The 46501-nt window shown below is 73.1% G+C and carries 44 protein-coding genes; 14 read left to right on the top strand and 30 right to left on the bottom strand.

The genetic code is table 11. The features are described 5' to 3' along the window. Positions 1 to 110: 110 nt before the first annotated feature. Genes gatB through gatC form a run of 3 tightly spaced genes read right to left on the bottom strand, consistent with a single transcriptional unit; the run spans position 111 to position 3435 of the window. Complete coding sequence (gene gatB / locus ACWGPF_RS12615) at positions 111 to 1625, bottom strand: Asp-tRNA(Asn)/Glu-tRNA(Gln) amidotransferase subunit GatB (protein WP_452333146.1); 1515 nt, start codon at positions 1623 to 1625, stop codon at positions 111 to 113. Next, the gene (gene gatA / locus ACWGPF_RS12610; protein ID WP_452333145.1) at positions 1625 to 3139 is read right to left on the bottom strand and encodes an Asp-tRNA(Asn)/Glu-tRNA(Gln) amidotransferase subunit GatA; all 1515 of its coding nucleotides are present in this window, start codon (positions 3137 to 3139) and stop codon (positions 1625 to 1627) included. Before gatA ends, gatB begins: the two co-directional genes overlap by 1 nt. Further along, positions 3136 to 3435, bottom strand: coding sequence for an Asp-tRNA(Asn)/Glu-tRNA(Gln) amidotransferase subunit GatC (gatC, locus tag ACWGPF_RS12605; protein ID WP_452333144.1), 300 nt, complete (start codon positions 3433 to 3435; stop codon positions 3136 to 3138). Before gatC ends, gatA begins: the two co-directional genes overlap by 4 nt. 48 nt (positions 3436 to 3483) lie before the next feature. Here gatC and ACWGPF_RS12600 point away from each other — a divergent pair, with 48 nt between their 5' ends. Further along, positions 3484 to 5190 carry a long-chain-fatty-acid--CoA ligase gene (locus ACWGPF_RS12600; RefSeq protein ID WP_452333143.1) on the top strand — a complete coding sequence of 569 codons (1707 nt, stop codon included), beginning with the start codon at positions 3484 to 3486 and terminating at the stop codon, positions 5188 to 5190. Positions 5191 to 5228: 38 nt separating this feature from the next. Here ACWGPF_RS12600 and ligA read toward each other — a convergent pair whose 3' ends face one another. The 5 genes from ligA to ACWGPF_RS12575 form a co-directional block, all read right to left on the bottom strand. Continuing rightward, positions 5229 to 7562: an NAD-dependent DNA ligase LigA gene (gene ligA, locus ACWGPF_RS12595; RefSeq protein WP_452333142.1), complete on the bottom strand. Its 2334-nt coding sequence runs from the start codon at positions 7560 to 7562 to the stop codon at positions 5229 to 5231. Positions 7563 to 7638: 76 nt separating this feature from the next. Beyond that, positions 7639 to 8742, bottom strand: a complete 1104-nt coding sequence (gene mnmA, locus ACWGPF_RS12590) for a tRNA 2-thiouridine(34) synthase MnmA (RefSeq protein WP_452333141.1) — start codon at positions 8740 to 8742, stop codon at positions 7639 to 7641. 41 nt (positions 8743 to 8783) lie between these two features. After that, positions 8784 to 9950: a cysteine desulfurase family protein gene (locus tag ACWGPF_RS12585; protein ID WP_452333140.1), complete on the bottom strand. Its 1167-nt coding sequence runs from the start codon at positions 9948 to 9950 to the stop codon at positions 8784 to 8786. Positions 9951 to 9955: 5 nt separating this feature from the next. Then, positions 9956 to 10900 carry a tetratricopeptide repeat protein gene (locus tag ACWGPF_RS12580; protein ID WP_452333139.1) on the bottom strand — a complete coding sequence of 315 codons (945 nt, stop codon included), beginning with the start codon at positions 10898 to 10900 and terminating at the stop codon, positions 9956 to 9958. Positions 10901 to 10939: 39 nt separating this feature from the next. Then, positions 10940 to 12715, bottom strand: coding sequence for a glycosyl transferase (locus tag ACWGPF_RS12575; protein WP_452333138.1), 1776 nt, complete (start codon positions 12713 to 12715; stop codon positions 10940 to 10942). Positions 12716 to 12895: 180 nt separating this feature from the next. Between ACWGPF_RS12575 and ACWGPF_RS12570 the strand changes: the two genes are divergently transcribed. Further along, positions 12896 to 13945: an AI-2E family transporter gene (locus tag ACWGPF_RS12570; protein WP_345435399.1), complete on the top strand. Its 1050-nt coding sequence runs from the start codon at positions 12896 to 12898 to the stop codon at positions 13943 to 13945. On the opposite strand, the gene ACWGPF_RS12565 is transcribed toward ACWGPF_RS12570, so the two are convergent. The 9 genes from ACWGPF_RS12565 to rpsB form a co-directional block, all read right to left on the bottom strand. Then, the gene (locus ACWGPF_RS12565; protein ID WP_452333137.1) at positions 13946 to 14659 is read right to left on the bottom strand and encodes an alpha/beta hydrolase; all 714 of its coding nucleotides are present in this window, start codon (positions 14657 to 14659) and stop codon (positions 13946 to 13948) included. Between the two features lie 16 nt (positions 14660 to 14675). After that, positions 14676 to 14960, bottom strand: a complete 285-nt coding sequence (locus ACWGPF_RS12560) for a hypothetical protein (protein ID WP_345435395.1) — start codon at positions 14958 to 14960, stop codon at positions 14676 to 14678. Positions 14961 to 14963: 3 nt separating this feature from the next. Beyond that, entirely contained in the window at positions 14964 to 15701 is a 738-nt protein-coding gene (locus ACWGPF_RS12555; RefSeq protein ID WP_452333136.1) for an aggregation-promoting factor C-terminal-like domain-containing protein, read from the bottom strand. Between the two features lie 59 nt (positions 15702 to 15760). Then, positions 15761 to 16318 (bottom strand): DivIVA domain-containing protein, encoded by a 558-nt coding sequence (locus ACWGPF_RS12550; protein ID WP_452333135.1) that lies wholly within the window; start codon positions 16316 to 16318, stop codon positions 15761 to 15763. Beyond that, positions 16315 to 17310, bottom strand: coding sequence for a phosphatidate cytidylyltransferase (locus tag ACWGPF_RS12545; protein ID WP_452333134.1), 996 nt, complete (start codon positions 17308 to 17310; stop codon positions 16315 to 16317). The genes ACWGPF_RS12550 and ACWGPF_RS12545 overlap by 4 nt, the downstream gene beginning before the upstream one ends. A 7-nt stretch (positions 17311 to 17317) precedes the next feature. After that, positions 17318 to 17872 (bottom strand): ribosome recycling factor, encoded by a 555-nt coding sequence (gene frr, locus ACWGPF_RS12540; RefSeq protein WP_452333133.1) that lies wholly within the window; start codon positions 17870 to 17872, stop codon positions 17318 to 17320. 64 nt (positions 17873 to 17936) lie between these two features. Continuing rightward, positions 17937 to 18650, bottom strand: coding sequence for a UMP kinase (gene pyrH, locus ACWGPF_RS12535; RefSeq protein WP_345435385.1), 714 nt, complete (start codon positions 18648 to 18650; stop codon positions 17937 to 17939). Between the two features lie 129 nt (positions 18651 to 18779). Next, entirely contained in the window at positions 18780 to 19607 is an 828-nt protein-coding gene (tsf, locus tag ACWGPF_RS12530; protein ID WP_452333132.1) for a translation elongation factor Ts, read from the bottom strand. Between the two features lie 83 nt (positions 19608 to 19690). Next, on the bottom strand, positions 19691 to 20530 hold the full coding sequence (rpsB, locus tag ACWGPF_RS12525) for a 30S ribosomal protein S2 (protein WP_345435381.1): 840 nt from the start codon (positions 20528 to 20530) through the stop codon (positions 19691 to 19693). A 301-nt stretch (positions 20531 to 20831) separates the two neighbouring features. On the opposite strand from rpsB, the gene ACWGPF_RS12520 reads away from it, so the two are divergent. Next, positions 20832 to 21356, top strand: a complete 525-nt coding sequence (locus ACWGPF_RS12520) for a murein hydrolase activator EnvC family protein (protein ID WP_452333131.1) — start codon at positions 20832 to 20834, stop codon at positions 21354 to 21356. A gap of 156 nt (positions 21357 to 21512) precedes the next feature. Here ACWGPF_RS12520 and ACWGPF_RS12515 read toward each other — a convergent pair whose 3' ends face one another. The 8 genes from ACWGPF_RS12515 to rplS form a co-directional block, all read right to left on the bottom strand. Beyond that, positions 21513 to 22511, bottom strand: coding sequence for a tyrosine recombinase XerC (locus tag ACWGPF_RS12515; RefSeq protein ID WP_452333130.1), 999 nt, complete (start codon positions 22509 to 22511; stop codon positions 21513 to 21515). Between the two features lie 161 nt (positions 22512 to 22672). Next, entirely contained in the window at positions 22673 to 23845 is a 1173-nt protein-coding gene (gene dprA / locus ACWGPF_RS12510; RefSeq protein ID WP_452333129.1) for a DNA-processing protein DprA, read from the bottom strand. Further along, complete coding sequence (locus ACWGPF_RS12505) at positions 23842 to 25362, bottom strand: YifB family Mg chelatase-like AAA ATPase (protein WP_452333128.1); 1521 nt, start codon at positions 25360 to 25362, stop codon at positions 23842 to 23844. The genes dprA and ACWGPF_RS12505 overlap by 4 nt, the downstream gene beginning before the upstream one ends. Then, positions 25359 to 25721: a YraN family protein gene (locus ACWGPF_RS12500; RefSeq protein ID WP_452333127.1), complete on the bottom strand. Its 363-nt coding sequence runs from the start codon at positions 25719 to 25721 to the stop codon at positions 25359 to 25361. The genes ACWGPF_RS12505 and ACWGPF_RS12500 overlap by 4 nt, the downstream gene beginning before the upstream one ends. Before the next feature lie 97 nt (positions 25722 to 25818). Next, complete coding sequence (locus ACWGPF_RS12495; RefSeq protein ID WP_452333126.1) at positions 25819 to 26145, bottom strand: DUF2469 family protein; 327 nt, start codon at positions 26143 to 26145, stop codon at positions 25819 to 25821. 43 nt (positions 26146 to 26188) lie between these two features. Next, positions 26189 to 26845, bottom strand: a complete 657-nt coding sequence (locus ACWGPF_RS12490; RefSeq protein ID WP_452333125.1) for a ribonuclease HII — start codon at positions 26843 to 26845, stop codon at positions 26189 to 26191. Beyond that, on the bottom strand, positions 26842 to 27615 hold the full coding sequence (gene lepB / locus ACWGPF_RS12485) for a signal peptidase I (RefSeq protein ID WP_452333124.1): 774 nt from the start codon (positions 27613 to 27615) through the stop codon (positions 26842 to 26844). Before lepB ends, ACWGPF_RS12490 begins: the two co-directional genes overlap by 4 nt. A 111-nt stretch (positions 27616 to 27726) precedes the next feature. Next, entirely contained in the window at positions 27727 to 28077 is a 351-nt protein-coding gene (gene rplS / locus ACWGPF_RS12480; protein WP_345435362.1) for a 50S ribosomal protein L19, read from the bottom strand. Between the two features lie 234 nt (positions 28078 to 28311). On the opposite strand from rplS, the gene map reads away from it, so the two are divergent. From map to ACWGPF_RS12440, 8 genes are all read left to right on the top strand, one after another. After that, positions 28312 to 29088, top strand: coding sequence for a type I methionyl aminopeptidase (gene map / locus ACWGPF_RS12475; protein WP_452333123.1), 777 nt, complete (start codon positions 28312 to 28314; stop codon positions 29086 to 29088). A 139-nt stretch (positions 29089 to 29227) separates the two neighbouring features. Next, a complete protein-coding gene (gene nirB / locus ACWGPF_RS12470; RefSeq protein WP_452333122.1) occupies positions 29228 to 31807 on the top strand; it encodes a nitrite reductase large subunit NirB in 2580 nt (859 codons plus the stop codon). Further along, a complete protein-coding gene (nirD, locus tag ACWGPF_RS12465; protein ID WP_452333121.1) occupies positions 31804 to 32217 on the top strand; it encodes a nitrite reductase small subunit NirD in 414 nt (137 codons plus the stop codon). Before nirB ends, nirD begins: the two co-directional genes overlap by 4 nt. Positions 32218 to 32222: 5 nt before the next feature. Continuing rightward, positions 32223 to 33449 carry a uroporphyrinogen-III C-methyltransferase gene (gene cobA, locus ACWGPF_RS12460; RefSeq protein ID WP_452333147.1) on the top strand — a complete coding sequence of 409 codons (1227 nt, stop codon included), beginning with the start codon at positions 32223 to 32225 and terminating at the stop codon, positions 33447 to 33449. Further along, entirely contained in the window at positions 33446 to 34576 is a 1131-nt protein-coding gene (locus ACWGPF_RS12455) for a uroporphyrinogen-III synthase (RefSeq protein ID WP_452333120.1), read from the top strand. Before cobA ends, ACWGPF_RS12455 begins: the two co-directional genes overlap by 4 nt. Further along, positions 34573 to 35277, top strand: a complete 705-nt coding sequence (locus tag ACWGPF_RS12450; protein ID WP_452333119.1) for a sirohydrochlorin chelatase — start codon at positions 34573 to 34575, stop codon at positions 35275 to 35277. The genes ACWGPF_RS12455 and ACWGPF_RS12450 overlap by 4 nt, the downstream gene beginning before the upstream one ends. After that, on the top strand, positions 35274 to 35879 hold the full coding sequence (gene mobA / locus ACWGPF_RS12445; protein WP_452333118.1) for a molybdenum cofactor guanylyltransferase: 606 nt from the start codon (positions 35274 to 35276) through the stop codon (positions 35877 to 35879). Before ACWGPF_RS12450 ends, mobA begins: the two co-directional genes overlap by 4 nt. Beyond that, the gene (locus ACWGPF_RS12440; RefSeq protein ID WP_452333117.1) at positions 35869 to 36225 is read left to right on the top strand and encodes a DUF6457 domain-containing protein; all 357 of its coding nucleotides are present in this window, start codon (positions 35869 to 35871) and stop codon (positions 36223 to 36225) included. Before mobA ends, ACWGPF_RS12440 begins: the two co-directional genes overlap by 11 nt. Here the strand turns inward: ACWGPF_RS12440 and trmD are convergent. Further along, on the bottom strand, positions 36222 to 36908 hold the full coding sequence (gene trmD / locus ACWGPF_RS12435) for a tRNA (guanosine(37)-N1)-methyltransferase TrmD (protein WP_452333116.1): 687 nt from the start codon (positions 36906 to 36908) through the stop codon (positions 36222 to 36224). The two genes, ACWGPF_RS12440 and trmD, sit on opposite strands and share 4 nt — an antisense overlap. A gap of 174 nt (positions 36909 to 37082) precedes the next feature. Between trmD and ACWGPF_RS12430 the strand changes: the two genes are divergently transcribed. Beyond that, on the top strand, positions 37083 to 38522 hold the full coding sequence (locus ACWGPF_RS12430; protein WP_452333115.1) for an MFS transporter: 1440 nt from the start codon (positions 37083 to 37085) through the stop codon (positions 38520 to 38522). Between the two features lie 88 nt (positions 38523 to 38610). Here the strand turns inward: ACWGPF_RS12430 and ACWGPF_RS12425 are convergent, their stop codons facing one another. From ACWGPF_RS12425 to rpsP, 4 genes are all read right to left on the bottom strand, one after another. Further along, positions 38611 to 42669 carry a molybdopterin-dependent oxidoreductase gene (locus tag ACWGPF_RS12425; protein ID WP_452333114.1) on the bottom strand — a complete coding sequence of 1353 codons (4059 nt, stop codon included), beginning with the start codon at positions 42667 to 42669 and terminating at the stop codon, positions 38611 to 38613. Between the two features lie 99 nt (positions 42670 to 42768). Then, on the bottom strand, positions 42769 to 43356 hold the full coding sequence (gene rimM, locus ACWGPF_RS12420) for a ribosome maturation factor RimM (RefSeq protein WP_452333113.1): 588 nt from the start codon (positions 43354 to 43356) through the stop codon (positions 42769 to 42771). Further along, the gene (locus ACWGPF_RS12415) at positions 43356 to 43586 is read right to left on the bottom strand and encodes an RNA-binding protein (RefSeq protein ID WP_345435338.1); all 231 of its coding nucleotides are present in this window, start codon (positions 43584 to 43586) and stop codon (positions 43356 to 43358) included. The genes rimM and ACWGPF_RS12415 overlap by 1 nt, the downstream gene beginning before the upstream one ends. 5 nt (positions 43587 to 43591) lie before the next feature. Then, positions 43592 to 44014, bottom strand: a complete 423-nt coding sequence (rpsP, locus tag ACWGPF_RS12410) for a 30S ribosomal protein S16 (RefSeq protein WP_345435336.1) — start codon at positions 44012 to 44014, stop codon at positions 43592 to 43594. A gap of 191 nt (positions 44015 to 44205) precedes the next feature. On the opposite strand from rpsP, the gene ACWGPF_RS12405 reads away from it, so the two are divergent. After that, positions 44206 to 45345, top strand: coding sequence for a glutamate--cysteine ligase (locus ACWGPF_RS12405; protein ID WP_452333112.1), 1140 nt, complete (start codon positions 44206 to 44208; stop codon positions 45343 to 45345). A 91-nt stretch (positions 45346 to 45436) separates the two neighbouring features. After that, the gene (locus ACWGPF_RS12400; RefSeq protein WP_452333111.1) at positions 45437 to 46465 is read left to right on the top strand and encodes an iron-siderophore ABC transporter substrate-binding protein; all 1029 of its coding nucleotides are present in this window, start codon (positions 45437 to 45439) and stop codon (positions 46463 to 46465) included. Positions 46466 to 46501: the final 36 nt, after the last annotated feature.

The following is a 46501-nucleotide window of genomic DNA, read 5'->3' as shown; positions in this document are numbered from 1 at the left end:
CACCGGGGGCCCCGGGCCCGCGCCCCCCCCCGCCCCCCGCGCACCCCCCGCGGTGGGCCCCGGCGCGCGTCGCGCGCCGCGCTCCGGGGCCCTCGGCGTGCTGCCCGCTGCTACTGCTGCGCGCGTTCGAGGACGAGCTCGCGCACGCGCGCGGCGTCGGCCTGCCCCTTCATCGCCTTCATGACGGCGCCGATGATGGCGCCCGCCGCCTGCACCTTGCCGTCCTGGATCTTCGCGAGGACATCGGGCTGCGCCGCGAGCGCCTCGTCGATGGCCGCGATGAGCGCGCCGTCGTCGGAGACGACCGCGAGACCGCGGGCGTCGACGACCTGCTGCGGGTCGCCCTCCCCCGCGATGACGCCTTCGAGCACCTGGCGCGCGAGCTTGTCGGTGAGCGTGCCCGCATCGACGAGCGCCTGCAGCTGCGCGACCTGCGCGGCGGTGACGAGGTCGGCGGGCTCACGGCCCTCCGCGTTCGCGACGCGCGTGATCTCGCCCGTCCACCACTTCCGGGCCGCCGCGGGCGATGCTCCTGCCGCGACCGTCGACTCGACCTCGGCGAGCAGTCCGCCGTTGGCGACGTCCTGGAACTCGAGGTCGGTGAAGCCCCAGTCGGCCTTGAGCCGCCGGCGGCGCGCCGCCGGCGGCTCGGGCAGCGCGGCGCGCAGCTCCTCGATCAGCTCGGCAGAGGGCTCGACGGGGAGCAGGTCGGGCTCCGGGAAGTACCGGTAGTCGTCCGCGTCCGATTTCGGCCGCCCCGGCGACGTCGTGCCGGTGTCCTCGTGCCAGTGGCGCGTCTCCTGCGTGATCGTGCCGCCCGCCTCGAGGATGGCCGCCTGCCGCTGGATCTCGTAGCGCACGGCGCGCTCCACGGACCGCATCGAGTTGACGTTCTTCGTCTCGGTGCGCGTTCCGAGCTTCTCGGCGCCGCGCGGACGCAGCGACACGTTCGCGTCGCAGCGGATGTTGCCGCGCTCCATGCGCGCCTCGGAGATGCCGAGCCCCCGCGCGATCTCGCGGATGGTCGCGAGGTACGCCTTGGCGAGCTCCGGTGCGCGGTGCTCTGCTCCGAAGATCGGCTTGGTGACGATCTCGACGAGCGGCACGCCGGCGCGGTTGTAGTCGACGAGGGAGTACTCGGCGCCCTGGATGCGGCCCGTCGATCCGCCCACGTGCGTGAGCTTCCCGGCGTCCTCCTCCATGTGGGCGCGCTCGATCGGGATGCGGAAGACATCCCCGCCCTCGAGCTCGACCTCGATCTCGCCCTCGTACGCGATGGGCTCGTCGTACTGGCTGATCTGATAGTTCTTGCCGAGATCGGGGTAGAAGTAGTTCTTCCGCGCGAAGCGGCTCGATACGGCGATCGAGCAGCCGAGCGCGAGCCCGAGGCTGATCGACGAGCGGATGGCCTCGGCGTTGACCGTCGGCATGGAGCCAGGGAGGCCCATGTCGACGGGGGCGACGAGCGTGTTCGGCTCGGCCGCGTGGAACTCCTCGTTGGCGGGGTTGCCCGCGCCGGAGAACATCTTGGTCCGGGTGTTGAGCTCGACGTGCACCTCGAGCCCGATGACGGGCTCGAAGAGCTCGAGAGCGCGGTCGAAGTCCATGAGCTTCGCGGCGGCCATCAGCGTGCCCCTCCCTCGAGAGCCGGTGCGCGGTCGAGCAGCGGCCCGCCCCACTCGTCGACGAGCAGCGCCTCGAGCGCGGCGCCGACGCGATAGAGGCGGGCGTCCTCGCGCGCGGGTGCGAGGAACTGGATGCCCACGGGCAGCCCGTCATCGGCGGCGAGCCCCGACGGGAGCGAGATGCCCGGCACGCCCGCGAGGTTCGCGGGGATGGTCGTCAGGTCGTTGAGGTACATCGACAGCGGATCGTCGATCTTCTCGCCCAGGCGGAACGCCGTCGTCGGCGCCGTCGGCGTCGCGATGACGTCGACGCGGCCGAACGCCGCCGCGAAGTCCTGCTGGATGAGGGTGCGGACCTTCTGCGCGCTCCCGTAGTACGCGTCGTAGTAGCCCGCGGAGAGGGCGTAGGTGCCGAGGATGATGCGGCGCTTCACCTCGGGGCCGAACCCTGCGTCGCGCGTGGCGGACATGACGTCCTCGACGGTGCCGCCCGGCACGTCGACGCGCAGGCCGAATCGGACGGAGTCGAACTTCGCGAGGTTGCTCGACGCCTCCGCGGGGAGGATGAGGTAGTACGCCGCGACGGCGTACTCGAAGTGCGGGGCGCTGATCTCGACGATCTCCGCGCCGTGCGCCTCGAGCATCGCGAGCGACGCGCGGAACGAGGCGGCCACGCCGGGCTGGAAGCCGCTGTCTGGCAGCTCGGTCACGACGCCGACCCGCAGGCCGTCGAGGACGTCGCCGCGCGCACCCTCGCGGGCCGCGTCCGCGAACGACGGCCAGGCCTCGGCGAGCGAGGTGGCATCGAGCGGGTCGTGCCCCGCGATGACGTCGTGCAGGAGCGCCGAGTCGAGCACCGTGCGCGAGACGGGGCCGACCTGGTCGAGCGAGGATGCCAGTGCGATCGCGCCATAGCGGCTCACGCCGCCGTACGTGGGCTTCAGCCCGACGGTTCCGGTCACGTGCGCGGGCTGCCGGATGGAGCCGCCGGTGTCGGACCCGAGCGCGAGGGGCGCCTCGAAGGCCGCGACGGCCGCGGCCGAGCCGCCGCCCGATCCGCCGGGGATCCGCTCGAGGTCCCACGGGTTGCGCGTCGGGCCGTATGCGGAGTGCTCCGTCGACGATCCCATGGCGAACTCGTCCATGTTCGTCTTGCCGAGCGGCACGAGGCCCGCCACGCGCGACCGGGCGACGACGGTCGCGTCGTAGGGCGACATGTAGCCGTCGAGGATCTTCGATCCCGACGTCGAGGGCATGTCGGTCGTGACGAGCACGTCCTTGACGGCGAGCGGCACGCCGGCGAGCTCGCCGAGCGCCTCGCCGGCGGCCCGGCGGCGGTCGATGTCCGCCGCGACCTCGAGTGCGTGGTCGCTCACATGCAGATAGGCGTGGACATCGCCGTCGACGACGGCGATGCGGTCGAGGTGCGCCTGCGTCGCCTCGACGCTCGAGACCTCGCCAGACGCGAGGCGGGCCGCGAGCTCGGCCGCGGTCATCCGGATGATGTCGCTCACTGCTCCTCCCCCAGGATCGCCGTGACGCGGAACCGGCTGCCGTCGGCGTCCGGCGCGTTCTGCAGGACCTGGTCGAGGGACAGCATGCCGCCGACCTCGTCGGGTCGGAAGACGTTCTGCAGCGGGATCGGATGGCTCGTGGCCGCGACGTCGGAGGTCGCGACCTCGCCGACCTTCGCGATGTTGTCGACGATGGCGTCGAGCTCTCCCGTGAGGCGGGTCACCTCCTCCTCGTCCAGCTGGATCCGGGCGAGCACACCGAGATGGCGCACGAGATCGGGGGTGATTTCAGACACCCCCCAAGTCTAGGCGGTGCGCCCGTCGCCGCCGCCTACGCTGGACGCGTGAGCTTCGACCCGCCCCGGCCCTGGACCGCCTCGTACGCCCCCGGCGTCCCCGACGACCTCGCTCCCGTGTCGGGATCGCTGCTCGACCTCGTCGACGCGTCGGCGCGCGATTTCCCCGACGCGCCAGCGCTGCAGTTCTTCGGACGCGTCACCGACTACCGCACGCTGCGCGCGCAGATCGACCGCGCGGCCGCCGGCCTCCTCGCGCTCGGCGTGCGCCGTGGGGACCCCGTCGCGATCATCCTGCCGAACTGCCCGCAGCACATCGTCGCGTTCTACGCCGTGCTGCGCATCGGAGCGGTCGTGGTGGAGCACAACCCGCTCTACACGCCGCGTGAGCTGCGCAAGCAGTTCGAGGATCACGGAGCGAAGCACGCCATCGTGTGGAGCAAGGTCGCCCGGACGGTGCAGGAGTTCCCCGCCGACCTCGCCCTCTCCTCGCTCGTCTCCGTCGACGTCGTCGCGGGCATGCCCGGGTGGATGCGCGCGGCGCTGCACCTGCCCGTCCCGCGTCTGCGCGCGCAGCGCGCGCAGCTCACCGAGCGCGTGCGGGGAGCCGTCCGCTGGGAGTCCGTCGTGTCGCACCCGCCGCTCCCCGCCGCGCACCCGCGGCCGGACACCGACGACCTCGCGATCATCCAGTACACGAGCGGGACGACGGGCGATCCGAAGGGCGCCGCCCTCACGCACGCGAACCTGCTGGCCAACGCGGCGCAGGCGAACGCGTGGACACCCGACGTGCAGCGCGGGGAGGGTGCCGTCGTCTACGCGGTGCTGCCGATGTTCCACGCCTACGGCCTCACCCTGTGCCTCACGTTCGCGATGTCGCTCGGCGCGCGGCTCGTGCTGTTCCCGAAGTTCGATCCCGACCTCGTGCTGGCCGTGACGCGGAAGCACCCCGCGTCGGTGCTGCCGCTCGTCCCGCCGATCGCGGCGCGGCTGCTCGCCCGAGCGAAGGAGAAGGGCGTGTCGCTCGCCGGGACGCGCATCGGCGTCTCGGGTGCCATGGCGCTCGACGAGACCCTCGTCGTGCCGTGGGAGGAGGAGACGGGCGGCTACCTCGTCGAGGGGTACGGTCTGTCGGAGTGCTCGCCGGTGCTCATCGTGAACCCCGTCTCCGACGACCGGAAGGCGGGCGCCATCGGCCTGCCGCTGCCGGGCACGGAGGTGCGCGTCGCCGATCCGGACGATCCGTCGCGCGACGTCGGCGTCGGCGAGCCCGGCGAGCTGCTCGTGCGCGGCCCTCAGGTGTTCGGCGGCTACTACGGCCGCCCCGAGGCGACGGCGGCGGTCTTCCACGAGGACTGGTTCCGCACCGGCGACATCGTGACGATGGATGCGGACGGCTTCCTCTCCGTCGTCGACCGGATCAAGGAGCTCATCATCACGGGGGGCTTCAACGTCTCCCCGACCGAGGTCGAGATCGCGCTGCGGCAGCACCCGGCGGTCGCCGACGCCGCCGTGGTCGGCATCGCCGACTCCCGCAGCGGCGAGGAGGTCGTCGCGGCCGTCGTCGTCGACGACGGAGCCGGCCTCGACGTCGAGGAGCTGCGCGCCTTCGCGCGCGGAATCCTCACCCCCTACAAGGTGCCGCGACGTGTGTTCGTCGTGGACGAGCTGCCGAAGTCGATGATCGGCAAGGTGCTCCGCCGCCAGGTGCGCGAACGCGTCCAGGCGCTCGTCGCGGGCGGCGACGCGGGCTGACTCCCTGCCGCAGAGGCCCGCCGCCCGCCGCCGCGCCGCTAGTTCGCGTCGGCGGCGGGCGGGAGGGCGTCTGGTCCTTCCGTCACGAGCAGGTGGAACTGCGCCGCGTCGATGACGCGCACCCCGAGGGCATCCGCCTTCGCGAGCTTCGAGCCCGCGCCGGGGCCGGCGGCGACGAAGTCGGTCTTCTTGCTCACGCTCGACGCCGCTTTGCCGCCCGCCTGCATGATGGCCTCCTGCGCTCCCTCGCGTGTGTAGCCGTCGAGGCTCCCCGTCGCGACGATCGTGAGCCCGGAGAGCACGCCGCCCGCCGCCTGCGCGGCACCGGGGCCGGGGTGCCCCGGGGTCGACCACTCCACGCCCGCTGCCGCCCAGCGCTCCACGATCTCGCGGTGCCAGTCGACCTCGAACCAGTCGAGCAGCGAGTCCGCGATGATGCCCCCGACGCCGTCCACGGCCGCGAGCTCCTCCCTCGTGGCAGAGCGGATGGCATCGAGCGACCCGAACCAGGCCGCCAGCGCGCGTGCCGCGACGGGGCCGACATGACGGATGTTGAGCGCGACGAGCAGGCGCCACAGGTCCTTCGTCTTCGCCTTCTCGAGCTCGTCCACGAGCTTCTCCGCCTGCGCGGACGGACGCGGCGCGTTGTCGCCGTCCTTCCGCTCGGCGGCCGTCGCGTTGCGGCGGAACGGCGCACGTCGGATGAACTCTCCCGTCGCCTCGTCGACGCGGCGCTCGCCCGTCTCGCCGTCGCGCACGATGACCTCGATGGGCACGAGCTGGTCGATCGTGAGGTCGAACAGTCCGGCCTCCGTCCGCAGCGGCGGGTCGGCTGGCACCTCGGGCTGCGTGAGCGCGGCCGCGGTGACCTCCCCGAGCGCCTCGATGTCGAGCGCGCCGCGCGAGCCGATGTGCTCGACGCGCCCGCGCACCTGCGCGGGGCAGTCCTTCGCATTGGGGCAGCGGAGGTCGATGTCGCCCTCCTTCATGGGGCGCAGCGTCGTCCCGCATTCGGGGCACGCGTCCGGCATCACGAAGGCCCGCTCCGAGCCGTCGCGGAGCTCCGCGACGGGGCCGAGCACCTCGGGGATGACGTCTCCCGCCTTCCGCAGGACGACGGTGTCCCCGATGAGGACGCCCTTCGCCTGCACGACGTCCTTGTTGTGCAGCGTCGCCTGGCGCACGACGCTGCCCGCCACGAGCACGGGCGCCATCTGCGCATACGGGGTCGCCCGCCCCGTGCGGCCGACCGAGACAACGATGTCGAGGAGCTTCGTGTGCACCTCCTCGGGCGGGTACTTGTACGCGATCGCCCACCGGGGTGCGCGGCTCGTCGCTCCCAGCTCATCGTGCAGCGCGAGCTCGTCCACCTTGACGACGATCCCGTCCAGCTCGTGCTCGACCGAGTGCCGATGCTCGCCGTAGTGCTCGACGAACGCGACGACCCCGTCGACGTCGGCGGAGGTGCGCAGATAGGGGCTGACGGGGAGCCCCCACTCGGCGAGCAGACCGTACACCTCGCTCTGCGCCGCGACGGGCGGGTCTGGCCAGGCCCCGATGCCGTGCACGTACAGCCGCAGGGCGTCGATGCGCGCGATGCCCGCCTCCAGCTCCCGGCCGTCCTTCTTGTCGAGCTGCTGACGCAGGCCCCCGGCCGCGGCGTTGCGCGGGTTGGCGAACGAGGGGAACCGGCGCTCGGCCGAGCGGAGCGCCTTCTCCGCGTCGTAGCCCGGCCGCGCCTGGGCGTCGGCGACGACGCTCTCGCGCAGGCGGGCCTGCAGGGCGTTCAGCTCCTCGAATGCGGCGACGGGGATGAACACCTCGCCGCGGACCTCGACGAGCGCCGGATGGCCCGTGCCCGCCAGTCGCTCGGGGATGCCCGCGACCCGCAGGGCGTTGACCGTGACGTCCTCGCCCACGCGCCCGTCGCCGCGCGTCGCCGCCGAGACCAGCCGGCCCCGCTCGTAGCGCAGGGCGATCGCCAGGCCGTCGATCTTGAGCTCCGTGAGCCACCGGACGGGCCGGCCGGCCGCCGCCTCCGTCTTGGCGCACCATTCGCGCAGCTCGTCGATCGAGAAGACGTTGTCGAGGCTGAGCATGCGCTCGGCGTGCGCGATGGGCGCGAGGGCCGTCGAGCCGGCGCCGCCGACGGTGAGGGTGGGCGAATCCTGGCCCTGCAGCTCCGGATAGCGCCGCTCAAGGGCCTCCAGCCGCCGCGCCCATGCGTCGTAGGTCGCATCGTCGACGACGACGGCGCCGCCGTCTCCGTAGTAGGCGTCTCGCGCTTCGAGGATGCGCTCGGTGAGCGCCCGCGTCTCGGTGCGCGCCTCGTCGAGGGTCAGGTCGGGGAGGGAGTCTTCACCGTCGGTCACGTCGGCAAGTCTAGGAAGCCCCGCCGACTTCCGCGGGCGCGTCGCGCCACGGCGTGCCAGCCGGTAGGGTTCGCCGTCAGGCGGAGACGGGGGCCGCGCTCACGGTGCGGTCGATCGTGCACTGCCCGACGACGCGCGACCCCGTGTACACGACGGCGGTCTGTCCGGGCGCGACTCCGTCGAGCGGGGCATCCGGGGTGACGACGAGCTCGCCTCCGCGGACGACGGCGACGGCGGGCACGGGGTCGGCGTGCGCGCGGATCTGCACCTCGCACGGGAACGGGCGCTCCGGATGCGCAGGCGCCGCTCCGGCCCAGGTGAAGCGGGAGCCCGCGATCTCGGCGGTCGCAAGCGCCTCCTTCGGGCCGACGACGACGGTGTTCGTGACGGGGCGCACCTCGAGCACGAACCGCGGCTTCCCATCGGCCGCCGGCACGCCCAGGCGAAGCCCCTTGCGCTGGCCGACCGTGAAGGCGTGCGCGCCCTCGTGGCGTCCGACGACGGCGCCCGCCCGGTCGACGATGTCGCCGGGCTCCGCACCGACGCGCTCGGCCAGGTACCCCCTGGTGTCGCCGTCGGGGATGAAGCAGATGTCGTAGCTGTCGGGCTTCGCGGCGACCGCGAGGCCGCGAGCCTCCGCCTCCGCGCGCACGAGGGCCTTCGACGGCGTCTCGCCGAGCGGGAAGTAGGTGCGTGCGAGCTGCTCGGCCGTGAGCACGCCGAGCACGTAGGACTGGTCCTTCGCCTCCTCGCTCGACCGGTGGAGCTCGATGCCGTGCTCGCCCTCCCGCACGATCGCGTAGTGGCCCGTGCAGACCGCGTCGAAGCCGAGTTCGACGGCGCGTTCGAGGAGGGCGGCGAACTTGATGCGCTCGTTGCACCGCATGCACGGGTTGGGGGTCCGTCCGGCGCGGTACTCCGACAGGAAGTCGTCGATGACGTCGTCGCGGAACCGCTCGGAGAAGTCCCACACGTAGAACGGGATGCCGAGCCGGTCGGCGACGCGGCGCGCGTCCATGGCGTCCTCGATGGTGCAGCATCCCCGGCTGCCGGTGCGGAGCGTCCCGCCGGCGCGCGACAGCGCGAGGTGCACTCCGACGACGTCGTGACCGGCTTCGACCGCCCTCGCAGCCGCGACGGCCGAGTCGACGCCGCCGCTCATCGCCGCCAGGATCCTCATCCCGCCAGTCTACGAGCCGCAGGATGGGCGCGGGCCGGGTGTCAGCGCCGCGTGAGGCGGCGGTACGCCTCGGGGACGGCGGCGAGCATCGCCTCGACGTCGTCGGGCGTCGTCGTGCGCCCGAGCGTGATCCGCAGCACCTGGCGCGCCTCCCGTTCGGACCGCCCGGTCGCGAGCACGACGTGGGACGGCTCGCTGACGCCCGCCTGGCACGCCGACCCCGTGGAGACCGAGATCCCCGCCTGATCGAGGAGGAACAGCAGCGATTCGCCGTCGGCTCCCGGCAGGAGGAGCTGGATGGTCCCCGGCAGAACGCGCTCGGGGTCGCCGAGCACGACGGCCTCCGGCACGGCCGCCGAGATGGCCCGGACGGCGTGCGCGCGCAGCGCCGACAGCCGCGCCGACTCCGCGTCGCGCTCGGCGATCGCCGCCGTCGCGGCGGCGGCCAGCGCGGCGGCGCCCGCGACGTCCTGCGTGCCGGCGCGCAGCCCGCGCTGCTGCCCTCCGCCATGCAGGAGCGCATCCGGAGCGGCGGCGCGCGATACCACGAGCGCGCCCGTTCCGACCGGCGCGCCGATCTTGTGGCCCGACACGCTCAGCGCGACGAGACCTGCCGCGCCCCGCGCGTCGCCGCGCGTCGCCGCGAAGTCCACCGGGATCCTCCCCCACGCGGCGACGGCGTCGACGTGCAGCGGCACGCCCGCCGCGGCGGCGGCGGCCGACAGGGCGGCGACGTCCTGGATGGTCCCGCTCTCGTTGCCCGCCGCGATCGCCGTCGCGAGCGCCGCGCGCCGATCGGCGGCCGCGGCCGCGAACGCCGCCTCGTCGATGCGGGCACGGGAGTCGAGCGGGACCGAGGACACGCGCGCGCCCTCCCTGCGGACGAGCCACGCCGTCGCATCGAGGACGGCGTGGTGCTCGCCGTCGGGAAGCACGATCGCGTCGCGGCCCGCGCCTCTGGCCCACCACAGGCCCTTGAGGGCGAGGTTCGCCGACTCCGTGCCGCCCGACGTGAGCACCACCTCGATGGGCTCGCAGCCGAGCGAGGCGGCGATGCGCTCGCGCGCGTCCTCGAGCAGACGCCGTGCGCGCTGCCCGGCGCCGTGGATCGACGACGCGTTGCCGGTCTCCGCATGCGCGGCGAGCCACGCCTCCGCGGCCTCCGGCCGCAGGGGCGTCGTCGCGGCGTGGTCGAGGTAGACCGGCACGACGCTCAGAAGAGCAGCGACGTGAGCCGTGCCCGTGCGGCGGAGACGCGCGGGTCGGTCTGCCCGACGACGCCGAAGAGCTCGACGAGGCGCTCCTGGACGGGCCCGCGCTCATCCGACGGGAGCTCGGCGAAGAGCACGAGCAGACGGTCGAAGGCGTCATCGACGTGCCCTCCGACGACGTCGAGGTCGGCCACCGCGAGCTGCGCCGCGACGTCGGCCGGTGAGGCGGCCGCCGCCGCCCGCGCCTGCTGCAGATCGAGCGGCTGCACGCGCTGCAGCAGCCGCACCTGGCCGAGCCCGCCCCGCGCCTCGTCGTCGCGGGGGTTCTCCTTGAGCGCCTGCTCGTAGGCCGTCACGGCCCGCGCGTAGTCGCCCGCCTCGATCGCGTCGAACGCCTCCTGGTGGAGCGGCGGGAGCGCGGGCTCCGCCGGCTCGTCGGGAACCTCGGCGCCCTCGGCGACGGGAACGGTGCCCGTGACGCCGTTCTGCGCCGCGAGCTGGAGCAGCTGGGCGAACACCTGACGGACCTGCTCCTCGGGGACGGCGCCCGTGAACAGGGGCACAGGCTGACCCGCGACGAGCGCGACGACCATGGGGATCGACTGCGCGCGGAACGCCTGCGACAGCTGCGGATTGGCATCGACGTCGACCTTCGCGAGCACGAGACGGCCGGCCATCTCGACGACGACCTTCTCGAGGACGGGGCTGAGCTGCGTGCAGGGACCGCACCATTCCGCCCACAGGTCGATGACGACCGGGACGCGCTGCGACAGCTCGAGCACCTCGCCGAACGTCGCGTCGGTGACGTCGAACACGAGAGGCACGGCCGACGTGCCCTGCTCGCCGCCCGACGGAGCGGCGGGAGCCGCGGGCGCGGCGGGACGATTGCGCAGGCTGGAGAGGTCGACGGCGCCGCGCAGAACGGCACCGGGGGCGACGTCACTCATGGTTCACCTTTCGGAGGAGCGGGATCGTGCCAGACGAGCCTATTCGCCCTCGGAGTCCTCGGGCTCCGGCAGCAGCTCCGCCGACAGGATCGAGGTCGTGTAGCCGAGCAGGCGGATCCGCTCGTCCGACCCCTGAGCGGGCACGAAGAAGAAGAGCTGATCGGTGTAGGTCGTGGTGACGCCCGTCGCCGACTCCGTCTCCCCCGTGAGGAGCGAGATGGCGGGATCGTCCTCGAACCTGATGACGGCGTCCTCGTTCGTCGGCGTCACGGTCTCGGTCTCGTCGACGCCGACGGCGACGATCGCGCCGCTGTCGAGGGTCGCGAGCGCGACGGGAGCGGCATCGTTCGGGCCCTGCGCGAACTCGATCGTCGCCGTCTCGGCGCCCGTCTCGTTGAGGCCGTCGATCGTCGCCTGGCGCTTCTCCGCGACCGCGGAGAGGAACCCGTCCGACTCGAGATCGAACAGCGCAGCGTGCTCGCTCGCGTCGCCGTTGCCGATGATGTCGGCGTAGGCGGCCGCGAGCTCATCCGGAGCGAGCGCCAGGAAGGGCGAGTCGGGCGCGACGAGCGCGGCGCCGAGCCACGCCGGGGCGAGCTGGGGAGTCTGCGCGGAGGCCTCGAGGTTCGCGACGTACCCGGCTCGGTAGGGCGACCACGGGTCGTCCTGCGTCATCGACAGCACGGTCGGAGCGATCGTCGCATCCTCCGCGTCGGAGACGATGAGGAGCGCCGTGCGGGGCCATCCCTCGACGGCCTGCGGCAGGACGATGTCGGCGGGTCCCGACGGGATGGCCGTGGGCGCGGGGTACTCCGCGATCCCGGCGCGCAGCGTGTAGTTGACCTCTCGGTTGCTCAGGGCGAGCCCCGTCAGGCGCTCTGCCGCCGCGCCGGCGTCGAGCGCCTCGTCGGCGGCCGCCACGGACGCCGCGATCTCCGCGACGATGCGATCGGCCTGGGCCTCGGTGAGGGAGGAGGGCGCCTGGTCCGGCGCCGCGGTCGCCGTCGCGGTGGGTGTCGGCGTGGGGGTCTCCGGGGCCCCGATCTCGGGCCAGGAGTCGGCCGTGCATCCCGCGAGGAGCGCCGTGGACAGCCCCATCGCCGGCACCGCGAGGAGCGCGCGACGGCCCGCGCGCCGTCCGCCGCGGCGTCGACGTCCGCCGCCCTCGCCGGGCGGGAGCGCCGGCCCCTTCCGGAGCGGGCCGCGGCGCCGGCGCGTGTGGCGCACGGCGAGCACGTAGAGCACGATGCCCGCGGCCAGCAGCACGCCGCCGAGCACCATGAGAGGTCCGAACCAGGGCGTCTTCTGGTCGAGCGGCCACACGATCGACACGGTCGACGGCGCAGGGGCCGACCCGTCCGACGCGACGAGCATGCTCATCCCCTCGGGGAGCTGCTCCTGGCGCACGAGCTGGGCGTCGGCCGTCTGCTCCTCGATCCAGAGGTCGCTGCCCGCGGGGTTCCGGCCGGCCGTGCCGTCGTTCGCCTCCGCCGTCGGCGCGACCTCCGTCGTGACGAGGGTGTCGCCCTCGCCTGCGCTCACGCGGTTGTAGGACTGGTCCGACAACCAGGCCTCGATGTCGGCCGTGCGCCCGATCGCCGTGTAGATCTGCCCCTCCCCCGACACGGTGAGCGTCTGCGTCCCGGGCATGAGGGCGAACGCGTCGGCGTCGATCACGAGATAGCTGCGCTCCTCCGCGACCGAGACCGAGGCCTCCGCGCTCTCGGGTCCCAGGAACACGGTGCGCTGCGCGAGGCCGGCGCCGAACGCCGCCGCCGCGAGCACGAAAGCCAGCACAGCCCAGACGAAACGCACGAAATGACTCCTCGCCGACCCGCGCCAGGGCGCGACGGGTCTCGACAACACGACGGCCCCACGTTAGCGAATCGACCTGGAAACCGCCCGCCAGCACGTCGTGGCGGGCACGTCACGGCGTTCGCCCTATCCTGTCGGGAGGTCGCGCGACGCAGATCCGCGCGGATGAGAAGGGGCTGCATGAAGATCCACAACCCGTTCCGGCTCGCTCTCGTGGCGACGCTGGGCGTCGGCCTGGGCATCATGCTCATCCAGGGCCTGCAGTCGCTGTCGACCATCCTGCTGTACGTCGGCACCGCGCTGTTCATCTCGCTCGGCCTGGATCCCGTCGTGTCGTGGCTGGAGCGCCGCGGCCTGGCTCGCTGGCTCGCCGTGACGATCGCCATCCTCGCCGTGCTCGGCCTCGTCACGGGCATCGTGCTCATCATCGTTCCCGTGCTCGTCGAGCAGATCGGCCAGCTCGTCCGGCAGATCACCTACATCGTCAACCGCGGGACGTTCATCGACGACATCCGCGAGTGGTCGCTCGCGACCTTCCCCACGCTGCAGATCGACGACGTGCTGGACTTCGTCAACGGATGGCTGACGGACAACATCGACACCATCAGCGAGGGCGTCGTCGGCCTGACGCTGAGCGTGGCGCAGGGCCTGTTCGGGGCCTTCATCGTGCTCGTGCTCACGATCTACCTCACCGCGTCCACCCCGTCGCTCAAGTCTGCGCTGTACCGCGTCGTGCCCGCGTCCAAGCGCACCGGCTTCACGAACATCGCCGAGCAGATCACGGACTCCGTCGGCTACTACGTCATGGGGCAGATCACCCTCGCCGCGATCAACGGCGTGCTGAGCGCCGTGTTCCTGACGATCATCGACGCGCCCTACCCCGCCGTCCTCGCCGTCGTCGCCTTCCTGGGGTCCATGATCCCGCTCGTCGGCACCATCTCGGGCTCGACCGTGATCGCGCTGACGTGCCTCATCCCCGGGCTCGGGTCGCCCACGACGGCGATCATCGCGGCCGTGTACTACCTCGTCTACATGCAGATCGAGGCGTACGTGCTGTCGCCGCGCATCATGAGCCGTGCGGTCTCGGTGCCGGGCGGCGTCGTCGTCGTCGCCGCGCTCGCGGGCGGAGCGCTCCTCGGCCTGCTCGGCGCGCTCATCGCCATCCCGGTCGCCGCGAGCATCCTCATCATCTACCGGCAGGTGCTCATCCCGCGGATGAACGCCCGCTGATCAGGCGGGCGGCCACTCGGTCGGGAGCGGGAGCGCCGAGGGGTTCACGGCGGCGACGATCTCGGAGAGGACGCGCGCGGTCTGCTTCTCCCCCACCCAGAGGTGCTTTCCGCCCTCGACGTCGACGAGGCGGATGTGCGGGACGGACGCGAACCGCTCGGCGGCCTCGGCCGGCCGCAGATAGTCGTCGAACTCGGGGATGAGCGCCACGAGGGGCCGCTCGTCGCCCTGCCAGGCCCGCAGGTCGTCGTCGCCGGCACGGTGCAGGGGCGGCGAGAGCAGGATGAACCCCTCCGCGCCGTGCGCCCGACCGTGCTTCAGGATGAGCTCGGTCCCGAAGGACCATCCCACGAGCCAGGGATGAGGCAGCCCGCGCTGCGCGACGACGTCCATCGCGGCCGCGACATCCGCCGCCTCCTCGATGCCGTCGCCGAACGCCCCCTCGCTCGTGCCCCGCGGCGAGCTCGTTCCGCGCGTGTTGAAGCGGAGGACCGCGAGATCGGCGAGCGCGGGCAGCCGCGCCGCGGCCTTCCGGATGATGTGGGAGTCCATGAACCCGCCCGCCGTCGGCAGCGGGTGCAGCGTCACGAGCGTCGCGACGGGAGGGCGCGCCTCCGGGAGGGCGAGCTCGCCGACGAGCGTCAGCCCGTCTGACGTCGTGAGCTCGACGTCCTCGCGTCGGGCGGGGAGCAGGGCGGCTCCGCGGATCTCCATGGGTCTCCTCGTCGGGTCAGGACAGCTGCCAGCAGCGCGTGTGCCAGTGCCGGCGGTCGGCGAGATCGGAGCGCGCCCCGAGTACGCCGTCCTCCCGCCAGACGACGACGTGCGCGACGCCCGTCGCGATGACGCCGCCGCAGCCGGGGCACGTGTAGGTCTTCTCCGAGCGTCCGGACGGCATGGGCTGCACGGACCATTCGCGGCCCCGCCGCGTCTCGGTGCGGCGCCAGCCGGCGATGAGGCGCTCGATCGACGCGTCGGGCCCGTCGTCGCGGCGCCGGCGGTTCGACCGCGGCACGGGTCAGTACCAGCCGACCGATTCGGAGTGCCCCCATGCGCCGCACGGCGTGCCGTAGCGCCCGCCGATGTAGTCGAGCCCCCACGCGATCTGCGTGGCCGGGTTCGTCTGCCAGTCCGCGCCGTTGGCGGCCATCTTGTCGCCGGGAAGGGCCTGCGGAATCCCGTACGCGCCGCTGGACGGGTTGTACGCGCTGGCGTTCCAGCCCGACTCCCGGTTCCAGAGCGCGACCAGGCACGCGAACTCGTTGTCGTCCCATCCGCGCGCGACGACGGCGTCGTAGGCGATCGCCTGCGCCGTGCCGGGGTCGGGGGCGACGAACGGCGCCGTCCAGCCCGTGTCGCCCGAGTCGGACCCGCCGGAGTCGCCCGAGCCCGCCTCCGCCACCTGCGGCGTGGGGGTGGGAGTCGGCGTCGGCTTCACGTAGACCGCGTAGCTCCCGAAGTCGAGGCTGCCGGCGTGGGCGAGATCGGCGGCCGCGATGAAGGTCTGCGCCTCGTCGGCCGCCGAGGCGAAGGCGGAGACGGGAGCCTCCTGCTCGGCCTGCGCCATCGACGCTCCCGTGGTCACGAGCGTTCCGCCGAGGAGGCCGAAGGCGCACAGTGCCGCGAACAGCGACATGGCCCTGCGGCGTCTCGTGGGCTTCGGCGTCGCCGTCTGCAGCAGCGCGGCGTGCTGGCTCGCGATCGCGCGCGCCTCGCGGCGCGTGAGGGCTCGGGTCTGCTCGGGTCCGGAAGTCACAGTGCCCTCATCGTAGCGCGTGTTATGCGAATGTGACATGCGCCCGTGGCCCGACCGCGTCACCGCACGGCGAGCATGACCCCCACGACGGCGTCGAGCACGGCGTCCACCTGCTCCTCCCGGTAGCCGTTGCGCGCCATCCGGAAAGCGGTCTGGCGCACCTGCTCAGGCGTGAGCGCCGCGCCGTCGGCGAGGTACGCCGCGATGCGGTCGGCGACGAGGTCGACCTCTGCACGCGCGTACCCGAACCGGAGGAGCCCGACGCGGTCGAACCGCTCGCCCTCCGGCCTGCGCAGCCGGTCGAGGACGTCCTGCGCGTCGCGCCGTGCCGCATCCACCCACGCAGCCGCACCCTGCTCGCGGATGGCGTGCTCCCGTTCGCGCGCCGCGAAGGCGTCCTCGATGCGCGCGAGCGCGGCATCCACCGGCATCACGGCGTATCCCCCGCGGACGAGGGGGAACGCCGCCGCCCTGACGACCTCGGCGTCGACGTGCTCCGCGCCCTGCTCGAAGGCCTCGCGGGCCGCGGCGAGGAACGCGTCCACGGCGGAGCGCTCGTACCCCTTCTGCCGACCGGTCACGAGCGGGAACGGGGTGGGTGCGGAGGAGTCGGTCACAGTACCGCCAGGGGTGAGAGGAGGAAGTGCAGGGCGAGCGCCGCCACGGCCGACGGCAGCATGCTGTCGAGCCGGTCGAGCACTCCGCCGTGGCCCGGGAGGGCCGACGACATGTCCTTGATGCCGAGGTCGCGCTTGATGAGCGACTCGCCGAGGTCGCCCGCTGTCGCGGTGAGGAGGATGACCGCGCCGAAGACGAGTCCCGCCCACCACGGGATGCCGAGCATGAACGCCCCGAGCAGCGCTCCGGCGAGGAGGGCCCCCGCCGCGGCACCCGCGAAGCCCTCCCAGGTCTTCTTCGGGCTCACGCGCGGCGCCATCGGATGGCGTCCGAACGCGAGACCCGCGGCGTATGCGGCCGTGTCGGAGACGACGACCACCACGAGGAACGCGAGGATCCACCACTCGCCCCTCTCCTCGCGGAGCAGGACGAGCGCGAGGCTCGCGAGGAACGGCACGTACAGCGGGATGAACGCGCCCACGAGCCCGTCGGCGACGATCTCGCGCGGGGCGCGGCCGTCCTGCGCCGCCATCTGGGCGAGCATGCGCCAGACGACGATGAACGCCATCGAGGCGAACAGGGCGACCCAGTGCAGCCACAGATCGGCGGCGACGCCCGACGCCAGCAGCAGTGCGACGGCGACGAGCTGCGGAGCAAGGTCGACGCGGCGTCCCGCCGCCCGGAACGCCCGCCACAGCTCGTGCACGCCGAGCACCGAGACGAGCAGCGCCACGCCCGTGAACAGCCACTTCGCGACGAGAAGGGACACGAGCACCACGGCACCGGCCGCGACTCCCACGAGGATCGCCGACAGCAGGTCGCGGCCCGTGCGCTGCTTGATGCGCTCGTTGCGCTCCTCGAACTGCTCACGCGCATGCGCGACCTGGTTCTCGAACTCGCCGCGCGCGGCGTTCACACGCTCCTGGAATGACCCCTGCTCGTGCCGGGGTCCGCCCGCGGGCGCGTCCTCCGATCCCGGATCGTCCGTCATCCTGGACTCAGACCTCGAGGAGCTCGGCCTCTTTGTGCTTGAGCGCCTCGTCGATCTTGTCGACGTGCGCCTTGGTCAGCGCGTCCAGCTCCTTCTCGCCGCGGACGATGTCGTCCTCGCCGACCTCGTCGCGGAGCGCGTCGAGGTCGTCCTTGATCTGGCGCCGGATGCCGCGGAGGCGGACCTTCGCGTCCTCGCCCTTCGTGCGGACGAGCTTGACGAACTCCTTGCGGCGCTCCTGCGTCAGCTCGGGCATCGTGATGCGCACGAGGGTGCCGTCGTTCGTGGGGTTCGCTCCGAGGTTCGGCATCTCGCGGATGGCGTCCTCGATCGCCTTGAGCGCCGACTTGTCGTAGGGCGTCACGATGAGCGTGCGCGCCTCGGGGTTCGCGAGCGACGCGAGCTGCTGGAGCGGCGTGGGCGTGCCGTAGTAGTCGACGAGGAGCCGCTGGAACAGCTGGGGGTTGGCCCGGCCCGTGCGCACGGTGGAGAAGTCCTCCTTCGCCGCCTCCACGGCCCTGTCCATCCGGGTGGTGGCATCGGCAAGAACGTCCGCGATCACGGTGACTCCATTCGTCGGTGGTGCTGCATCAAGTCTACGGGGAGGGGCGCGGCGCCCCGGTGCGTCACGCCGTGACGAGCGTGCCGATGGCGTCGCCGCGCAGCGCCGCCGTGACGTTGCCGCCCGGCTCCATGCCGAACACGCGCATGTTCATGCCGTTGTCCATGCAGAGGCTGAAGGCCGTCGCGTCGACGACCTTGAGCCCGCGCACGAGGGCGTCGGAGTACGTCACGTGCTCGAGCTTCGTCGCCGTGGCGTCGAGGCGGGGGTCGGCCGTGTAGACGCCGTCGACGCCGTTCTTCGCGACGAGCACCTCGGTGGCGCCGACCTCGAGCGCGCGCTGGGCGGCGACGGTGTCGGTGGAGAAGTAGGGCAGCCCGGCGCCGGCGCCGAAGATGACGACGCGGCCCTTCTCGAGGTGGCGCTCCGCGCGACGCGGGATGTAGGGCTCGGCGACCTGGCGCATCTCGATGGCCGACTGCACGCGCGTCGCGGCGCCAGCCTGCTCGAGGAAGTCCTGCAGCGCGAGAGCGTTCATGACCGTGCCGAGCATGCCCATGTAGTCGGCGCGTGCGCGGTCCATCCCGCTCTTGGAGAGCTCGGCGCCGCGGAAGAAGTTGCCCCCTCCGACGACGACGGCGATCTCCACGTCCTGCGACGCCTCGGCGATCTCCTTCGCGATCTGGCTGACGACGTCGGGGTTGACCCCGAGCTGCCCTCCGCCGAAGGCCTCGCCCGACAGCTTCAGCAGCACGCGCCGCTTCGTCGTTTCGCTCACACTCGTTCCTCTCGTCGCCGATACACGCTACCGGTTCCAGGCGGCAGCCCCCTGTGCGCCTCGCTCATCGTGCCGTGGCGCGACGAGGGGGCTCGGATCCGCGGATCCGAGCCCCCTCGTGTCACGTCGTTACGCGCCGACCTTGAAGCGGGCGAAGCCCGTCACGGTGATGCCGGCGTCCTGAGCGACCTTGGCGACGGACAGCTTGTTGTCCTTCGCGTAGTCCTGGTCGAGCAGTGCGACCTGCTTGAAGAACGCGTTCACGCGGCCCTCGACGATCTTGGGCAGCGCCGCCTCCGGCTTGCCCTCGTTGCGCGAGATCTCCGTGACGATCTCGCGCTCCTTCTCGACGTCCTCGGCCGGGACCTCGTCGCGCGTGAGGTAGGACGGGTTCGCGAACGAGATGTGCTGCGCGATGCTGCGAGCCGTCTCCGCGTCGTCGCCCGAGTACGCGACGACGACGCCGACCTGCGGGGGCAGGTCCTTGCTCGTGCGGTGCAGGTACACCTGGAACGCGTCGCCCGAGAGGGTGCGCACGCGACGGAGCTCGACCTTCTCGCCGATGATGGCGGCCTCGTCCGAGATGAGCTGCTCGACCGTCTGGTCGCCGGCGGGGGCGGCCAGGGCCGCCTCGACCGAGTCGGCGCCGACGGCGGCTGCGGCGTCCGCCACCTTGTCGGCGAGCGCGATGAAGCGGTCGTTCTTCGCGACGAAGTCGGTCTCGCATGCGAGCTCGACGAGCGTGGCGGAGCCGCCCTGCTCGCGGGCGACGACGAGGCCCTCGCTGGTCGCGCGGTCGGCGCGCTTGGCGTTGCCCTTGGCGCCCTTGAGGCGCAGGATCTCGACGGCCTTCTCGACGTCGCCGTCGGCCTCCTCGAGCGCCTTCTTGGTGTCGACCATGCCCGTGCCGAGCTGCTCGCGCAGCGCCTTGATGTCGGCGATGGTGAAGTTGGCCATGAGTGCTGGCTCTCCTTGTTCGTGGTGGAACGGGGTGGATCAGAGCGGAGGCGGGCCCCTGTGGGGGCCCGCCTCCGGGAGCGTTACTCCGCTGCGGCCTCGGCCGGAGCCTCGGCAGCCGGTGCCTCGTCGGCGGCGGGCGCCTCGGCAGCCGGGGCCTCGGTCTCCTCGGCCGGCGTCTCGAGCAGCTCGCGCTCCCACTCGGCGAGCGGCTCGGCGTCGCCCTCGGGGTTGTGCTTCTGCTGCAGGCCCTCGGCCGCGGCGTCGGCGATGATGCGCGTCAGCAGCGAGACCGAGCGGATCGCGTCGTCGTTGCCCGGGATCGGGAACTGGAGGTCGTCGGGGTCGACGTTGGTGTCGAGGATGCCGATGACGGGGATGCCGAGCTTCTTGGCCTCGTCGATGGCGAGGTGCTCGCGCTTGGCGTCGACGACCCAGAGGGCCGAGGGCGTCTTCGTGAGGTTGCGGATGCCGCCCAGCGACTTGTGGAGCTTGTCGAGCTCGCGGCGCTTGAGGAGGAGCTCCTTCTTGGTGAAGCCCGTGCCGGCGGGGTCGGTGAAGTCGAGCTCCTCGAGCTCCTTCATGCGCGCGAGGCGCTTCGACACCGTCGAGAAGTTGGTGAGGAGGCCGCCGAGCCAGCGCTCGTTGACGTAGGGCTGGCCGACGCGCGTCGCCTGCTCGGCGAGCACCTCCTGAGCCTGCTTCTTCGTGCCGACGAAGAGGATGGTGCCGCCGCGGGCGACCGTCTCCTTGACGAAGTCGTAGGCCTTGTCGATGTAGCCGAGCGACTGCTGGAGGTCGATGATGTGGATGCCGCTGCGCTCCGTGAGGATGAAGCGCTTGACCTTCGGGTTCCACCGGCGGGTCTGGTGGCCGAAGTGGACGCCGCTGTCGAGCAGCTGGCGGATGGTGACGACTGCCATGGTCGTGTCTCCTGGTTCTGGGCGCGTGCGCGCCGTGCGGTTGATTCCGCCGATCGGCTGATCGGCGAGCCTGGCGCCCGGCGCACTCCCGCCCTCGCGAGAGGGACCGTGGGGAGATGCGCCGCGGCTCGTCGGAGACGATCCGCTCTGGGCGCGCGTAGTCATCCCGATTCGGGATGCAGGCTCAGCATACCAGCCGCCGCCGGGTCGAGCCGTGCACAGACCGCGAGGGACGGCGCGTCCTCTCCACAGCGACGGCGGAACGCCCCGGCGATGCCGGGGACGGCGGGAGCCTGGCCCCATGAGAAGACTCGCCGCGATCCTCGCCCTCGGCCTCCTCGCGCTCGCCTGCGTGGCGGCCGGCTCTCCCGGCGCCGCGCGTGCGCGTGCTGCGGAGCCGGTCGCGATCGAGACGGCCGAGCAGTGGTCGTGGCCCGTGTCGCAGGACGTGCGCATCGTGGCGCCCTTCGAGGCGCCGCCGCATCGCTACGGCCCCGGTCACCGCGGCGTCGATCTCGCGGCCGACGCGGGGCCGATCCTCGCGCCCGCCTCGGGCGTCGTCGCGTTCGCGGGGTCGGTCGCCGGACGCCCGCTGCTGACGATCGACCACGGCGACGGCCTCGTGACGACGCTCGAGCCCGTGGAGCCCCTGATCTCCGCGGGCGACGCCGTCGCCCGCGGAGATCAGGTGGGCACCCTTGCGACGGGCGGGCACACGCCGGCAGGTGCCGTGCACTTCGGCGTGCGTCTGCACGGCGAGTACATCAACCCGCTCCTCCTGCTCGACGGCGTCCCGCGCGCCGTGCTGCTGCCGTGCTGCGGGTGACGCGCCCTCCCCCGCTGTTCGCCAGTGCGGATGTGCCCATTCCCGCCGTTCGCCAGTGCGGATGTCGGGCAGAACACCGCTCGAAGACGACATCCGCACTGGCGAATCCCGGCTACCGCGCAGCCGCGTCGTGTGAGGGACGGCGTCAGGGGCGGGTCACGCGCGGGGGTGCGCGAGGCGATAGGCCGCGGCCAGGCGCTCGGAGGACACGTGCGTGTAGATCTGCGTCGTGCCGAGGCTCGCGTGCCCGAGGATCTCCTGAACCGCTCGCAGGTCTGCGCCCCCGTCGAGGAGGTGCGTCGCGGCGGAGTGCCGCAGCGCGTGCGGTCCCGCGGTCTCCGCCCCGATGAGCGGAGCGACCTCCCGCGCCACCAGGGCGTAGACCGAGCGGACCCCCCACCGCGCGCCGCGCACACCGAGGAGCAGCGCGGCGGTCGCCGCATCCGCGCGCGCGGCCAGGGCAGGACGTCCGCGGACGAGGTACGCCGCGACGGCATCGCGGGCGGGCGCGCCGATCGGCACGACGCGCTCCTTGGAGCCCTTGCCGAGCACGCGCACCGTCCCACGATCGCGGTCGACATCGTCGACGTCCATTCCGCACAGCTCCGAGACGCGGATGCCCGCGCCGTAGAGCAGCTCGAGAGCGGCATGATCGCGGAGGGCGACCGGATCCCCGTCCGCCGCGGCGCCGGCCATCCGCTCGAGCAGACCCGAGAGCGCGTCCGCCGTGGCGACACGCGGCAGGGGCCGCATGCGCTTGGGGGTCGCCAGCCGGAGCGACGGGTCCGCCGCGACGAGCTCGTTCTCGAGCGCCCACCGGAAGAACGCGCGTGCGGAGGAGGTTCGCCGCGCGATCGTCGCGCGGGCGTCGCCGCGCTGACTCGCCCGCCAGAGCCAGTCGCGGAGCGCTTCGAGGTCGACGTCGGCGATGTCGACGCCGCGCCGCTCGAGATCGGGGCGCTCGAGATCGGGGCGCTCGAGATCGGGGCGCTCGAGATCGGGGCGCTCGACGCCGGCATGCTCGGCGCCGCGATGGGGAAGCGACGCCGCGAGATCGGCGAGGTCGGCTCGGTAGGCACGCACCGTGGCGGGCGACAGGCGGCGCACGGACGAGAGATGCCGGGCGAAGGCATCGATCGCGTGCACGAGCTCCATGCCCCGATCATGGCGCGTGCCGGGCCCCCGCTCCCCGCGCCGCGCCGCGCCGACGACGAGCGCGCGGCAACGGTCGACCTCGAGGGTGCGCGTCGCGATGGGGTCACACACGCAGCGCCGATGCGGGCGGACCGGCCGTCGACGGGCGGCTCCCGGATGCGTCACGCGAGGAGCCAGCCGCCTTCCGCACGGCGCACCGTTCCGGCCAGCTCGAGGAGGCCGAGCGCCGCCTGGGCGTCGCGCGGTGCGAGACCGCTGCGCCGCACGATCTCGTCGAGGGCGCGTGCACCGCGCGAGGCGAGCGCGTCGCGCACGCGCACCTCCTCGGGCGAGGGATCGGCCGGTCGAGGACCCGGCCGCGGCCCCGCACCGAGCATCTCGAGCACATCGCCCGTGCCCGTGATGCACTGCGCGTCGAACTCGCGCAGCAGACGGTGGCACCCCGACGAGGTCGTGCTCGTGATGGGTCCCGGCACCGCGCCGAGCGGGCGGCCGAGCGACGCGGCATGCCCCGCGGTGTTGAGGGTGCCGCTGCGCGCGCCCGCCTCCACGACGACGGTCGCTCCCCCGAGCGCGGCGATGAGCCTGTTGCGCTGCAGGAACCGCCATTTCGTGGGCGTCGCGCCGGGCGGCGTCTCGCTGACCACGGCGCCCGCCCGCGCGATCTCGGCGAACAGGCGCGCATGGCCGGCGGGGTAGACGAGGTCGGCGCCGCCCGCGACGACCGCGACGGTGAGCCCGCCCGCGCCCAGGACCGCGCGGTGCGCCGCGCCGTCGATGCCGTATGCCGCCCCCGAGACGATCGCGACTCCCGCCGCCGCCAGCTCGGCGGCGAGCTCCGCGGCGACGTGCTCCCCGTAGGGCGTCGCCGCCCGCGCGCCGACGATCGCCGCCGACGGCGTGCGATCGGCATCGAGCAGGCCGAGCGCGTCCGGCTCCCCGCGCACCCACAGGGCGAGCGGAGCGTGAGGCCCGAGATCGTCGAGCTGCGACGGCCAGTCGTCGTCACCCGGGGTGCGCAGAACGAGTCCCGCCTTCGCTGCGCGCACTGCCGCCGCGGCCGCGAGCGCGCCGTCGAGGCGCGGCTCCCAGCGGGCCCGTGCGGCGGCGATCGAGCGGCCGTCGAGCCCGGCTCGCACCACGGCGGGGTCTGCGAGTCCCTCCTCCGCGAGCCGCAGCGCCTCCTCGGCGCCGAAGGCCGCGACGAGGGCACCCGCGACGCCGTCGCCCGGCTCGACGACGACCGACCAGATGAGCCGCGCGAGCTGCTCGTCGCCGGTCGCGCCCTGAACCCGCGCTGCGGCGCTCCGGACGCGGCGCTCCGAGAGGATCATGCCGCCATCCCCTTCCGGAGGAAGAGGGCGCGCCCCACATCGGCCTCGTCGGGGCGGTCCGCGCCCGCCAGGTCGGCGAGCGTCCACGCGAGCCGCAGCACGCGATCGTAACCGCGGAGAGTCAGCAGACCGCGCTGCAGCGCGGCGTCGAGCGCCCGGACCGATCCCGGCGCGGGCGCGCCGGGACCGCGGCGCAGCCAGGAGCCGGGTACCTCCGCGTTGATGCGCCACGGCGTTCCCGCGAGCCGCCGGGCGGTGCGCTCGCGCGCCGCCGACACCGCCGCGCGGGCGGCGGCCGATGTCGTCGCGCCCTCCGCGGCGGTCGCCGATGCGACGCGCTCGAGGCGCAGGTCGATGTCGATCCGGTCGAGCAGCGGGCCGGAGAGCCGCTGCGCGTACCGGCGGATGACGTTCGGCGCGCAGGTGCACGCACCGCCGCGCACGCCGTACTCGCCGCACGGGCACGGGTTCATCGCGAGCACGAGCTGGAACCGCGCGGGGAAGCGCGCGAGGAAGCCTGCACGGTGGATCTCGACGCGCCCCTCCTCGAGCGGCTGACGCAGCGCGTCGAGCATCGACGACGACGCCTCGGTCGCCTCGTCCAGGAAGAGCACGCCGCGGCTCGCCCGCGCGACCGCCCCCGGCCGCACCGTGCGCGACCCGCCTCCCACGAGCGCCGCGGTCGACGCGGAGTGGTGGGGCGCTTCGAACGGCGGTCTGCGGTCGAGCGACGTGACGGGTTCGCCCGCGAGGGAGCGGAGGGAGGCGACCTCGAGCGCGGCCTCGTCGTCGAGCAGGGGGAGGATGCCCGCGAGGCGCCGCGCCAGCATCGTCTTGCCCGCGCCCGGCGGCCCCGACATCAGCACATGGTGCCCTCCCGCCGCGGCGACGACGAGGGCGTCGACGGCGCCCTGCTGCCCCACCACGTCGGCGAGATCGCCCTCGTCCGCCTCGGTCGGCGCGGCGACCGCGGCCGCGACCGGGGTCACCTCGGCGACGTCGATCTCGGCGCCGTGCCACCGCGCGACCTCGGCGAGCGACACCGCGGCGCGCACCTCCGCCCCGGCGACGAGCTCGGCCTCCGCGCGATTCGCCCAGGGCACCACCACGCGCGACCGCCCGCGCGCCACGGCGGCGCGGACCGCGGGCAGTACTCCGGGGACGGGCCGTACACGCCCGTCGAGCCCCAGCTCGCCGAGATGCACGACCCCGCGCACGCTCGCCGCGTCGAGGCGGCCGTCGGCCGCGAGCGCCGCGACCGCGACGGCGAGGTCGAACCCGGTCCCCTGCTTCGGCAGGCCGGCGGGCGAGAGGTTCACCGTCAGACGGCGGTACGGGAGCGCCAGGCCGCTGTTCTCGCACGCGTTCGCGACGCGGCGCACCGCCTCTCCGAGCGCCTTGTCGGGCAGCCCGATGATGCGGAACTCCGGCTGGTGCTCCGTGACGTCGGCCTCGACCTCGACGACCTCGCCCGCGAGGCCCGTCAGCGCGACGGCCCACGTGCGCGCGACGGTCATCGCAGGTCCTCGAGGTGCTCGAGCGCGCCCGTCGCGGGGTCGGGCCCCACGATCCCGACGGCGTCGATGCGCAGGTCGCACCCCGAGGCCAGCTCGGGGTGCGCGCGCACCCAGGCGGCCGCGAGCACCCACAGCCGACGCAGCTTGCGCGCGTCGACGGCCTCGAACGGATGGCCGTGGGCCGTGCGCGTGCGCGTCTTCACCTCGACGACCGCGAGGCGGGCTCCGCGACGCGCGACGATGTCGATCTCGCCCGCGTGGCAGCGCCAGTTCCTGTCGAGCACCTCGTAGCCGATGGCCGCGAGGTGCTGCGCCGCGCGCTCCTCGCCCGCGCGCCCGAGGTCGTCCTTCCGTGCCATGCCGCCAGCTTGGCCGCCCGCACGGGGCCGGAGTGCGGCCGCGGCGGGCCGGTGGAGAGGACGCGCCGTCATCCGCCCCTGGGGACGGGAGGACGGGCTACTTCCCGTCGAGCGTGAGGTCCTCGGGGATGGAGAAGTCGCTGCGCGCGAGCTCCTCGATGTTCACGTCCTTGAACGTCAGCACGCGCACCGACTTCACGAAGCGGTCGGAGCGGTAGATGTCCCACACCCAGACGTCCTTCATCGACAGCTCGAAGTAGAAGTCGGTGTCGGTGTCGTGTCGGACGACGTCGACCTCGTTGGCGAGGTAGAACCGGCGCTCGGTCTCGATCACGAACTGGAACTGCGAGACCACGTCGCGGTACTCGCGGAACAGCGCCAGTTCCAGCTCTCGGTCGTAGTCCTCGAAGACATCGTCATCCATGGTGCCTCCATCCTAGGCGCTCGCCCGCGCCCGCCGAGCCGCGTCAGAACAGGGCGGGCGCGTCGGCGATGGCCCACGAGCGCCGGTGGTGCGCGGTGAGGCCGTGGGCGCGGATGGCCGCGCGGTGCTCGACGCTCGCGTACCCCTTGTTGCTGGCCCAGGCGTAGGCGGGGTGCTCGTCGTGCAGCTCGGTCATGAGGCCGTCGCGCGCGACCTTCGCGATGACGGATGCCGCGGCGAGGCTCGCGCAGTCGCGGTCGCCCTTCACGACCGTGCGCACGTCGAGCGCGCCGGCGACGGGGCTGATGTAGTCGTGGTTGCCGTCGAGCAGCACGACGCCCTCCCCCGCCGCCCAGCCCGCCTCGGCGACGGCCGCGAGGGCGCGGGATGCCGCCAGTCCGAGTGCGCGCATGATGCCGAGCTCGTCCACCTCCCCCGCCGTGGCCCATCCGACCGCGTTCGCCCGCACCCAGGCCCCCGCCCGCAGCGCGACGTCGGGCCGGCGCCGCTCCGCGACGAGCTTGGAGTCGCGCAGCCCGTCCGGCACGTCCGTCGCGAGGACCTCGGCGTCGACGACAGCCGCCCCGAGGGCGACCGGCCCCGCGAGAGCGCCGCGTCCGACCTCGTCGAGCGCGACGACGTACGGGGCGCCGTCGAGCAGCGCCAGCTCGCGCGCGACCGTGGGGAGCGCGACGGTCATCCGCCCGCGCCCGCGGCGGCGGTCGCGCTCGCCTCACCGTCCTCCGGGTCGGGGATGCCGCGGAAGACGTCGTGGCGCTCGTCGACGAGGCCGAAGCGGTCGAACGGCCACGTCAGGAGGAACACGCGCCCGACGACGTTGTCGATCGGCACGAAGCCGTCACCGGGCTGGTCGGTGTTGAACCGCGAGTCCATCGAGTTGTCGCGGTTGTCGCCCATCACCCACAGCGAGCCCTCGGGGACGACGACGTCGAACGGCTCGTTGGACGCCGCCGTGTCGCCCTCCGGCAGCTTGAGGTAGTCGAGCTCGTCGACGGGGGCCCCGTTGATCGTGATCTGTCCGATCGCGTTGCAGCACACGACGTGGTCGCCCGGGAGTCCGATGATGCGCTTGACGAGATGGTCGTCGGAGTCGCCGGCCGAGAGGCCGACGAGCGTGAGCACGCCGTCGACGGTCTCCATGAACGGCGACTGCGGCGCCTCCTGCGGCTGCGTGCGCAGCCATCCGCCCGGGTCCTGGAACACGACGACGTCGCCGCGCTCGTAGCCCGTCCACAGCGGCGTGAGCTCGTCGACGAGGATGCGGTCCTGGACCTGGAGGGTGTCCTCCATCGATCCCGACGGGATGTAGAACGACCGCACGAGGAACGTCTTGATGAGGAAGGAGACGACGAGCGCGACGACGACGATCACCGCGACGTCGCGGAGGAAGACGAGGAGCCCCCGTCGTCGGGTCGCGGGCTGCTCGGCCGTGGGGGTGTCGCTCGTCATGGGGTCCTTCGCGTCCGCGCCGTCGGCGATCCGACGTCGTCCCAGGTTCTCATACGGACGCAGACACCCCGTGCCGATCGGCACGGGGTGTCTGCGGGGTCGCGCGGAGACTCAGGCCTTCTCGCGCTTCTCCTTGATCTTCGCCTTCTTGCCGCGCAGCTCGCGCAGGTAGTACAGCTTCGCGCGGCGCACGTCGCCGCGCGTGACGACCTCGATGTGGTCGATCACGGGCGAGTGCACGGGGAACGTGCGCTCGACGCCCACCTGGAAGCTGATCTTGCGGACCGTGAAGGTCTCGCGGACACCCGCGCCCTGGCGGCGGATGACGACGCCCTGGAACACCTGGATACGGGAGCGGCTGCCCTCGATGATGTTCACGTGGACCTTGACGGTGTCGCCGGGGCCGAACGCGGGGACGTCCGAGCGCAGCGATGCCGCGTCGACGGCGTCGAGAATGTTCATGACGGATCTCTTCCTGCGACCGCCGCAGGCCGACCGCCTCTGAAAATAGGGGTATCGCTCGTGCGGTGAGATCCGGATGCGGACCTTCGGCTCCCCTGCGGCAGAGCGCGAAACGGGCGGCGCCGACGGGCGCGCCCACCACGGCACAGCTGACCATTCTGCCATGGCCGACCGCGTTCGGCGAACCGGCGTCCGCCGTCGGGGAGAATAGGAGGTCGAGCGAGAGGACACTCCATGATCGAACTGCGCACACCGGCCGAGATCGACCAGATGCGCGCGGCGGGCGCGTTCGTCGCCGAGACGCTCCATGCGCTGCGCCACGACACGCGCGTCGGTACGAACCTGCTGGCGATCGACCGCCGGGCGCACGAGCTCATCCGCCGCGCCGGGGCCGAGTCCTGCTACATCGACTACCACCCGTCGTTCGGCGCCAGCCCGTTCGGCAAGGTCATCTGCACGTCGATCAACGACGCCGTGCTGCACGGCCTGCCCTTCGACTACGACCTGCGCGACGGCGATCTCGTCACGCTCGACTTCGCGGTCTCCGTCGATGGGTGGGTCGCCGACTCCGCCGTCTCGTTCGTCGTCGGCACGCCGCGCGATGAGGACCTCGCGCTCATCGACACGACCGAGCGCGCTCTCGATGCGGCCATCCGGGCGGCCGTCGTGGGCAACCGCATCGGCGACATCTCCGCCGCGATCGGCGACGTGGCGCGCGCCGACGGCCTCGGCATCAACACGGACTTCGGCGGCCACGGGGTGGGGCGCATCATGCACGGCGACCCGCACGTGCCGAACGACGGCCGTGCCGGACGCGGCTTCCCGCTCAAGCCGGGTCTCGTGATCGCGATCGAGCCGTGGTTCCTGCAGTCGACCGACGAGCTCGTCACGGACCCCGACGGATGGACGCTCCGCAGCGTCGACGGCTCGCGCGGTGCGCACAGCGAGCACACGGTCGCCATCACCGCGGACGGCCCCGTCGTGCTCACCGATCGGTCCCACCTGTCCTGACGATCTCCCTCACATCGCGGACTGCGCGATGTGAGGGAGATGTTCGCTCGGGGTAACGGAACGCCGAGACGCCCGGAAACACCGCGCTCCTACGTTCGTGACACGACATCCGCCGTGATCGCCGAACCGAGGAGCACCCGTGACCGATGCACAGAACACCGCGCAGCGCCTCGTCGTCGTGGGAGCGGGGATGGTCGCCCACCGCTTCGTCGAGAGCCTGCTCACACGGACCGGGGACCCGTGGCGCGTCACGGTCGTCGGCGAGGAGAACCGGCTCCCCTACGACCGGGTGGGGCTCACCTCGTTCTTCTCCGGCGTCAGCCCCGACGAGCTGACGCTCGACCGCTCCGTCCTCGCCGACGAGCGCGTCGAGTTCGTCGCGGCCGATCCCGTCATCCGCATCGACCGGGGCGCGCGCACCGTCACGACGCGCAGCCGCCGGACGCTCGCCTACGACACGCTCGTGCTCGCGACCGGCTCCTCCGCGGCGAAGGTGGCCGTCGACGGCGCGGGGCTCCCCGGCTGCTTCGTCTACCGCACGATCGACGACGTCGAGCGCATGCGCGCGTTCGTCGCCGCACGGTCGGCTCAGCTCGGCCGTCCGCTCGTCGGCAAGGTGATCGGCGGCGGCCTCCTCGGACTCGAGGCGGCCGGCGCCCTGCAGGGCCTGGATGTGACGTGCACCGTCGTGCAGTCGTCCGACCGGCTCATGTCCGCGCAGCTCGACCTCGCGGGCGGCAACGCGCTCCGGCGCCTCATCGAGTCGAAGGGGATCGAGGTGCGGACGGAGTCTCGGACGACGCGCCTGGACCCCGACCGCACCGGCCATGTCGCGGGCCTCGAGTTCCAGGACGGCTCCTACGTGGCCGCCGACGTCGTCGTGTTCACGGTCGGGGTGCGCCCGCGCGACGAGCTCGCCCGCGAGGCCGGGATCTCGTCTCACCCGCGCGGCGGTGTCGTCATCGACGATCGCTGCCGCACCTCCGATCCCGCCGTCCTCGCGATCGGCGAGGTCGCGAGCTTCGACGGCCAGTGCATCGGCCTCGTCGCCCCCGGCTACACCATGGCCGAGGTGGCGGCGACGCGCCTCCTCGGGGGCGACGCGACGTTCCCCGGGTTCGACGACTCGACCAAGCTCAAGCTGTCCGGCGTCGACGTCGCGAGCTTCGGAGACGCCTTCGCCCGCACGCCCGGCGCCCTCGACGTGAGCTACGCCGACCCCGTCGCAGGGGTCTACAAGAAGCTCGTCATGTCGGATGACGCCAAGACCCTCCTCGGCGGCATCCTCGTCGGCGACGCCTCCGCGTACGGCTCGCTCCGCCCGCTCCTCGGCCGGGAGCTCGGCGCGGATCCCGTGGCCTTCCTTCTGCCGGAGGGCGGCGTCGAGGCTCCGGGCGGGGCGCTTCCCGACGAGGCGATCATCTGCTCGTGCTCGAGCATCACCGCCGGCCGCATCCGCTCGGCCGTGCAGGATGACGGCTGCACGGACGCCGGCGAGGTGAAGGCGTGCACGAAGGCGGGCGCGACCTGCGGGTCCTGCCTCACCACGGTGAAGAAGATCGTCGGCCAGGAGCTCGCCAAGATGGGCCAGACGGTGTCGAACGCGCTGTGCGAGCACTTCGACCTGTCGCGGCGCCAGCTGTTCGACGCCGTGCGCGTCTCGGGGCTGACCACGTTCAGCGCCGTCATCGGCCGCTTCGGCCGGGGGCGCGGCTGCGACATCTGCAAGCCCGCCCTCGCCAGCATCCTCTCGGTGCTCGTGGGCGCCCACGTGCTCGATGGCGAGAACGCGACGCTGCAGGACACCAACGACCACGTCATGGCCAACATGCAGAAGGACGGCACGTACTCCGTCGTGCCGCGCATGGCCGGGGGCGAGGTCACCCCGGAGGGGCTCATCGCCGTGGGCGAGATCGCCCGCGACTACGGCCTCTACACGAAGATCACGGGCGGCCAGCGCATCGACATGTTCGGGGCGAGGCTCGAGCAGCTGCCGGAGATCTGGGGCCGCCTCATCGACGCCGGCTTCGAATCCGGTCACGCGTACGGCAAGTCCCTGCGCACCGTGAAGTCGTGCGTCGGGTCGACCTGGTGCCGGTACGGCGTGCTCGACTCGGTCGGGATGGCCGTCACGCTCGAGCTGCGCTACCGGGGGCTGCGCGCCCCGCACAAGCTGAAGCTCGGCGTCTCCGGCTGCGCACGGGAGTGCGCGGAGGCGCGAGGCAAGGACGTCGGCGTCATCGCGACCGAGTCGGGCTGGAACATGTACGTCGGAGGCAACGGCGGATTCACCCCGCGTCACGCCGAGCTCCTCGCGGAGGGCCTCGACGACGACGAGCTCATCACCGCCATCGACCGGTTCTTCATGTACTACATCCGCACGGCGGATCGCCTGCAGCGCACGGCACCCTGGTTCGCCGAGCTGGAGGGCGGCATCGAGGGACTGCGCGAGGTGATCTTCGACGACGCCCTCGGCATCTGCGCCGACCTGGACGCGGCGATGGCGGCCCACGTCGAGAACTACGAGGACGAGTGGGCGGCGACGCTCGCCGACCCCGAGAAGCTGCGCCGCTTCCAGTCGTTCGTGAACGCCCCCACCACCCCCGACCCGTCCCTCGCCTTCGTGCCGGAGCGCGGGCAGATCCGCCCGGCGAGCAGGGAGGAGCGCGAGAGCGGCTCCGTCCTCATCGCGGGCACGACGCTGGAGGTCCGTCGATGACTCTCGCAGAAGCCGCACCGACCGCCGCGGCGCGCACGTGGGTGCGCGTCTGCGCCGTCGCCGATCTGGAGGTGGAGCGCGGGCGCGCCGCCCTCCTCGGCGGCACGCAGATCGCTCTCTTCCTGCTGCCGACGGGCGCCGTCCACGCCGTGTCGAACTACGACCCGTACGGCGATGCGAACGTCATCTCACGCGGTATCGTCGGCACCAGGCGATTCGTCGAGACCGGACAGGACCCCGAGCAGGGTCAGGACGCCCCCACCGTCGCGTCGCCCCTGTACAAGCAGGTGTTCGATCTCCGCACGGGCGCCTGCCTCGACACGCAGGGCAAGGACCCGAGGAGCCTGCGCGTGTGGCCCGTGGCCGTCAGCGACGGCGACGTCTTCATCCGATGGGAGGGCGAGCTGTGACGACGATGCTCGGCGTCTCCCTGCAGGGGCGCGACGTGCTGCTCGTCGGCGGCGGTGCCGTGACCGCCCGGCGCCTGCGCCGTCTCCTCGACGACGGCGCCCGCCCCCGCGTGGTCTCGCCCGAGGTCTCCGACGAGGTCGGCGCCCTCATCGCCGCCCACGGCGTCGCCTGGTTCCCCCGGACCTTCCGACGGGCAGACGTCGAGGGCGCGTGGCTCGTGCACACCGCGACGGGCGACCCCCGTATCGACCTCGAGGTCGCAGCGGCGTGCGAGCGCTCGCGCACCCTCTGCGTGAACGCGTCGGATGGCGCCCACGGCACGGCGAGGCTCACGGCGGACACGCGCTTCGGCGACGTCGTCGTCGGCGTCGTGTCGGATGCCGGGGTCGATCCGCGTCGAACGGCGCGCGTGCGCGACGCCATCGGCCTCCAGCTCGCCTCAGGGCGTCTCCCGCTCCGCCGCGGACGCGAGACGGCGAGAGGACGGGTGGACCTCGTCGGCGGCGGGCCCGGCCCCGTCGACCTCATGACCGTGCGCGCCAGGCGCCTGCTCGCCGAGGCCGACGTCGTCGTCGCCGACCGCCTCGGCCCCGCGAGAGCGCTCCTCCCCGAGCTCGACCCGGATGTCCTCGTCATCGACGTCGGCAAGACCCCGGGACACCACCCCGTGCCGCAGGAGGAGATCAACCGCCTCCTCGTCGAGCACGCGCTCGCCGGGCGTCGCGTCGTGCGCCTCAAGGGCGGCGACCCGTTCGTCTTCGGCCGCGGCGGCGAGGAGGTCGCGGCGTGCCTCGCCGCCGGCGTACCCGTCGAGGTCGTCCCCGGTCCCTCCAGCGCCATCTCGGTGCCGCAGGCCGCCGGCATCCCCGTCACGCACCGGGGAGTCGCCGCGGCGCTCCACATCGTGAACGGCCAGGGGCCCGTCACCGACGCCACCCTCGCCGCTCTCGCCGACGACGGCTCGACGACGGTGTTCCTCATGGGCGTCGCGGCGCTCGAGCGCATCATGAGCGCCGCGCTCGCGCACGGCGTGCCGTCCGACCGTCCCGTCGCCATCGTCGAGAGCGGCCACACGCCGCAGCAGCGGACCACGCGCACGACGCTCGGGCGAGCGGTCGCCGATGCCCGCGCGGCCGGCGTCTCGAACCCCGCCGTCATCGTCGTGGGCGACGTCGCCCGCGCCGGACTCCTCCTCCCCGACCCCGAGCTGGCAGGTGACACGACCACGTGACCGCACGACCTCCCCTCTCCGCCGCACTCGACGGCTGCACCATCGTCATCGCCGTCGACCGGCGGGCGGGCGAGCTCGCCGCCGCACTCGAGCGCCACGGCGCGCAGGTGCGCAAGGCACCGGCTGTCACGATCGAGTCGCACATCGACGACCTCTCGCTCATCGCGCGCACGCGGGAGCTCATCGCCGACCCGCCCGACATCGTCGTCGCGACGACCGGAGTCGGCTTCCGAGGATGGATGGAGGCGGCGTTCGAGGCCGACCTCTCCGACGAGCTGACGGCAGCCCTCGCGGGCGCGCAGATCGTGGCGAGAGGCCCCAAGGCGCGCGGAGCCATCCAGCAGGCCGGGTTCGTCGCCGATTGGGTGGCTGAGTCGGAGACCTCGGCCGAGCTCGGCGAGTACCTCGTCACCCAGGGGGTCGCCGGCAAGCGCATCGCCGTGCAGCACCACGGCTCGGGGGCCGACGGCCTGGACGAGCTGTTCGGAGGCCACGGCGCCGACGTCGTGAGCCTCACGGTGTACCGATGGGGCCCGCCGCCCGACCCGCAGGTCGTCGAGCGCTCCGTGCTCCAGGCGGGCGACGGCGAGATCGACGCCGTGCTCTTCACCTCCGCACCGGGCGCCGCCGAGTGGGTCGCCGCCGCGGCGCGCGCCGACGCACTCGACGACATCCGGTCCCGCGCGGCCGCGGGGCGTCTCCTCCTCGCCGCGGTCGGTCCGATCACGGCCGGCCCGCTCACCGAGGCGGGTCTGCCCGCGCTCATCGCCGAGCGCGGGCGCCTCGGCTCCCTCGTGCGGTCGGTCGTGGCGTACTTCGGGGCGGGCGGAGCGCCGCACGCCGACACCTCGGTGGGCCGCTTCGAGTTGCGATCGGGCGGCGCCGTCGTCGACGGCCGCTTCGTGCCGCTCTCGCGCACCGGCATCGAGGTGCTCGACATGCTGTTCCGCGCGCGCGGCGGCGTCGTCACCCGCGCACAGCTGCAGGATGCGCTCCCGCGCTCCAGCCAGAGCTCGCACGCCGTCGAGATGGCCGTCGCACGTCTGCGCGAGGCGCTCGGCCTGCCCGACGCCATCAAGACGGTCGTCAAGCGCGGCTACCGTCTCGATGTGGAGGACCCGGAATGACGACGCTCGTGGCCTGCTCGCACGGCACCCGCTTCGACGAGGGGCGTATCGTCGTGCGCGACCTCGTCGACGCCATCCGCGCCCAGCTGCCCGGCGTGCGCGTCGAGCAGGCGTTCGTCGACGTCGAGGAGCCGACCGTCGCGGATGTCGTCGCCTCCGTCGCCGAGGACGGTCCGGCGGTCGTCGTGCCCCTGCTGCTGTCGACGGGCTTCCACACCGACGTCGACGTCGCGGACGCCGTCGCACCCCATCCGCATGTCGTCCGCACCCGCGCCCTCGGGCCGCACGATCTGCTCGCGCTCGTGCTCGAATCGCGGCTCGACGAGGCGCCAGCCGTCGAGGCGGGGCGCCGCCCGGGCGACCACGTCGTGCTCGCCGCGGCGGGATCCACCAACCCTGCCGCCGTCGCCGACGTCGAAGGCGTGGCCGACCGGCTCCGCCGTCTTCTCCCCTGCCCCGTCACGGTCGCCTACGCGGCGGGTGCCGAGCCGCGCATCCCCGCGGCCGTCGCGCGGGCGCGCGCCGACGGCGCGCGTCGGGTGATCGCGGCGAGCTACGTGCTCGCTCCGGGGTACTTCGCGAATCTCGTCGCGGACGCGGGCGCCGACGTCGTCACGCGCCCGCTCGGCGCCGACCCGCGGGTGGCGGCGGTCGCCGTGGCGCGCTACCGCGACGCCCTCGCCCTGCTCCCGGCGTCGTGACGGCCGCGATCGTCCTCGCGGGAGGGCGGGCGACGCGCGTCGGCGGGGCCGACAAGGCGCTCTTCGAGGTCGGGGGCCGCGCGCTCCTCGCACGCGCGCTCGCCGCCGCGGCGTGGTGCCGTCCGCTCGTCGTGGTGGGGCCCGCACGCGAGGGCGCAGCAGACGCCGCCGCGACGTGGGTGCGCGAACATCCCCCGCACGGCGGTCCCGTGGCGGCGCTGGCCGCCGGGCTCGCGGCCGTCCCGGACGGCGACGTGCTCGTGCTCGCCGCCGACCTGCCGCGGGCCGAGGAGGCCGTCGCCGCCCTCCGCGGGATCGCCGCCCTCCATCCCCCGGTCGACGGCGTCTGCCTCGCGGACGATGCGGGCAGGCCCCAGTGGCTCCTCGGCCTCTACGACGCGGCGGCGCTCCGCCGTCGCGTCGCGGCGCTCCCGGACGGTGGAGCGGGCGCCCGGTTCCGCGATGTCGTCGACGGCCTCGACATCGCGGTCGTCCGGCCCCGCGAGGCGGGGCTGGCGGACGACGTCGACACCTGGGAGGATCTCGAGCGGGCCCGCCTCGGCGCGGACCGACCGGCGGAGGAGGACGACGATGGCCGATGACACCCCGCGGACGCTCCCGCCCGAGGCGCTCGACGCCTGGACGGAGGCGGTGTGCGCTGAGCTGTCGCTCCCACGGGAGGACGTCTCGGTCGCGCTCATCCTGGATCTCGCGCGCGACGTGGCGCACGGCGTCGCCCGTCCGGCCGCACCGCTCAGCGCCTTCCTCGCAGGGCTCGCGGCCGGCCGGCGCGGGGGGTCGCTCGAGGAGGTCGAGGCCGCCGTCGACCGCGTGTCGCGCCTCGCGCGATCCTGGCCGGCTGCCGACACCTCCGGCAGGAGCGAGAGCCCCTCTGGCGGGAGCGAGAGCCCCTCTGGCGGGAGCGAGAGCCCCTCTGGCGGGAGCTAGAGCCCTTCGGGCAGGAGGTCGGGGCGCACGCGGCGCGTCCGCTCGATGCTCTGCTCGCGACGCCAGGCGTCGACCGCTCCGTGATTGCCGCTCAGGAGCACGGGCGGCACCTCGAGGCCGCGCCACACGGCCGGCTTCGTGTAGATGGGGTACTCGAGCATCCCGAGCTCGTGCGACTCCTCGACGAGGCTCTCCGGGTTGCCGACGACGCCGGGGATGAGCCGCGTCACGGCCTCGACCACGGCCATCGCCGCGACCTCGCCGCCGTTCAGGACGTAGTCCCCCAGGCTGACGAGGCGCACCCGTCCGCGTGCGGCGTAGTGGTCGACGACACGCTGGTCGATCCCCTCGTACCGCCCGCACGCGAAGACGAGCTGGCTCTCCTCGGCGAGCTCCCTGGCCATCCGCTGCGTGAAGCGCTCGCCGGCGGGCGAGGGCACGAGGAGGACGGCGTCGTCCCCGAGCACGGCGTCGAGGGTCTCGCCCCAGGGCTCGGGCTTCATGACCATCCCCGCGCCGCCGCCGTACGGCGTGTCGTCGACCGTGCGGTGCCGGTCGTGCGCCGCGTCGCGCAGATCGTGCACGCGGATGTCGACGAGGCCGCGCTCGCGCGCCTTCCCGATGAGCGAGACGTCGAGCACATCGAAGAACGCCGGGAAGATCGTGACGATGTCGATGCGCATCCTCCCAGTCTACGAGCCGACGACGTGTTTCGCGGATGTGACGGCGGCGTCATCCGGGCGTCCGCGCCCGGGTGAGCGGACGGTGATCGAGACGTCATCGCGCGGGAGCGGGAGGGGAAACATCCGGTCCGTAGCCTCGGAGGCGAACCCCGCCCCACTCTCATCGGAGCAGCCATGGCCACGCCCACGAGCACCACCCCCGAGAGCACCACCCCGGACATCACCCCGCCCGAGAGCACCGCCCCCGCCCCCGCCCCCGCGGCGGCCGTCCTCACCCACCGGCCCGGCCGGTGGGTCGACGGCTGGAACGCGGAGGACACCCGCTTCTGGGAGGCCACGGGGCGCGCCATCGCGCGCCGCAACCTCGGATGGTCGATCTTCGCCGAATTCCTCGGCTTCATCGTCTGGCAGCTGTGGAGCATCGTCGTCGTCATGCTGCCCGGCGCGGGATTCACCCTCTCGAGCGGCGAGCAGTTCTGGCTGATCTCGCTTCCGAGCCTCGTGGGAGCCACGATGCGCTTCCCGTACACCTTCGCCGTGGCGCGCTTCGGCGGCCGCAACTGGACCATCGTCTCGGCGGCGCTCCTCCTCATCCCCACCGTCCTCCTCGGGTTCGTCGTGCAGGACCCCGATACGCCCTTCGGGGTGCTCCTCCTCGTCGCGGCGCTCGGCGGCTTCGGCGGCGGGAACTTCGCGAGCTCGATGGCCAACATCACGTACTTCTTCCCGCAGCGAGAGAAGGGTTGGGCCCTCGGCCTGAACGCCGCCGGCGGCAACATCGGAACCTCGATCGCGCAGCTGCTCGTCCCCGTCGTCGTGACGCTGGGCGCCGTCGGGACGCTCAACATCCAGCTCGCAGGGTGGATGTGGGTGCCGCTCATCCTCGTCGCCGTCTGGGGCGCATGGCGCTACATGGACAACCTGTCGACGGCGAAGGCCGACGTCGCAGGAGCGGCGGCGGCACTCCGCGAGCCGCACCTGTGGCTCATGGCGCTGCTCTACATCGGCACCTTCGGCTCGTTCATCGGCTTCGCGAGCGTGTTCCCGAAGCTCATCGCGGACCAGTTCCCGGCGTTCTCGACCTTCCAGATCGGGGCGACCTCGCTCACGCTCGCGTTCCTCGGCGCACTCGTCGGCTCGGTCGCGCGACCGTACGGCGGCAAGCTCGCCGACCGGCTGGGCGGCGCGCGGATGACCATCGCCGCGTTCTCGCTCATGATCGTCGCGACGCTCGCACTCATCCTCACGCTCCCGCTCGGCAGCTTCTGGGTGTTCCTCGGGTGCTTCCTGCTGCTCTTCCTCGCGACGGGCGTCGGCAACGGCGCGACCTACCGGATGATCCCCAGCATCTTCGCCGCCCGCGGCGCAGCGACGGCGGGCGAGGCGCACTCGGTGGGCACGCAGCGCAAGGCCGCCGCCGCGCTCGGGCTCATCTCGGCGATCGGCGCGTACGGCGGGTTCCTCATCCCGCAGGTCCTGAACGCGTCGCAGGCCGCCACCGGCGGCTACACGGCGGCGTTCTGGGGCTTCATCGCGCTGTACGCGGCCCTCCTCACGGTGACGGCGCTCGTCTACGCCGTGCCGCGCGCATCGCTCGCCCGCCACCGCATCTGACGACGCGCGCAGGAGCCCCGGTCCGAGGACCGGGGCTCCTGCGCGCGTGCACGCGGGTCGGCTCGGCGGATGGCCGCCGGACGCGGAGTCAGTAGACGTCGCGGGCGTAGCGGCGGTCGGCCGTGAGCTGCTTCGTGAACTCGTGCGCGGCATCGTCCGACAGGCCGCCGTGCACGCGCGCGATCTCGCGCAGGGCCGCATCGACGTCCTTCGCCATCCGCTCGGCATCGCCGCACACGAAGACGCTCGCGCCGTCCTGGATCCAGCGCCACAGCTCGGCGCCGTGCTCGCGCATGCGGTCCTGCACGTACACCTTCTGCCGCTGATCCCGGGAGAACGCGGTGTCGAGGCGCGTGAGGAAGCCGTCCTCGTGCATGCCGACGAGTTCGTCGCGGTAGTAGAAGTCGGTGGCCTCGTGCTGCTCGCCGAAGAACAGCCAGTTTCGGCCGGTGTGGCCGTCGGCGCGGCGATCGTGGAGGAAGCCGCGGAAGGGGGCGACCCCCGTGCCGGGCCCGATCATGATCATCCCGGCGGCCGGGTCCGCGGGGGGCCGGAAGTGCGCCGACCGCTGGAGGTACACCGGCACGGGCTGCTCGTGCGCGCGGTCGGCGAGGAACGTCGAGCACACGCCGCCCCGCGGACGGTCGTCGTCGGTGCGGAAGCGCACGACCGACACCGTCAGCTCCACGAGTCCGGTGCCCTCCTTGGGGCTCGACGAGATCGAGTACTGCCGCGGCGCGAGGCGGCCGAGCACCCCTGTCCACTCCTCGGGGTCCGCGGTCACGGGGAACTCGCGCAGCAGGTCGGCGGCGTGCATGCCCCACAGGTGCTGCTGCAGGCGCGCCCTGCCGTCGCGACGCAGCAGCGCCGCGAGCGCCTGGTCGCGGTTGCGCTCGGCGATGAAGGCCAGCAGGTCCGGTCCGATGCGCGTGATGTCGAACCGCGTCCGCAGCACGTGCTCGAAGAGCTGGTCCTGGCCGTCGACGTGCACGACGGCCGCGGGGTCGAGACCCGCCGCGTCGAGCCAGTCGGCGACGACGTCGGGGGCGTTGACGCACATGACGCCGAGAGCGTCGCCGGCCTCGTACGAGACGCCCGCGTCGGCGAGGTCGAAGCCGATCCGGCGGACCTCCTTCTGTGAGCCGGAGCCGCTCAGCAGCGTGTTGACGGCGAGCCCGACGGGCTGCGGGTTGCGGCGTGTGAACGGCGCGGCCGGCGTCGGGGCGGGTGCGGCCGCTGCGGTCGCGACCGATCCCGCCGGCGCTTCCGCGATCGCCCCTCCCATGATCACGTCGAGCGCGCGCTGCAGCCACTGCGCGGCCGGCACCTCGTCGAACGGCTCGCAGTCGACGCGGTCGACGAGCGCGACGGCGCCGAGCTCGCGCAGCCGACGGTCGATGCCGCGCCCGTGCGCGCAGAAGTCGTCGTAGCTGGAGTCGCCCATCGCGAGCACCGCGTACGGGAGACCGTCCAGCGGCGGCGCGGCGTCGGAGCGCAGCTCGTCCCAGAACGCCGAGCCGTTGTCGGGCGGTCCCCCCGTCCCGAATGTCGACGTGACGACGAGCAGCGTCTCGACGTGCGCGAGGTCGGCGACGCGGGCCTCCGCCATCCCGACCAGGCGTGCGCGCAGCCCGCGTTCCGCCACGGCGGCGACGCACTCGTGCGCGAAGTCCTCGGCGTTGCCGGTCTGCGAGGCCCACAGCACCGTGATCTCGGGGCCGGACGGTGCGGCGATGGCCGCGACGCGCGAGTGGGTCCCGGCGAGGAGGCCGTCGAACCAGGCGCGGACCTCGTCGCGCAGGGCGGCCGTCGACGGCAGGACCGGCACGATGCCGCTCGGCGGCGGCGTCGCGGCGAGTCCTGACAGGAACCCGGCCAGGTACAGCTGCTCGGCCGGCGTCGGCTCGGGAGGCGTCACCGCGAACGCCGGGAGCCCCGCGGGCTGGGAGGCCGGGATCGCCGCGGGCTGGGAGGCCGGGATCGCCGCGGCAGGGCCGATGCGACGCACCGACACGGCGGCGATCTTGAACTCCGGCTGGCGCGACGCCTCGTCCACGGCGTCGCTCGTGACGGCGTTCACCGTGAGATGCGCGCCGTGCTCGTCGTTCCAGTGGAACGGCGCGAAGAGCCCGCCCGGCCGCACGCGGTCGGTGACGACGGCGGCCGAGCGGAACATCCCGCGCCGCGAGGCCACCTCGACCTCGTCGCCGTCCGCGATGCCCAGCTCCTCCGCATCGCGCGGGTGGATCTCGACGAACGGCCCGGGGGTGAGCCTGCCGAGCTTCGCGATGCGGCCCGTCTTCGTCATGGTGTGCCACTGGTGCTGCAGGCGCCCCGTGTTCAGCACGAGCGGATGCTCGTCGTCCGGCATCTCCGACGGGTCGACGTGCGGACGGGGCAGGAACTGCGCGCGCCGTGACGGCGTCGCGAACGCGAGGCGGGGCCGGGTGCCGTCCGGCTCGACGTGCAGGTGCTGGCTGACCCCGTCGTTGAGGTAGCGCAGCGGATGGCGGTCGTCGCCGTCCGACGGCGGGGCGGGCCACTGCACGGGGCCGCGGCGGAGGCGCGCGTAGTCGACGCCGCGCACGTCCCATCCCGTCTGCGGGTTCCAGAACCGGCGGATCTCGTCGAACACCTCCTCGGCGGACGCGAACGAGAAGCCCTCGTCGTAGCCCATGGCCTGCGCGACGTCGCAGATGGTCTGCCAGTCTGGGCGCGCGTCGCCCGGCGCGTCCGCGACGCCGGGGACGAGCGTGAGGGTGCGGTCGGAGTTCACCGTGACGCCCTCCGACTCCACCCACAGGGTCGCCGGGAGCAGGATGTCGGCATAGGCGGCCGTGGCCGTCTGCGTGTACACGTCCTGCACGATGACGAGCTCGGCCTCCTGCAGCGCGCGGATGACCGTGTCGCGGTTCGCGACGGACGCGACCGGGTTGGTGCAGATGATCCAGGCCGCCCTGATGCGCCCGTCCGCCATGTCCCGGTACATGTCGATCGTGCCCGTGCCGGACTCCGCCCGGATCGCACCGCGCTCGATGCCCCACACGTCCTCGACGGCGGCCCTGTCCTCGGCGCTGAAGACGGCGCGCTGACCGGGGAGCCCGGGCCCCATGTACCCCATCTCGCGACCGCCCATGGCGTTCGGCTGGCCGGTCAGCGAGAAGGGGCCGCTCCCGGTCCGGCAGATCGCGCCGGTCGCCAGGTGGAGGTTGCAGATCGCGTTCGTGTTCCACGTCCCGTGCGTGGACTGGTTGAGTCCCATCGTCCACAGCGTCATCCACTCGCCGGCCTCGGCGATCCAGCGCGCCGCCGTGCGGATGTCGTCCTCGGCGAGCCCCGTGATCCGCGCGACGACGGCGGGCGGGTAGTCGGCGAGGAGCGGCGCCATGGCCTCCCATCCCTCGGTGTGCGCGGCGATGAAGTCGTCGTCGACCGCGCCGTCCGCGACGAGGAGGTGGAGCAGGCCGTTGAGGAGCGCGAGGTCGGTGCCCGGCGCGATCTGCAGGAAGAGGTCCGCGCGGTCGGCCGTCGCCGTGCGGCGCGGGTCGACGACGATGAGGCGGGCACCCGTCTTCAGCCGGTCGGCCATCCTGAGGAACAGGATCGGATGGCAGTCGGCCGTGTTCGAGCCGATGACGAGGAAGAGGTCGGCGGCGTCGACGTCCTCGTACGAGCCGGGAGGGCCGTCGGCTCCCAGGGACTGCTTGTAGCCCGTGCCCGCCGACGCCATGCACAGCCGCGAGTTCGACTCGATGTGGATGCCGCGGATCCACCCCTTCACGAGCTTGTTCGCGAGGTACTGCGCCTCCATCGTCATCTGCCCCGACACGTACAGCGCGACCGCGTCGGGGCCGTGCTCGTCGACGATCGCACGCAGCCGCCGACCGGCATCCGCGACGGCGGCATCGCGCGGGACGGGAACCCGCTCGGCGTCGCGGGACGAGCGCACGTGCGCCGTCGTCATCCGCCCGGGAGCCGCCATGAGCTCTGCGTGCGTGGCGCCCTTGGTGCAGAGCCGGCCGTGGTTCGTCGGATGGCCGCGGTCGCCGGAGACCCGTTCGACGCGCGCACCGGCCTCGCCGATGCTCGTCTCGACGACGATCCCGCAGCCGACGCCGCAGTAGGAGCACACGGATCGAGTCGGCATGATCCGATGATCGCCGGGCGACGTTCCGCGCCCTTTCCGACCGGGTTTCGCGACCGTGACGATCACCTCACGCGCGGGGGCGGGCGGACGTGAGGGCGATCAGCCCTCTGCGGGCACCTCAGCGGGCTCGTCGGCCGCATCGTCGAGGTCCTCGAACAGGCCCTGCGGCGGCGTGACCACGACACGTCCTCCCGCGACATCGACCTCGGGCACGATGGCGGACACGAACGGCACCATGATCTCGCGGTCGCCGGCCGCGACGATGAGGAGGTCCTGCGCGGGGAGGTGCTCGACGCGGGCCACACGGCCCACGGAGACGCCGTCGCGGACGACGTCGAGGCCGACGAGGCGATGGTCGTACCACGCGTCCGGCTCGTCGTCCGCCGCCTCGTCCTCGTCGATCCAGAGGATGGCGCGCACGAGGCTCTCGGCCTGCGTGCGGTCGTCGACGCCCTCGAAGAAGGCGACGGGTGCCGCGTTCATCCAGCGGAACTCGCGCACCGTGAGGGTCTTCCCGTGCCAGGGCGACTCCTCCGGAACCTGGAGGGTGAACGAGGCACCTGGCGCGAAGCGGCGGTCGGGGTCGTCGGTGTACAGCTCGAGCTTGAGGGCGCCCTTGAGCCCGTGCGCCTTGAGGAGGCGCCCGACCCGGAGCTGGCTCCCGGCGGCGCCGACGTCGACGGGCATCAGTCGTCCGCCACGTCGACGCGCACGCGGCGGCCGTCGGCGAGTGCGGTCACGACCGTGCGCAGCGCCTTCGCGGTGCGTCCGCCGCGCCCGATCACGCGTCCGCGGTCGTCGGAGTGGACGTGCACTTCCAGCACGTCCCCCCGTGACGACGAGGAGGCGACGATCCGCACGTCGTCCGGGTGATCGACGATCCCCTTGACGACGTGCTCGAGCGCGGCGGACAGCACGGCGATTACTCCGCGGACTCGGCGTCGGCGGCGGCCTCGTCGGCGGCGGGAGCCTCGGCGGGCTCCTCCGCCTTCTTCTCGGCCTTGGGGCGGACGACCGACTTCTTGGTCGTGTCGGCCTCGTAGCCCGCCTTGTCGTCAGCGGTCTTCAGGGTGCTCTGAGCGTCCTTGTCGCCCTTGAAGCGGCCCCAGTCGCCCGTGATCTTGAGGATGGCGAGCACCTGCTCGGTGGGCTGGGCGCCGACCGACAGCCAGTGCTGGGCGCGCTCCGAGTCGACCTCGATGAACGAGGGCTCCTCGGTGGGGTGGTACTTGCCGATCTCCTCGATCACGCGACCGTCGCGCTTGGTGCGCGAGTCGGCGACGACGATGCGGTAGTAGGGCGCGCGGATCTTTCCGAGGCGCTTGAGACGGATCTTGACAGCCACGATTCTCCTGATGTGGTGAAGGCGAGTGAACCAGTCGCCCGGCGCGTGGGGTGCACGCCGGCGGAAGCTCTGAGGGTGGATCGACCGCTGGATAGAGGGTCGAGCAGGTGATCCGACCCTCCATTCTGCCAGATGACGCCGCGCGGCGCGAACCGCGTCGACCCGCGAGTCGCCTGTGCCAGGCTGTGCCCATGACCCTCGCGTTCGCCCCCTCCGCCCGCTCCTCCGTGGGCGTGGAGTGGGAGCTCATGCTGGCAGACCGTGCGAGCGGCCAGCTCGTCGGCGCCGGCCCCGAGATCGTCGCGGCGCTCGCCGACGAGACGGCCGAGGAGCGGTTCACCGTGACGGGCGAGCTGCTGACGAACACCGTGGAGGTGACGAGCGGGGTCGGCGGGAGCGTGGCCGAGGCGATGCGCGACGTCGCCGACGCGGTCGACCTCGTGCGTGCGCACGCCGATCCGCTCGGCGTCGACCTGCTGTCCGCGGGCAGCCATCCGTTCGCGCAGTGGTTCGACCAGCGGGTGACCGACAAGACCCGGTACCACACCCTCATCGAGCGCACCCAGTGGTGGGGGCGCAACATGATGATCTGGGGCGTGCATGTGCACGTCGGCATCGAGGACGTCGCGAAGGTGATGCCCATTCTCGGCGCCCTCACGGCCTACCTGCCGCACTTCCAGGCGCTGTCGGCGTCGAGCCCGTTCTGGGCCGGCGAGCGCACGGGCTACGCGTCGAACCGCGCGCTCGTGTTCCAGCAGCTGCCCACGGCCGGCCTCCCCTGGCCGCTCGGCGCCTGGTCCGAGTTCGAACGCTACGTGGACGAGATGGCGCGCGCCGACGTGCTCGCCGACGAGACCGAGGTGCGCTGGGACATCCGGCCGGCGCCCCGATGGGGCACGATCGAGATCCGCGTGTGCGACGGCATGTCGACGGCCGCGGAGCTCGCGGCGATCGCCGCGCTCGCGCAGACGCTCGTGGAGTCGTTCTCCCGCGACCTCGACGCCGGCCGGCCGCTTCCGACGCTCCCGCCCTGGTACGCGCGGGAGAACAAGTGGCGTGCGGCGCGGTACGGGCTCGACGCCCGGATCATCGTCGACGCCGACGGCCGCCAGCGCCCCGTGGCGGCGCATCTCGCGGAGGAGCTGGAGCGCCTCTCCCCCGTCGCCGCCGATCTCGACTGCGCCCGCGAGCTCGCGGGCGTGGGAGCCATCCTGCGCGGAGGTGCGGGGTACGCCCGCCAGCTCGCGGTCGCCGACGCCGCCGACGGCGACCTGCGCACCGTCGTGGCGCACCTCGTCGAGGAGTTCGCACTGGGCCGCGCCGCCGACTGAGCACGCGGTCGGGCCGGGCTGGAGCTTTAGGGTAGCCTAAGCTCAATACCCCGCCCGTGAGGCTCCGCGCCTCAGGAAGAAAGGCCCTCCCGTGCACACCACGCGTGCGCTCGCGTTCGCCGCGACCATCGCCGCAGCCGCCGCCCTCACGGCCTGCGCCACCCCCGCCGACGAGACCTCCGAGAGCGCGGCCCCCGCCGACTCGGCCGCCTCCGGCACCTTCCCCGTCACGGTCGAGCACGCGCTCGGCGAGACGACCGTCGAGAGCGCACCCGAGCGCGTCGCGACGATCGGCTGGGGCAACCACGACGTCGCCCTCGCGCTCGGCATCGCCCCGGTCGGCGTCGACGACCAGACCTGGTCGATGGACGGCAGCGACGGCCTCGGACTCTACGACTGGTCGCTCGAGGCGTACGAGGAGCTCGGCGCCGAGGAGCCCGTCATCTTCTCCTCCTCCGACGGCACCGACTTCGAGGCCATCGCCGACACGGCTCCCGACCTCGTGCTCGCCGGCTACTCGGGTCTCGACGACAGCTCGTACGCGACCCTCTCGGAGATCGCGCCCACGATCGCGTACCCCGACGCGGCGTGGCTGACCCCGTGGCGCGACGTCATCCGCATCGACTCCGAGGGCCTCGGCTTCGCGGAGGAGGGCGAGGAGCTCGTCGCATCGCTCGACCAGCAGATCGCCGACGCGACGGCCGACGCGTCGTTCGAGGGCAAGACCGCGGCGTTCTTCTACATGAGCGCCGCCGACCTCTCGACGATCTCCGTCTACGGCGAGGGCGACTCGCGCACGGCGTTCCTCGGCGACCTCGGCTTCGAGCTCCCCGAGGTGGCGCAGGGCACGACGAACTTCTACGCCGACATCAGCGCGGAGAACGCCGACGAGCTCGCCGACGTCGACGTGATCGTCACGTACGGCGGCGACGAGCTGCTTCCCGCCCTCCAGGCCGACGAGCTGTGGAGCACGCTCCCCGCCGTCCAGAACGGCGCCGTCGTGACGGTCGGCTCCGGCGACGCGTTCAGCGGCGCCGTGACGCCCACCGCGCTCTCCATCCCGTGGATGCTCGAGGACTACGTCGCCCTCCTGGACGACGCCGTCGCCCAGGCAGAGTGACCCTCGCCCCCACCGGCCAGCGCCGCGCGTCCGCCC

It is taken from the genome of Microbacterium sp. NPDC055683 (assembly GCF_053617895.1).
This window is presented reverse-complemented; position numbering and strand designations above follow the sequence as displayed.

What these genes read in the sequence shown, in the direction of transcription:
- gatB (WP_452333146.1), bottom strand. Translation starts at nt 1,625, where the DNA reads ATGGCCGCCGCGAAGCTCATGGACTTCGACCGCGCTCTCGAGCTCTTC.
- mnmA (WP_452333141.1), bottom strand. Translation starts at nt 8,742, where the DNA reads ATGAGGATCCTGGCGGCGATGAGCGGCGGCGTCGACTCGGCCGTCGCG.
- ACWGPF_RS12580 (WP_452333139.1), bottom strand. Translation starts at nt 10,900, where the DNA reads ATGAGTGACGTCGCCCCCGGTGCCGTTCTGCGCGGCGCCGTCGACCTC.
- ACWGPF_RS12570 (WP_345435399.1), top strand. Translation starts at nt 12,896, where the DNA reads ATGAAGATCCACAACCCGTTCCGGCTCGCTCTCGTGGCGACGCTGGGC.
- ACWGPF_RS12565 (WP_452333137.1), bottom strand. Translation starts at nt 14,659, where the DNA reads ATGGAGATCCGCGGAGCCGCCCTGCTCCCCGCCCGACGCGAGGACGTC.
- ACWGPF_RS12545 (WP_452333134.1), bottom strand. Translation starts at nt 17,310, where the DNA reads ATGACGGACGATCCGGGATCGGAGGACGCGCCCGCGGGCGGACCCCGG.
- tsf (WP_452333132.1), bottom strand. Translation starts at nt 19,607, where the DNA reads ATGGCCAACTTCACCATCGCCGACATCAAGGCGCTGCGCGAGCAGCTC.
- rpsB (WP_345435381.1), bottom strand. Translation starts at nt 20,530, where the DNA reads ATGGCAGTCGTCACCATCCGCCAGCTGCTCGACAGCGGCGTCCACTTC.
- ACWGPF_RS12520 (WP_452333131.1), top strand. Translation starts at nt 20,832, where the DNA reads ATGAGAAGACTCGCCGCGATCCTCGCCCTCGGCCTCCTCGCGCTCGCC.
- ACWGPF_RS12515 (WP_452333130.1), bottom strand. Translation starts at nt 22,511, where the DNA reads ATGGAGCTCGTGCACGCGATCGATGCCTTCGCCCGGCATCTCTCGTCC.
- dprA (WP_452333129.1), bottom strand. Translation starts at nt 23,845, where the DNA reads ATGATCCTCTCGGAGCGCCGCGTCCGGAGCGCCGCAGCGCGGGTTCAG.
- ACWGPF_RS12505 (WP_452333128.1), bottom strand. Translation starts at nt 25,362, where the DNA reads ATGACCGTCGCGCGCACGTGGGCCGTCGCGCTGACGGGCCTCGCGGGC.
- ACWGPF_RS12500 (WP_452333127.1), bottom strand. Translation starts at nt 25,721, where the DNA reads ATGGCACGGAAGGACGACCTCGGGCGCGCGGGCGAGGAGCGCGCGGCG.
- ACWGPF_RS12495 (WP_452333126.1), bottom strand. Translation starts at nt 26,145, where the DNA reads ATGGATGACGATGTCTTCGAGGACTACGACCGAGAGCTGGAACTGGCG.
- ACWGPF_RS12490 (WP_452333125.1), bottom strand. Translation starts at nt 26,845, where the DNA reads ATGACCGTCGCGCTCCCCACGGTCGCGCGCGAGCTGGCGCTGCTCGAC.
- lepB (WP_452333124.1), bottom strand. Translation starts at nt 27,615, where the DNA reads ATGACGAGCGACACCCCCACGGCCGAGCAGCCCGCGACCCGACGACGG.
- rplS (WP_345435362.1), bottom strand. Translation starts at nt 28,077, where the DNA reads ATGAACATTCTCGACGCCGTCGACGCGGCATCGCTGCGCTCGGACGTC.
- map (WP_452333123.1), top strand. Translation starts at nt 28,312, where the DNA reads ATGATCGAACTGCGCACACCGGCCGAGATCGACCAGATGCGCGCGGCG.
- nirD (WP_452333121.1), top strand. Translation starts at nt 31,804, where the DNA reads ATGACTCTCGCAGAAGCCGCACCGACCGCCGCGGCGCGCACGTGGGTG.
- cobA (WP_452333147.1), top strand. Translation starts at nt 32,223, where the DNA reads ATGCTCGGCGTCTCCCTGCAGGGGCGCGACGTGCTGCTCGTCGGCGGC.
- ACWGPF_RS12450 (WP_452333119.1), top strand. Translation starts at nt 34,573, where the DNA reads ATGACGACGCTCGTGGCCTGCTCGCACGGCACCCGCTTCGACGAGGGG.
- ACWGPF_RS12440 (WP_452333117.1), top strand. Translation starts at nt 35,869, where the DNA reads ATGGCCGATGACACCCCGCGGACGCTCCCGCCCGAGGCGCTCGACGCC.
- trmD (WP_452333116.1), bottom strand. Translation starts at nt 36,908, where the DNA reads ATGCGCATCGACATCGTCACGATCTTCCCGGCGTTCTTCGATGTGCTC.
- ACWGPF_RS12430 (WP_452333115.1), top strand. Translation starts at nt 37,083, where the DNA reads ATGGCCACGCCCACGAGCACCACCCCCGAGAGCACCACCCCGGACATC.
- ACWGPF_RS12425 (WP_452333114.1), bottom strand. Translation starts at nt 42,669, where the DNA reads ATGCCGACTCGATCCGTGTGCTCCTACTGCGGCGTCGGCTGCGGGATC.
- rimM (WP_452333113.1), bottom strand. Translation starts at nt 43,356, where the DNA reads ATGCCCGTCGACGTCGGCGCCGCCGGGAGCCAGCTCCGGGTCGGGCGC.
- ACWGPF_RS12405 (WP_452333112.1), top strand. Translation starts at nt 44,206, where the DNA reads ATGACCCTCGCGTTCGCCCCCTCCGCCCGCTCCTCCGTGGGCGTGGAG.